Annotated in this window: 43 protein-coding genes, 1 rRNA gene and 4 riboswitches; of the genes, 43 read left to right on the top strand and 1 reads right to left on the bottom strand. The window is 51.3% G+C overall.

Going from position 1 to position 47,783, the window contains the following annotated elements; genetic code table 11:
- A partial coding sequence (locus AC1DF0_RS30560; RefSeq protein WP_477577273.1) for a stalk domain-containing protein occupies positions 1-1,214 on the bottom strand: 1,214 nt, incomplete at its 3' end.
- 220 nt (positions 1,215-1,434) lie between these two features.
- On the opposite strand from AC1DF0_RS30560, the gene AC1DF0_RS30555 reads away from it, so the two are divergent.
- The 43 genes from AC1DF0_RS30555 to AC1DF0_RS30345 form a co-directional block, all read left to right on the top strand.
- Positions 1,435-2,112: an energy-coupling factor ABC transporter permease gene (locus AC1DF0_RS30555; RefSeq protein ID WP_442050043.1), complete on the top strand. Its 678-nt coding sequence runs from the start codon at positions 1,435-1,437 to the stop codon at positions 2,110-2,112.
- Positions 2,109-2,459 (top strand): PDGLE domain-containing protein, encoded by a 351-nt coding sequence (locus AC1DF0_RS30550; RefSeq protein ID WP_442050042.1) that lies wholly within the window; start codon positions 2,109-2,111, stop codon positions 2,457-2,459. The genes AC1DF0_RS30555 and AC1DF0_RS30550 overlap by 4 nt, the downstream gene beginning before the upstream one ends.
- Positions 2,422-4,080, top strand: coding sequence for a cobalt ECF transporter T component CbiQ (gene cbiQ / locus AC1DF0_RS30545; protein ID WP_477577270.1), 1,659 nt, complete (start codon positions 2,422-2,424; stop codon positions 4,078-4,080). The genes AC1DF0_RS30550 and cbiQ overlap by 38 nt, the downstream gene beginning before the upstream one ends.
- A gap of 268 nt (positions 4,081-4,348) precedes the next feature.
- Entirely contained in the window at positions 4,349-4,891 is a 543-nt protein-coding gene (spoVT, locus tag AC1DF0_RS30540; protein ID WP_442050040.1) for a stage V sporulation protein T, read from the top strand.
- Between the two features lie 564 nt (positions 4,892-5,455).
- Positions 5,456-7,153 (top strand): polysaccharide biosynthesis protein, encoded by a 1,698-nt coding sequence (locus AC1DF0_RS30535; protein WP_477577268.1) that lies wholly within the window; start codon positions 5,456-5,458, stop codon positions 7,151-7,153.
- A 211-nt stretch (positions 7,154-7,364) separates the two neighbouring features.
- Entirely contained in the window at positions 7,365-8,846 is a 1,482-nt protein-coding gene (yabN, locus tag AC1DF0_RS30530; protein WP_477577266.1) for a bifunctional methyltransferase/pyrophosphohydrolase YabN, read from the top strand.
- Positions 8,847-9,326: 480 nt separating this feature from the next.
- The gene (locus tag AC1DF0_RS30525; RefSeq protein WP_307207965.1) at positions 9,327-9,599 is read left to right on the top strand and encodes an HU family DNA-binding protein; all 273 of its coding nucleotides are present in this window, start codon (positions 9,327-9,329) and stop codon (positions 9,597-9,599) included.
- 4 nt (positions 9,600-9,603) lie between these two features.
- Complete coding sequence (locus AC1DF0_RS30520; RefSeq protein ID WP_337103158.1) at positions 9,604-9,888, top strand: RNA-binding S4 domain-containing protein; 285 nt, start codon at positions 9,604-9,606, stop codon at positions 9,886-9,888.
- A 499-nt stretch (positions 9,889-10,387) separates the two neighbouring features.
- Positions 10,388-11,227, top strand: coding sequence for a DUF817 domain-containing protein (locus AC1DF0_RS30515; protein WP_477577276.1), 840 nt, complete (start codon positions 10,388-10,390; stop codon positions 11,225-11,227).
- Between the two features lie 53 nt (positions 11,228-11,280).
- Complete coding sequence (gene yabP, locus AC1DF0_RS30510) at positions 11,281-11,565, top strand: sporulation protein YabP (RefSeq protein WP_442050036.1); 285 nt, start codon at positions 11,281-11,283, stop codon at positions 11,563-11,565.
- On the top strand, positions 11,562-12,182 hold the full coding sequence (gene yabQ, locus AC1DF0_RS30505; protein ID WP_442050035.1) for a spore cortex biosynthesis protein YabQ: 621 nt from the start codon (positions 11,562-11,564) through the stop codon (positions 12,180-12,182). Before yabP ends, yabQ begins: the two co-directional genes overlap by 4 nt.
- Positions 12,179-12,508, top strand: a complete 330-nt coding sequence (locus tag AC1DF0_RS30500) for an FtsB family cell division protein (RefSeq protein WP_477577263.1) — start codon at positions 12,179-12,181, stop codon at positions 12,506-12,508. Before yabQ ends, AC1DF0_RS30500 begins: the two co-directional genes overlap by 4 nt.
- Before the next feature lie 266 nt (positions 12,509-12,774).
- Complete coding sequence (locus AC1DF0_RS30495; RefSeq protein WP_337103162.1) at positions 12,775-13,284, top strand: S1 domain-containing RNA-binding protein; 510 nt, start codon at positions 12,775-12,777, stop codon at positions 13,282-13,284.
- A gap of 410 nt (positions 13,285-13,694) precedes the next feature.
- Entirely contained in the window at positions 13,695-16,226 is a 2,532-nt protein-coding gene (gene spoIIE, locus AC1DF0_RS30490) for a stage II sporulation protein E (RefSeq protein WP_477577261.1), read from the top strand.
- 274 nt (positions 16,227-16,500) lie between these two features.
- Positions 16,501-17,226, top strand: a complete 726-nt coding sequence (locus tag AC1DF0_RS30485; protein WP_442050032.1) for a vWA domain-containing protein — start codon at positions 16,501-16,503, stop codon at positions 17,224-17,226.
- Complete coding sequence (locus AC1DF0_RS30480; protein WP_442050031.1) at positions 17,210-18,133, top strand: serine/threonine protein kinase; 924 nt, start codon at positions 17,210-17,212, stop codon at positions 18,131-18,133. The genes AC1DF0_RS30485 and AC1DF0_RS30480 overlap by 17 nt, the downstream gene beginning before the upstream one ends.
- 47 nt (positions 18,134-18,180) lie before the next feature.
- Positions 18,181-19,593, top strand: a complete 1,413-nt coding sequence (gene tilS / locus AC1DF0_RS30475; protein WP_477577258.1) for a tRNA lysidine(34) synthetase TilS — start codon at positions 18,181-18,183, stop codon at positions 19,591-19,593.
- A gap of 58 nt (positions 19,594-19,651) precedes the next feature.
- Positions 19,652-20,191, top strand: a complete 540-nt coding sequence (hpt, locus tag AC1DF0_RS30470) for a hypoxanthine phosphoribosyltransferase (protein WP_477577256.1) — start codon at positions 19,652-19,654, stop codon at positions 20,189-20,191.
- Between the two features lie 99 nt (positions 20,192-20,290).
- Positions 20,291-22,303 carry an ATP-dependent zinc metalloprotease FtsH gene (gene ftsH / locus AC1DF0_RS30465; protein WP_442050028.1) on the top strand — a complete coding sequence of 671 codons (2,013 nt, stop codon included), beginning with the start codon at positions 20,291-20,293 and terminating at the stop codon, positions 22,301-22,303.
- 475 nt (positions 22,304-22,778) lie between these two features.
- Positions 22,779-23,849 carry a BMP family lipoprotein gene (locus tag AC1DF0_RS30460; protein ID WP_442050027.1) on the top strand — a complete coding sequence of 357 codons (1,071 nt, stop codon included), beginning with the start codon at positions 22,779-22,781 and terminating at the stop codon, positions 23,847-23,849.
- 128 nt (positions 23,850-23,977) lie between these two features.
- A complete protein-coding gene (locus AC1DF0_RS30455) occupies positions 23,978-25,522 on the top strand; it encodes an ABC transporter ATP-binding protein (protein ID WP_442050026.1) in 1,545 nt (514 codons plus the stop codon).
- Positions 25,523-25,527: 5 nt separating this feature from the next.
- Positions 25,528-26,610, top strand: a complete 1,083-nt coding sequence (locus tag AC1DF0_RS30450) for an ABC transporter permease (RefSeq protein WP_477577252.1) — start codon at positions 25,528-25,530, stop codon at positions 26,608-26,610.
- Between the two features lies 1 nt (position 26,611).
- Entirely contained in the window at positions 26,612-27,574 is a 963-nt protein-coding gene (locus AC1DF0_RS30445; RefSeq protein WP_442050024.1) for an ABC transporter permease, read from the top strand.
- 335 nt (positions 27,575-27,909) lie between these two features.
- Entirely contained in the window at positions 27,910-28,848 is a 939-nt protein-coding gene (gene nadA / locus AC1DF0_RS30440) for a quinolinate synthase NadA (protein WP_307207948.1), read from the top strand.
- A 40-nt stretch (positions 28,849-28,888) separates the two neighbouring features.
- Positions 28,889-30,502 (top strand): L-aspartate oxidase, encoded by a 1,614-nt coding sequence (gene nadB / locus AC1DF0_RS30435; RefSeq protein ID WP_442050022.1) that lies wholly within the window; start codon positions 28,889-28,891, stop codon positions 30,500-30,502.
- Positions 30,495-31,379, top strand: a complete 885-nt coding sequence (nadC, locus tag AC1DF0_RS30430; RefSeq protein WP_477577249.1) for a carboxylating nicotinate-nucleotide diphosphorylase — start codon at positions 30,495-30,497, stop codon at positions 31,377-31,379. The genes nadB and nadC overlap by 8 nt, the downstream gene beginning before the upstream one ends.
- On the top strand, positions 31,376-32,149 hold the full coding sequence (locus AC1DF0_RS30425; RefSeq protein ID WP_442050020.1) for a type III pantothenate kinase: 774 nt from the start codon (positions 31,376-31,378) through the stop codon (positions 32,147-32,149). The genes nadC and AC1DF0_RS30425 overlap by 4 nt, the downstream gene beginning before the upstream one ends.
- Positions 32,149-33,054 (top strand): Hsp33 family molecular chaperone HslO, encoded by a 906-nt coding sequence (hslO, locus tag AC1DF0_RS30420; RefSeq protein WP_442050079.1) that lies wholly within the window; start codon positions 32,149-32,151, stop codon positions 33,052-33,054. Before AC1DF0_RS30425 ends, hslO begins: the two co-directional genes overlap by 1 nt.
- 17 nt (positions 33,055-33,071) lie before the next feature.
- Positions 33,072-34,046 carry a peptidylprolyl isomerase gene (locus tag AC1DF0_RS30415; protein ID WP_442050019.1) on the top strand — a complete coding sequence of 325 codons (975 nt, stop codon included), beginning with the start codon at positions 33,072-33,074 and terminating at the stop codon, positions 34,044-34,046.
- 162 nt (positions 34,047-34,208) lie between these two features.
- A complete protein-coding gene (cysK, locus tag AC1DF0_RS30410; protein WP_442050018.1) occupies positions 34,209-35,147 on the top strand; it encodes a cysteine synthase A in 939 nt (312 codons plus the stop codon).
- A 161-nt stretch (positions 35,148-35,308) separates the two neighbouring features.
- Entirely contained in the window at positions 35,309-36,883 is a 1,575-nt protein-coding gene (locus tag AC1DF0_RS30405) for an anthranilate synthase component I family protein (RefSeq protein ID WP_442050017.1), read from the top strand.
- Positions 36,884-36,900: 17 nt separating this feature from the next.
- The gene (pabA, locus tag AC1DF0_RS30400) at positions 36,901-37,482 is read left to right on the top strand and encodes an aminodeoxychorismate/anthranilate synthase component II (RefSeq protein ID WP_477577245.1); all 582 of its coding nucleotides are present in this window, start codon (positions 36,901-36,903) and stop codon (positions 37,480-37,482) included.
- A complete protein-coding gene (pabC, locus tag AC1DF0_RS30395) occupies positions 37,479-38,372 on the top strand; it encodes an aminodeoxychorismate lyase (RefSeq protein ID WP_477577243.1) in 894 nt (297 codons plus the stop codon). Before pabA ends, pabC begins: the two co-directional genes overlap by 4 nt.
- Positions 38,373-38,392: 20 nt before the next feature.
- A complete protein-coding gene (folP, locus tag AC1DF0_RS30390; RefSeq protein ID WP_477577241.1) occupies positions 38,393-39,253 on the top strand; it encodes a dihydropteroate synthase in 861 nt (286 codons plus the stop codon).
- Positions 39,254-39,289: 36 nt separating this feature from the next.
- Entirely contained in the window at positions 39,290-39,676 is a 387-nt protein-coding gene (gene folB / locus AC1DF0_RS30385) for a dihydroneopterin aldolase (protein WP_477577239.1), read from the top strand.
- Positions 39,654-40,208 (top strand): 2-amino-4-hydroxy-6-hydroxymethyldihydropteridine diphosphokinase, encoded by a 555-nt coding sequence (gene folK, locus AC1DF0_RS30380; protein ID WP_442050078.1) that lies wholly within the window; start codon positions 39,654-39,656, stop codon positions 40,206-40,208. The genes folB and folK overlap by 23 nt, the downstream gene beginning before the upstream one ends.
- On the top strand, positions 40,160-40,372 hold the full coding sequence (locus AC1DF0_RS30375) for a helix-turn-helix domain-containing protein (protein ID WP_442050012.1): 213 nt from the start codon (positions 40,160-40,162) through the stop codon (positions 40,370-40,372). The genes folK and AC1DF0_RS30375 overlap by 49 nt, the downstream gene beginning before the upstream one ends.
- 62 nt (positions 40,373-40,434) lie before the next feature.
- A complete protein-coding gene (gene dusB / locus AC1DF0_RS30370) occupies positions 40,435-41,472 on the top strand; it encodes a tRNA dihydrouridine synthase DusB (RefSeq protein ID WP_477577237.1) in 1,038 nt (345 codons plus the stop codon).
- 342 nt (positions 41,473-41,814) lie between these two features.
- Complete coding sequence (gene greA, locus AC1DF0_RS30365; RefSeq protein WP_442050010.1) at positions 41,815-42,291, top strand: transcription elongation factor GreA; 477 nt, start codon at positions 41,815-41,817, stop codon at positions 42,289-42,291.
- A gap of 89 nt (positions 42,292-42,380) precedes the next feature.
- Complete coding sequence (gene lysS, locus AC1DF0_RS30360; RefSeq protein WP_442050009.1) at positions 42,381-43,901, top strand: lysine--tRNA ligase; 1,521 nt, start codon at positions 42,381-42,383, stop codon at positions 43,899-43,901.
- Positions 43,902-44,185: 284 nt separating this feature from the next.
- Positions 44,186-44,281: riboswitch (cyclic di-GMP riboswitch) on the top strand.
- 67 nt (positions 44,282-44,348) lie between these two features.
- The gene (locus AC1DF0_RS30355) at positions 44,349-45,926 is read left to right on the top strand and encodes an LPXTG cell wall anchor domain-containing protein (RefSeq protein ID WP_477577234.1); all 1,578 of its coding nucleotides are present in this window, start codon (positions 44,349-44,351) and stop codon (positions 45,924-45,926) included.
- A 200-nt stretch (positions 45,927-46,126) separates the two neighbouring features.
- Positions 46,127-46,205: riboswitch (cyclic di-GMP riboswitch) on the top strand.
- Between the two features lie 54 nt (positions 46,206-46,259).
- Positions 46,260-46,338, top strand: a riboswitch (cyclic di-GMP riboswitch).
- Positions 46,339-46,391: 53 nt separating this feature from the next.
- A riboswitch (cyclic di-GMP riboswitch) is annotated at positions 46,392-46,470 on the top strand.
- Positions 46,471-46,483: 13 nt separating this feature from the next.
- Positions 46,484-47,290 (top strand): transglutaminase domain-containing protein, encoded by an 807-nt coding sequence (locus tag AC1DF0_RS30350; protein ID WP_477577232.1) that lies wholly within the window; start codon positions 46,484-46,486, stop codon positions 47,288-47,290.
- Between the two features lie 254 nt (positions 47,291-47,544).
- A 16S ribosomal RNA gene (locus AC1DF0_RS30345) occupies positions 47,545-47,783 on the top strand; the annotation flags it as partial.

Raw genomic sequence — 47,783 nt, 5'->3', positions numbered from 1 at the left:
GTATCGTATACTTTGAAGGCAAGCAGTTGCTTACGGTAAGAGACGGTGATGTTATCATTGTTGTAGCCGATCTTCGCGCCAATTGATTCGAATAAAGAGCGTATCGGCACGAAGGTCGTTCCGTTCGTCTGGATTGGGCCGGGATCGGAAACGATGAACTTGCCGTTGATCCGTAGGGACAGCTGTTTCTGAGAGGGCTTAGCGTTGACGTTAGTCAGCAGTTTCTCTGACGTTTCTTGGTACGGAATGTTGGTGCGGGTGCCCCATGTCCATACTTTTCCGTATTTGTCCAAGGCCGTACCGCTGTTATAGGCGACAGCCGCAACCTTAATGATATCCTTGAGCGGAGCTATGCGCCGTGTAGGATCTTCACTCCAGACCGAATCTCCCCATACGGTACCGTCTTTGTGCAATAGAAGCTTATAGCTGCCTCCATAGGCTTGGCTCACCTGGACATAGTTGCCCGCATTTTTCGAGATGTCATTAGGAATGGTGATATAGGTGGAGTAACCGGTATAGTCTTTGTCGTAACCGTCGAAATCGACGACCGGTTTATCGAAAACACGCTCATACATACCGTAACTCATACTTGTGGTATTGCCGTATACCTTAACCGTTTTGCCGTCGGCCATTAGAATCATTATATATTGCAGGGATGCTTTAATCCCTTTCGCTCCCTCAATGGCGAGTTTAGGCATGCTCGCCAGCTTATCATCGGCCGGAGTCGGGCTGTTGTGGTAGGCGTTAGCACATAGACCCCGATTATCCTCAAAGTCAGGTCTTATGAGAGAAGTTAGGCAAGTATTGCCCCAAACGTAAACCTGCCCCTTGTTGTTAATAGCCATGCTGGCATCTCGTGAGCTTATAGCTTTTATACCGGACAATTCGACAATACGCTTCGGGGTATCCCCAGCGTTCTCCCATGTCCATACTTCGCCGGCTGAGGTAAGAATAAGCTGACCGGAAATTTTAACAGCGCTGGGAACTTGCGGGCCTCTTATGGCTGGTTTGCTGCCGTTTCCAATCCAAATGGTTCCGTCGTTTTGAAGCGCGTAGAAGTTGTCGGCATGGCTTCGGTCATCGATATCAATGATGCCAGTGAGCGGCAATGCGGTGAACATCGTTGTCTTCGCGGCATACACGAAGGTGCTGTTCCCGCTTGAGAGCAAGGAGGCGGAAAGAAGGATAGCGATTAGTACGTATAATTTTCTCATAGGGTCTCCTTAAATTAACAAAATTGGATACGTGTATAGACGCGAGGTTAGCCTAATAAGTTGCTATGCGCGAATTTAATTCATAATGTCAGACTTTCTTTCCTCTACTCCCTCAGTTTCAAATGAAATAGATGCGGCCTCTTCGGCTCACACTTCCTCACTTGGATATGTCTTGACGAAAAAATCCGCCTATCTGATAATAAGGAAAAAGAAGGGTGTCATGAAAGATGACATGCAGATACTGGAAAGGGGATTTCAATTGCATATACCTGACGGATTTTTGGATGCAAAAGCATGGATCACGACGACAGCGGTGGGGGCTGCGGCTGTAGCTTACAGTCTGAATAAGACGAAGCTCGCGGTTTCGTCTTCCAAGCAGGTTCCGATGGTGGCGCTGATCGGATCTTTTGTTTTCGCGGCGCAAATGATCAATTTCCCGATTGCCGGTGCGACATCGGGGCATTTTCTCGGCGGAGCGTTAACGAGTATTTTGTTCGGGCCTTGGATCGGGACGATCGTCATGGCCGCTGTATTAATTATTCAGGCGCTTGTATTCCAAGACGGAGGCATTACGGTTCTTGGGGCGAACATTTTGTGTACGGGCTTCATCGGTTGTTTTGTCGGTTATGGCGTATATAAGGCAGGCATGAAGATCTTTGGCGGCAAAGGTCGGATATTCATTACGTTCATCGCTTCATGGCTGTCTATTGTAGCGGCATCGGCAGGGGTAGGGCTGCTGCTCGCTTGGTCTGGCACGTTCGAGCTTGGCTTAGCCTTGAAAGCGATGGTTGGCTGGCATATGCTGATCGGCATCGGAGAAGGTCTCATTACGACGCTCGTGACAGGCTATTTGCTCGAGCGAAGCAAAGTGCAAGTGAAGGGAGCGGCATTGCAATGAGCGAATTCCAAATTACGGGAAGCAAGGGCAAGTGGATCGTTCTGCTCGTCGTTACACTCGTTATAGCTGGGCTGCTGTCGCCTTGGGCATCGCCGCATCCGGACGGTCTGGAGCGGGTTGCGGAAGACCATGGCTTCATTGACCAAGCGGGAGCTGTTCATGAATGGGCGCCGATTCCCGATTACGAGGTAGCGGGCGTACCGTGGGCGGCGGTTCGTGTTGGTTTAGCAGGTGTGATCGGTGCGGGCATTATGGCCGTTGTACTGTGGGCTTCCATGAAGGGGCTGGCGTCACGGAGGGGGAGAGCGAATGCACAGTCACATGGAGATGGAGCGGGACGGCTCTAAGGCAACACGATCTACGCTAAGGCAAGCAAAGCGGCGTTTCTTGACGGTATTCGGGTTATTAGTTGTAGCTGTGTTGTTGCGACATCCTGCGGCTCTATTGGGGGCGGCAGGATGTTTTCTATTCGGGCTGCTCTGGGCGGGAGTTTCGCTTCGGATAATCATGAAGCGGCTGCTGCTCATTATTCCTTTTGGGCTTGGCGCGGTCGTGCTGCTGCCGTTCCATACGGCTGGAGAGCCGGTATTTACTCTACTCGGTCAGACAGCGAGCGCGGAAGGCATTCGCCAAGCGGAATTGATTTTATTGAAGATCGTGTGCGCGAATCTGCTCATTACGTATTTGAGCGCAACGACGCCCCAGTTTCTTTTGATTAAGAGCTTGCGGGCTGTCGGCATTCCGGCTGTGCTGATCGAAATTATTAGTCTGATGCTGCGCTACTTCTATTTGCTTAAAGCGGAGGCTCAGAGCATGGTGAAGGCGCAGCGCTCACGAGGTCTTGTGCTTGACGGCTGGTTATGGAGCCGTAGAACATATAAGCGTTTCGGAGAGCTGCTCGGCGTCCTTTTCCTTCGCTCGCAAGGACGGAGTGAGCGGATATACCGCTCAATCATGGCGCGCGGTGGGTTCGCCGGCCATGATGCAGCGCCGATTACGAACGGGCCTAATGACGGCAGCGGGCCTCATAAGCATCATGCAAGCGAAAGGGGAAGATTGGGCATGCTGGAGAGGGGAGACATGGAGGCGGCTATTGAGGTGCTCGGCGTTTCCTATCGATATGGCGCTATAGAGGCGCTGCATAACGTCAGCTTCCGTATCGAACAAGGAGATAAGGTTGCCTTGATGGGGCCTAACGGAGCGGGCAAGTCAACGCTCATATCCCTGCTCAGCGGGCTTGAGCAGCCGTCCGAGGGATCGGTTAGGCTGCTGGGAGAATCGCTGGCCGAAGGCGGAGCAAAGCGGCTTAGAAGCAGGCTTGGCGTTGTATTCCAGGACCCTGACGATCAAATATTCTCGACTACCGTCGAGGAGGACGTTGCATTCGGTCCGGGAAATATGGGGCTGACGGATGAGCAGATCAGGCATCGCGTGGAGAAGGCTCTAGGGGCTGTCCATATGCTGGAGTATCGTCATCGGTCGCCGTTCGAGCTCAGCTACGGTCAGAAGCGTCGGGTAGCAATTGCAGGCGTGCTTGCGATGGAGCCGGACATTATCGTGCTCGATGAGCCGATGGCCTTCCTCGATCCGAAGAGCAGGGACGACCTTCAGGGGCTGCTTGAGGCGATGCATGAAACGGGCATCACGCTTATCGTTGCAACACATGATGTTGATTTCGCCGCGGAATGGGCGCAGCGTGTGCTGCTGCTTAAGGACGGCGGACTGCTGGCCGAAGGGACGACCGATCTGCTATTCGACGACCGCTTGTTGTCGAAAGCCGATCTTCATCTTCCGCGGCTTGCGCGACCCTTCCGCGTGCTTCAGGGCACAGGCGGCTTGAAGCCGAAGACGGTGCTTGAAGCTGCGCAGCACATTTGGAAGCTGATGGTGAGGAGCGAGCAGCAGGTACAGCATAATGCGGAGGATAAGCGGGATCTGCAGGTCTCACAGCAGGATAAATCGAAGTGACTTCTCTAGGCGGGCTGTACTAGCGCTAAGCCTTGATTTTCCAGTACCTTCATCGGGTCAATAAAGCCGTGGAAATAGGCTTAAATAGAGCCTTTTGCAGAAATATGGGGCGATTGGCTGCAACCGAGCGGCGTGCATAAGAATATGGGAGTCGATGAATACTATGGTCAGATTCAAAATCACTTTCAAGGATCTTTCCTCTTCGTTATAAACGAGCAGCAGATGTCCAGTAGACTCAAAATCCTCTAGGAAAGCGGGGCAACATGAAATGAAAGCAACTGGAATTGTACGTCGCATCGATGATCTCGGGCGTGTGGTGATTCCGAAGGAGATCCGCCGTACATTGCGTATTCGCGAGGGAGACCCTCTGGAAATATTTGTAGACCGAGATGGAGAAGTTATATTGAAGAAGTATTCGCCGATTGGCGAGCTTGGCGACTTCGCGAAGGAGTATGCCGAGTCGTTGTTCGAAAGCACGAACCATGTAACGATGATTACCGACAGAGACACGGTCATTGCCGTGGCCGGCGCGTCTAAAAAAGAGCTGTTGGACAAGCAGATCGGCTCGGTGCTGGAGAGCTGCATGGAAAACCGGAAAACGCTCGTTGAAGCGAGCGGAGGCACATTCGAGGTCGTGAAGGATTTGCAGGAGACGTATAGCTCCGTCGTAGCAGCGCCAATTATCGCGGGCGGTGACCCGATCGGCACGGTCGTCTTGCTAAGCAAGGACGAATCTGTGAAGATGGCAAATATGGAAACGAAGATGGCGGAGACAGCTGCGGGATTCCTAGCAAAACAGATGGAGCAGTAGCAGCAGTAGCCCAGCCTTTCCGGGTTGCAGATGGAGCAGCAGGAGCTCCTCTACAGCTAGGCAGAGGGTTGGAACATAGTCAGCCTTGTTGGCTGAATGGTGGCCGGGGGCTATACAGGAAGAAAGCGGCGTACAAGCACATAAGCGGGCGAGAGAACAGCTTCTTCGGAACAGAGCAATCTGAGCCGGGGGGCTTTTTTTTCTATATAGCTTTGAAAAAGGGTTGGTGTGATTGCAGCGATACTGGTTCATAGAAGCGATGCTTTAACGGGAAAATCTCCTGTTATTTATCGAGAAAATGCTAAGAATTAAAGAATAGATGGAAATTGTCCAGTTAATAGGGTTTGGTGGCGGTTTAGGATCGAATTTTGCAGAAAATAACAGGATATATTCCAGCTAATGTAGATCGGAGGGGAGAAAATCCGGATTTTAACAGGAGATATTCCTGTTATTGCATGAAAAGGACGTTCGGCTGACCGTTGTTGCTTTGCTCATACCCCCCTTTTGTGAGGTATAATAGGCTTTAACTAACTATACAGGATCGACAGGCGGGGGCGTGGAACAATGGATCGTAAGCCGGCCGGCAGGTTTTGGAAGAACGGCGTCATGCTTATGGCCGGGGCGGCCCTTTTATCCAAGCTTATCGGAGTATTTCAGAAAATACCGTTGCAAAATATCGCAGGGGACAGGGTATTTGGCATTTATAACGCAGTTTATCCGTTCTACCAGCTTGCGGCTGTGCTGGCAACGGCGGGTCTGCCTACGGCTGTATCGCTGCTAATTGCAGAGAGGCTTCGCAGAGGCGAGGATACCGGCGGTGTACGGGGAATTTTGCAAGCGGCGATGCTGCTGCTTGGATGTACGGGCATTATCGTATTTGGTCTGACATGGGCGGGAGCGGACGAGCTATCCGTGCTGATAGGCGACAGGGAGACGGCGAGGGCGATCCGCGCGGTATCGACTGCGTTGCTGTTCGTTCCGCTTGTTGCAGCTTTGCGAGGTTATGTTCAAGGATATGGCCGAATGTCGTTGTCGGCGATGTCGCAGCTTGTTGAGCAGCTTATTCGTGTTGGCGTTATGGTATTCGTACTATGGCTGAGCTGGACGGAAGGGTGGGGAGAGGCTGATATTGCGGCGGGTGTGATGAGCGGTTCGGCCGTTGGGGGCGTGGCAGCGCTTCTGTTCCTGGCGCTGTATGCGTGGCGCGATGGGAGTAAAGGGCGTATTCCGCGTGAAGGTGGAACTCTGTGGAAGGATATGAAGCGGCTGGCGGTTGTTGCGATGCCCGCGGCTTTAGGCGCGATCGTTGTGCCGGCGGTTGGCGTGGTGGACGCGTTCACTGTACCGAGATTGCTGCATGAGAGCGGCATGTCCGAGGCGGAAGCGATGAGCGTATTCGGCGTCTACAGTCGAGCACAGCCGCTTGTCCAGCTTGTTGTCATGATGGCGGGAGCGGCTGCAGCGGCAATCGTGCCGGGTTTAGCGCTCGCCAGAATGCGCGGGGCGTATGGGCAGTTAAGCCAGCAGCTTGCCGTAACCATGCGCGCGGCTTGGGGGATAGGAGCTGCAGCATGCCTTGGTCTAGTCTTGTTGGCAGAGCCGCTTAATGTTATGCTGTATGCCGATTCGAAAGGAACGGTTATATTCATGCTCGTAAGTGTTACGGCGCTCGCTGGCAGCGTCAATGCGATAGCTGCGCCGGTGCTTCAGAGTCTTGGCGCTGTGCGGGCTCCGGCGCTGCTGCTGTTAACCGCGGCGCTGTTCAAGGTTGTTCTTAATGCGGCGCTTGTGCCCGCCTATGGAGCAGAAGGTGCGGCAGTTGCCGGCATTGCCGCACTAGGCGCGACAGCGCTGCTAAGCGCTGCTGCGGTGCGCTATGCCGCCGCGCAAGCAGGCGCGCGGATCGGCTGGCGAATGTTCGCCGCCGGAAGCGCAGGCAGCGCGCCGGTGTCGGCGGCGCGCTCAGCAAAGGCACGGGCCGGCGTGCGTTCCGCCGCCGCCCTTATGCTCGCGCTCGCGGTCATGGCCGCGGCGCTCGTGCTGATCGAGCGCGCGCTGGGCGCCGCGCTCGGAGGCTTGCTGCCGCCTCGGGCGGCAGCGGCTGCGCTTGCGCTGACGTGCGTAGCCGTCGGCGCTTGCGCCTTCAGCGCCGCGGCATTGCGCGGCGGCGCTGTTAGCGCGCGCGAATGGCGCGCGTTGCCGGGCGGCGGCGAATGGGCCGCCCGGCTGAGGCGCTGGCGGCTGATCCCGCCAGCGCGCTAGCTCCCGTTCGGGGCGGCACACTCCGCCCAGCCCATCTGTCTCACCCGAAATAACGAAACAACCTTTCGCTATTCACCGTCACCATCATGATCACCATCACCGACACGTAGCGACAACTAGTTACATCCGCCATCAATAGCGGGTGTTGACCATCATTGCCGCTTCACCATACGCATCATCAATACGAACTGAATTTAGGAGGCTGTTATATATGGCAACAACTTCAATTACGGTCATCGGGCTTGGATCGGGAGATCCCGATCAACTGACGCTCGGCGCATTCCGCAGGCTGCAGCAAGCGGAGCGCCTCTATGTCCGTACCGCTGAGCACCCAATGATGGCAATGCTTCGGGAAAACAATATCCAGTTCGAGTCATTCGACTCCATCTACGAGCAGCTTGAATCGTTCCCGGATGTATACGCGGCCATTGCCGACACGCTTATACGCGAGGCGAGTGAGGGAACACCGATCGTATACGCCGTTCCCGGTCATCCAATGGTCGCCGAGCGTACCGTTCAATTGCTGCGCGAGAACTGTCCGGAAGCAGGTGTTGAGCTGCTTATTCTAGGAGGCGAGAGCTTCCTCGACCAAGCATTCGTGAGCCTTGGATTCGACCCGATTGAAGGGTTTGCGCTGCTCGACGCGACCGATTTGCAGCCGTCAATGGTGCAGCCGCAGTTGCATACTGTTATTGGACAAGTGTATGATGCTTTTACTGCTTCCGACGTGAAGCTTGCCTTAATGGAGCGTTATCCCGACGATTTTGAAGTCGTCGTAGGCCATGCTCTTGGCGTATCTGGCCAGCAGCAGATCATTCGTGTTCCGCTCTATGAGCTTGACCGTACGCCGGGCTTCGGCAACCTGTCGCTCATCTGGATTCCGCGTTCGGACGACGCCTCGCTTCGCAACCGCACGTTTGAGCGGCTGCATGAGATCGTGTCGATTCTTCGCAGTCCCGGAGGTTGTCCATGGGACAGAGAGCAGACGCATCAGTCGATCCGGAAAAACTTTATCGAGGAGCTTTACGAGGCGCTTGAAGCGATCGATAACGATGACCCGGACGGCATGCAGGAAGAATTCGGCGACGTTATTCTCCAAGTGATGCTGCATAGCCAGATGGAAGAGGAGATGGGCGCGTTCTCCGTTTACGATGTGATCCAGTCGTTGAACGAGAAGCTCATATTCCGCCATCCGCATGTGTTCGGCGACGAGAACGCGGACGATGCCGAGGAAGCGCTAGGCAATTGGGAGCAAATGAAGGCTGAAGAGAAGCGGATGAAAGGGACCGATGCTAGCCGCAAATCGGTGCTTGACGGCATTCCGTCCGATCTTCCAGCTCTTATGAAGGCTTATAAGCTGCAGAAAAAAGCGGCTAAAGTCGGTTTTGATTGGGATGAGCTCGGCCCTGTGCTTGCCAAGATCGAAGAGGAGCTCGCTGAGCTTCGCGAAGCGATTGCGGACAAGTCGCAGGAGGAGCAGGCTGCGGAACTCGGCGATCTATTGTTCGCCGTTGTGAACGCATCGCGATTCATCCATGCCGATCCCGAGGAGGCTCTCTCTCGTACGAACAAAAAATTTTATAGCAGATTTTCGTATATTGAGGAGCAGCTTCGTATAAGCGGCAAACAATTTGACCAAACTGATTTAACAGAAATGGATCGCTGGTGGGAAGAGGCAAAGCGCCAATCATAGCTCTCAAATATAAGAGAAAGTATAGATTTGGTGTCTATACCGTGCTTATATTTCTTGCGAAACGATAGCATATGCCGCCAAAATCGGCACAGCCGTTTACGCTTGAATTCTACGCATTTTATAAGTTTCACTCTTATAATGGCCATAGAATTCTACGCGAAACGATAGCATATGCCGCCAAAATCGGCATAGCCGTTTACGCTTGAATTCTACGCATTTTATAAGTTTTACTCTTATAATGGCCATAGAATTCTACGCGAAACGATAGCTTGTGCCCCCATTGTGGGCACTGCCGTTTACGCTCGATTCGTCACAAATCGCCTTTATTCCTCACTATGTACAAAAAAATTTCAAATAGCGGCAGGATTTTTTTGCTCTCGAGCAGAATATGTATTCTGCATGTGGAGTAAAAATTTCCAACCATGGCGGCGTGCAGAACGCTGACCCCAAATAACGGTATGAAATTAGGAGGATTTAATGATGAACAAAACAGACCTGATCAACAACATTGCAGAAAAAAGCGGATTGACTAAACGTGACGTAGAAGCTGTACTTAACGGCTTTCTTGGCGAAGTAACTGACGCACTTGCTGGCGGCGACAAAGTACAATTGATCGGCTTCGGTACTTTCGAAACTCGCAAGCGTTCCGGCCGCGTTGGCCGCAACCCGCAAACCGGCGATCCAATCACGATCGCTGAAGCGAAAATCCCTGCTTTCAAAGCAGGCAACAAGCTGAAAGAAGCTATCAAGTAGTCTAATGCGCCTCGATAAGTTTCTCAAAGTGTCCCGGTTGATCAAACGCCGCACCGTTGCGAAGGATGTATCCGAGCAGGGTCGCGTATGGATCAATGGCCGCGAAGCGAAAGCGAGCAGCGCCGTTAAGGTGGGGGATGAGCTCCAAATCCAGTACGGGCAGAAGATTGTGACGGTACGCGTCGAGCGGATCTCGGAATCGACCCGGAAGGATGAAGCCGGAGAGCTGTACACTTTGGTGAAAGAAGAGCAGCGCCCGCGCGAGAATGTTCTTGAGTGGGAGAAATAAGACGATAAGCGCATATGCGCACGAAACCGCCTGGTAAACGTTACGTTTGCCGGGCGGTTTTTTTTATATCTCCAAGCGCCCAAGTCTCTGTAGTGGCATTTTGTCGAACTAAATCAGAGCGAATTCGGAATATGCGGTGAATAGCTGCATTTCATCGAACTAATTTTCACTTTCCCGCCTAATAAGCCGAAGAACTCGAATTTAACGTCCCCTAATCGAACTAAACGACATCTGCTAACCGCCTACCCCCAATTAGTTGCCCAGAATGCCATTAAAGTTAAAATTAAGCTGTCAGCCCGTCGCCACCAGTTAATCGGCCTCCTCTCCCACAAAAAATGCGACTTCTTCCCGTACGGATCGTACTCCCTACTTGTGGAACAGCGTAAGCATGTTAGATAGGAGGAGATGAGCAACAATGGCGTCTATGAGAAAAACTTCTATCGGCGTACTTCGAGGATGTGCGACCGCGTTTAAGCGGAAGTTTTTATCGCCAATCAGAATGATCTTCTTTACGCTTTATCGCTGTAAAGCACTTGGAAATTCTGATGTGGTAAACAAAGCATTTCGCTTTCTCGTACATTTTGGCTGGCAGGAGGCGTTGTCCTGTTTGTTTCCTGTCGTAATCTTTGCGGCTATGGCCTTCACCAAAGTGGTCGATGTTCCGTACATACCTCGCTACGACTTCCTTTTGCTCGTCTGCCTATTGATGCAATCGGTTATGGTGCTTACGAAGTTGGAGACGATCGACGAGCTGAAGGTCATATGCGTGTTCCATCTCATCGGTCTTGCTCTTGAGCTGTATAAAGTCCACATGGGCTCGTGGTCATACCCCGACGAAGGTTGGACGAAGCTGTTCGGCGTACCGCTTTATTCGGGTTTCATGTATGCGAGCGTCGCAAGCTACCTCTGTCAGGCATGGAGGCGCATGGATCTGACGCTGAAGCACTGGCCTCCGTTTTACTTATCACTTCCGCTCTGCGCGGCGATCTACGCTAACTTCTTCACGCATCACTACTTGCCGGATTTCCGCTGGCTGCTGACGGGGGCGCTGCTGATAGTGTTCTGGCGGACGACGGTTTCCTATACGGTGGATAAACGAATCTATCGGATGCCGATGGTGTTGTCATTCGCTCTTATCGGGTTGTTCATATGGATCGCCGAAAATATATCAACGCTGCTGGGCGCATGGACATACCCCGATCAGCAGACGGCGTGGACGCTCGTCCATGTGAGCAAGATCAGCTCCTGGTTTCTGCTGATTGTCATCAGTGTCATCATCGTTGCCCAGCTTAAGCATGTCAAAGCTAGTTCTAAAACTCGTCCCACGCCCATAAGCTAGTCTCAAGCGTAAACGGCGAATTTAAAATATAGCGATTAGCGGAGGACGAGTCTATGGTGGACCAAAACAAGAGCCAGAAGCGTCAGGAAGTGAAGATGTTAAACCGCAAGCTGCTGGAGCTGACCGGCGTCATTAACGTGGAGAGCTTTGATAGCGAGGAGTTTCTGCTAGAGACCGAGCTAGGCTTCTTAACGGTCAAGGGACAGAACCTGCATATGAAGCATTTAAGCCTTGAGCAAGGCCTTGTAGCTATCGAGGGGCTCGTCCATTCGCTCGCCTATCTGGACGGCAACGCCTCTACGAAGACCAAAGGCTTGTTCGGCAAGCTGTTCAAGTGACCTTAACCGTACAATGGATGACGATGGCCGCCATGCTGCTGTCGGGGATTGGGATGGGCGTCGTCTTCGACGGATATCGCGTCGTATCGAACGAGCTGAAGTTCCCTCGCTGGTGGCTGCCGGTGCTCGACATCGTTTATTGGATGGCCGCGGCGCTGGCCGTATTTCGGGTGCTGTACGCAAGCAACAATGGCGAGGTGCGGGCGTACGTATTCATTGGACTAGCTATCGGCGTCATCGTATATTACTTTTTACTGAGCAAAATCGTGATCGCCATTGTGAAATGGCTCGTTCGCGCAGTGCGCGCGATCATTGCATTTATCCTTAAACTATTGGATTTTATCATTGTAAAACCCCTCCTTTTGCTCTACAAATTGGTTAAGGTAATTTTAGGATTTGGGTCTGCGCTCACTATTTTCCTGCTAAAAATTGTGTTACAATTGGTTCGTCCATTTTGGCGGCTGCTTGTTTGGATGACAAGCCCGGCCGTGCGCCCGCTGGCGCGCTGGCTCAGTCCCTATATAGCCAAATGGCGACTTCAGGAACGGGCGAGCAAGCTCGGATTTACGATTACCCAATTGTGGAGCAAATGGTTGAGGAGGCCCCCGCGTACATGACGACTGCTGCAGTGAACAAGCAAACAACAAATGCTGGCTCGAAGCGCCGGATTAGGATGTGGCTGTTATTCGTAGTCCTCTTTATCGGCTGGGCGACCTACACGCTCGTTGGCAAGCTGCAGGAGCAGCATGCGACGAATTCGAGGTTGGCGACTATTCAGCAGCAATTGGAAACGGCGAAGACCGATACCGAAGCAATGAAGCAGGAGATCGAGAGACTGAACGATCCAGAATATATTTCGCAGCTTGCAACCAAGGATCATGGCATGGTATACAAGGGCGAGACACAGATACAGGTTGTAAGATAKGGCGGCGAAATCGGGTGAACGTCTGTTGACCTTACTTCTTCCGTTCGGTTATAATCACGGTAGTAGCGATACTTTTCTAATAAAATTGATTCTAAAGAATCATATTTTATGGAATTGATATTAGCTTATTGCTTCACACCAATTCGACTACCATCGAATTCAGCTTTATGTTTCGCAAAACTTAGGTTTATGCTTTCGAAGCGAGTTTTGCTTCACACCAATTCGACTATCATCGAATTCAGCTTTATGTTTCGCAAAACTTTTAGGGAGGAACATTTTATTTTATGGCAATTGAAGTGGGCGCGAAGTTAGAAGGAAAAGTGACAGGCATTACGCATTTCGGGGCATTTGTCGACTTGTCGGGAGGTGTCACAGGTCTCGTTCACATTTCGGAAATCGCTGATAATTACGTCAAGGACGTGAAGGATCACCTCAAGATCGATGATGTTGTGAAGGTCAAAGTGATCAACGTGGACAAAGACGGCAAGATCGGGCTTTCCATTAAGCAAGCCATTGACCGACCAGAAGGCCAACAGCCACCGCCACAACGTGAGCGTACAGGCGGACCGGGTGCAGGCGGCGGTGGTGGTGGAGAACGTTTCAACCGCGGAGGTGGAGGACAAGACCGAGGCGGACGTCCCTTCAACAAGCAATCGTCTGGCAGACCGGCTTACGGTAAACCGTCATTCGAGGATAAAATGTCGCGCTTCCTGAAAGACAGCGAAGAACGCATCTCCTCTTTGAAGAAGAACACGGAGGGCAAACGCGGCGGACGCGGAGCCAAGCGGGTATAAGCTGAATCGTTATCCTATCATACACACAAGCAGAACCGATATGGTTCTGCTTTTTTGCTTTTTTTGGTAAGGCTGTCGTCCTAATCCGCGCGCTTTGTAGGTACTTGTTCTAGAGAAGAGGACAAGGTTGTCGGATTGCGTCCGCTTATCGGCTTGTCCAAAAACTTTTCTCCGATCCTCCATCAATACCGACAGGTTACACCCACCATTTGACAGTTATGAAAGGTGGCTGGCGACGGTTTTTGTTGAGCCGATTTTGTCAGAAGCAGACTGCAATAGCATGGCAAAGCCTTGCTGGCGCTGGTGTTGCAGTTGTCATGACAATGAGTGCGCTTGCAATTGTTTTTGTCGAAAAAAACTTTTTGCCCTGTTACGTTAACTGACAAACTTCACTTGGACAACCTCCTATAATGAGAAACACAATAAACTCGGAATGGTGGTGTCAGTTAGTGGAAAAGGAAAATGTGGTGCAGCTTCCCAAAGGAAATCGGACAAATCTGATTCAGGTCATGATGCGGAAAGGGAGAGAGTGGGCGGCAGCGCGGCATTTCATCCAGGTGCTCTTGGCGAAGAAATGGACATTCCTGCTCGTTGGCGTGGCGTTTCTGCTTGGAAGGGCGGTCATTCTGGAGTCTTTGATGCCGTTCGCGGCAGCGTATTTTGCGGTCATTTATTTTTTGCGGAGAGATATCTATTTGTGGGTGGCAATATCGCTCGTTGCCGGCAGTTGGTTCGCAGCCGATCCGGCGCCGATGTGGATAGCGATGGAGATTGCGGTCTTATTCTTAATTGTTAAAGGATTGGAATCGTATGAACGGGCGGAATTGTCGTCGGCTCCGATCGTCGTGTTCGCGGCGACGCTGCTTGTCCAATTGTTCGGCGTATTCATAGGCGATTCGCTCAGTTGGTACAACTTCATGATGGTGGTCGTCGAGGCGGCGCTCAGCTTCGTGCTTACGCTCGTGTTCATTCAGGCGATACCGGTGCTTACGATGACGAAGAAATCAGCCTCGTTAAAAAACGAGGAAATTATATGTTTGATGATTTTGCTGGCGTCGGTGATGACAKGCGCTGTCGGGTGGATGGTCTACGGCTTGTCCGCGGAGCATGTCATGTCGCGGTATATGCTGCTGCTGTTCGCGCTGGCAGGCGGCGCTCCGCTTGGCGCTTCCGTCGGCGTTGTGGCGGGTCTTATCCTGAGCTTGGCCGACTACGGCGCTATCGTTCAGATGAGCCTTCTGGCGTTTGCGGGTTTACTTGCGGGCTTGCTTCGCGAGGGCGGCAAAATGGCCACTGCTTTCGGGATGCTGCTCGGAACGTCGATCCTATCGATCTATGTGGGCAGCCAGGCCGATGTGATGTCATCGACATGGGAATCGGTCGCCGCGGCTACGATGCTGATGCTGACGCCGCGGGCGATGATCCGCACCATTTCGCGTTACGTGCCGGGTACGAACGAGCATGCGAAGTCGCAGCATGAGTATGCGAGACGGGTTCGGGAAGTAACGGCCGACCGCGTAACGCAATACTCGGATGTATTCCGCCAGCTGTCGCGCAGCTTCGGTCAACTGAACCAAAGCGTGAGAGAGGTGAAGCGCGATGATGAGATCAATCACTTTATGGGCGCCGTTGCGCAGAAGACGTGCGCGTCCTGCCATAGGAGGGACGCATGCTGGGAGGATAAGTATTTTCATACGTATAAAATGATGACCGACATGATGACGGTCGTGGAAGAAGATCGTGTTCCGCGCGCTAAGGATATGCCTAAGTCATGGACGGCTCATTGCGTCAAGGCGCCGCTCGTGCTCTCCGATATGCAGCAGCAGTACGAGCTATACAAAAATAATATGCACTGGAAGAAGCAAATATTCGACTCGCGGCAGCTTGTCGCCGATCAATTGGTTGGCGTGTCGCAGGTTATGGAAGACTTGGCGAAGGAAATCAAGCGCGAGGGACAGACGCTGCATCTGCAGGAAGAGCAGATTCGTGAAGCGGTCGAGGGCCTCGGTTTATCGATACAAGGCATTGATATTGTGAATCTGGAGGAGGGAAATGTAGATATTGAGGTCTACCACACGTTCGGGAAGGGGTTCGATGAATGCCGCAAAATTATTGCGCCGCTGCTTAGCGATATACTAGGCGAGCATATCGCCGTGAAATCGGAAGTTCCGCCGCTGAAGAGCGGCGAGCCGACGCTTGTCATGTTCGGCTCGGCCAAGCAATACGAGGTAGAGACGGGCATTGCCGGCGCGGCGAAGGGCGGAGATTGGCTGTCGGGAGACAGCTTCACGATGACCGAGCTTGGCAACGGCAAGTTCGCGGTGGCGATCAGCGACGGCATGGGCAATGGCGAGCGAGCCCGCGAGGAGAGCAGCGCGGCGCTGTCGATCCTGCAGCAGCTGCTGCAGTCTGGCATGGATGAGAAGCTGGCCGTGAAGTCGGTCAATTCGGTGCTGTTGCTGCGCTCGTCGGACGAGATGTTCGCGACGGTGGATCTTGCGATTGTCGATCTGTATTCGGCGCAGACGACATTCATGAAGATCGGATCTACGCCAAGCTTCATTAGGCGGGGCAACGAGGTTATTCTGATAACGGCCAACAACCTGCCGATCGGAATATTGCAAGATATCGACGTCGATATGATTTCCGTGCAGCTGTTGCCTGGAGATACGCTCGTGATGATGAGCGACGGCATCTATGATGCGCCCGGCCACGCGGTCAACAAGGAGATGTGGATGAAGCGGATTATTGGCGAGCTGAAGACGGATGATCCGCAGGAGATGGCCGATGCGTTGCTGGAGAGGGTCGTTCGTTATCACGAAGGAGAGATCGTCGACGATATGACGGTGCTTGTCGCCCGCATCGACAAGCATATGCCGGAGTGGGCGTCATTCCGCTGGCCCGGCGTCTCGAAGGTCGAGCGTCCAAGGACGGTGAGCTGAGCAGGTCAGGCTAATCATTTCGAAGAGCATGATGTCGCAGCGACTGTAAGGCCAGTTGCCGTGACATCATGCTTTTGGCGTTGTCATTGCAGATGAGAAGCGAAACAAGGAAGCTGAGGCAGGATAGGCTATAGGATTCATTCATCCGATTCAGGATAATGCCGATGATATACATATAGATTCGAGAGAATAACAACCTTTTTGCTAGTCTAGCGGTTTATCTCTCCCAAAAAAGGAAAAGCTGATAGGAAGGCGATTCTTAGGAGGGATTAGGATGAAGCAAATTTTATTGATAACGGATGGATGCTCGAACGTAGGCCTCAGTCCCGTAGTGGCGGCTGCGCATGCGCATTCGGAGGGCATTTCGGTTAATGTGGTCGGCGTGCTCGATCAAGGCGATGCGGGCGAGCTTGGCGCTTCGGAGATTGATGAGATCGCACGCGCCGGGGGCGGCTTAAGCCGGCTTGTGAATATGCGCCAGCTGTCGCAGACGGTGCAGATGATGACGCGCAAGACGGTCGTGCAGACGATACAGCTTGCTGTACAGAAGGAATTGAAGCAGGTGCTCGGCAACGGTTCGATCGAGTCATTGCCGCCGGAGAAGCGCGGCGAGGTCGTTCGCGTCATCGACGAGCTTGGCGAGACGTCGTCACTTCAGGTGGCGCTGCTGATAGACGCCAGTGCCAGCATGAAGCCGAAGCTGGCGGCCGTGGAAGAAGCGATTCGTGATCTGATGCTCAGCTTGCAGGCGCGGCAGGGCAAGAGTGAAATATCGGTATTTCATTTTCCAGCATCGCGGCATGGCGACGACTGCGTGATGGATCTAGGCTGGACGACGCATCTGAACGGCGTTCAAGCGATATTTCCGAAGTTGCAAATGGGCGGAACGACGCCGACGGGACCGGCGATCATGCAGGTTATTGATTTTTACCGTCAAGGCGATTATGGTAAACAGAGCAGAGACGAAACGGATGGGATGATGAGTGGCTACGTCGTTTAAATGGGAGCTTCGGCGAGGCGTGACCGTAACCGGCAAGTGGAAGCAAGGCCGCTACCGCGTGGAGAAGCTGCTTGGCGAGGGGGCTAACGGCAAAGTATATCTCGTACAGCGGGATCGTTCGTGGTATGCGCTGAAGGTCGGCGCAGATGCCGTCGATCTTCAATCGGAAATTAATGTGCTCCAGTCCATCGCGAAGCAGAAGCGAAACGGGTTGGAGCCGTTTCTGTACGATGTGGACGACTTGTATGGTCCGGATGGAAAGGAGTATCCTTTCTATATCATGCGTTATGTGAGAGGGCTGACGCTCAGCGACTACTTCAAGCAGCAAGGAACGGAATGGTTTCCGCTCGTTGGTCTTAATCTGCTTGGCAAGCTTTCTCATTTGCATGAAGCGGGCTGGGTATTCGGCGATCTGAAGGTCGAGAACGTGCTTGTCGGCGATTACGGGCATGTCGAGCTAGTCGATTTCGGCGGAGTTACAGCGAAGGGCAAAAGCGTCCGTCAATTCACCGAGATCTACGACCGAGGTTACTGGAACGGCGGCCCCAGATCGGCAGATGAACGGTATGATCTGTTCTCCTTTGCAGTGCTGTGCATTCAGTTGCATGAACCCAAGCAGCTGCATCAGTTGACGCTGGAGCTGCTGCCACAGAATCGCTCGACCGCCGAGCTGCAGCAGATCGTAGAAGGCAGTACAGCTCTTATGCCGATTGCCGGTTGGATCCGCAAGGCGCTTGCCGGCGGGTTCATGAACGCGAAGGAGGGTCACGAAGCTTGGCGCGTGCTTATGCACCGAAGAGACATTCATCGGACATCTTCTACCCCGGGCTGGCTCAAGGGGCTGGCGGCAGCATCGGCCATCTTGCTGGTCACGTCGGTATATTGGCTGCTTCGCAACATGCTGTGATACGTACTGCGTGAGGCGAGGAGATAGAAACGGAGGCAGCATTATCTATGAATTTGCAACAGGAACTAGAGAGAGCGGCAGCCGAACGGCAGTTATGGAATGATGGAGATCGCATTGTAGCTGCCGTATCGGGGGGACCGGATTCGATGGCGCTGCTGCATATGCTGTCGATGCTCATGAAGGCTGGCAAGCTAAGCATTAGCGTCGCACATGTGAATCATGGCTTTCGCGTGGAAGAGTCGAAGCGGGAGCATGATATTGTTCGCGACTATGCCGCGCAATTAGGGGTGCCGTTCGAGGCGATAACGCTCGATATGCCGGCTTATATAGAAGAAACGAGAATGAACGGACAAGCGGCATCGCGAGAGCGGAGATACGCATTCCTGTACGAAGCCGCAGAGCGCTTCGGAGCATCGCGCATTGCGCTGGCGCACCATGCCGATGATCAAGCAGAGACGGTGCTGATGCGCCTGCTGCGCGGAACGGGGCTCACCGGACTAGCCGGAATGGTCTCCAAACGCCGCGAAAAAAACGTGGAACTTATTCGGCCGATGCTGCGTATGAACAAGTCAGACATTGTTCGTTACTGCGTCTTGCATGACATACCCTACTGCATAGACAGCAGCAACGACAAACGCACTTATTTTCGTAATCAAATACGTCTGGATATTTTGCCTTACCTCACGCAGTTCAATCCACAGCTTCCTCAATCGCTGCAGCGGCTTGCCGATGTGGCAGGAGCGGAGGACGAATGGATGGAACAGCAGACGGCATCGCTTTTTTCGCAGATTGTGACTAGCTCTGAGGGAGAATGTGCGGTAAGCTGTGCCGATTTACGCGGCTTTCACGTCGCTTTACAAAGGAGATTGATTAAACTAATATTAAGGTATCTTTCAACGGACACGGAAAACATATCCTTCGAACAGGTAGAAACGATGCGGCTTGCCGCGGCGATTCACGCTCCGAGCACCTGGCGAATGGATGCGGGAGCTGGGGTTCGATGCGTTCGTGAATACGATAGTCTTCGTTTCGTCCAGGCTTCGCAGCAGTCGCAAGAGGGGGCTGCTGATGAATACAGCTTTGAAGTGAATGCGGCATTGTTGGATATGAGCTCGGTAACGGGCTGGCGCTTTCAGTTCGAACGTATTCGAGGCATCGATAGCCGCAAGCCGGCTTCGAGGTACGAGGCTTGCTTCGATCTAGCGCAGCTTGCTTACCCGCTCGCATTGCGCAACCGTCGTCCCGGTGACAGAATTCAAGTTTTAGGATTAAATGGTTCGAAAAAAGTGCAAGATATGTTCGTTGACGAGAAGCTTGCTCCATCGGAGCGACAACTTTATCCGCTGCTGTTCGACGCGGCAGGACGATTGCTATGGATTCCCGGCATACGGAGATCCTCTCACGCGCTAACGGCGCCTGACACGCAAGACGTACTGTACATTCGGGCAACTCGCGGTTAACGAATAAGATGCACTGGTACACTCATAAACATAGTTAAGGCGTAGGGGGATCTGTATTTTGCGTAACGACATTCAGGAAGTGCTTTATAATGCAGAACAAATTCAGGCGAAGGTGAAGGAGCTTGGCGAGACGCTGACTCGGGATTTCGAGGGTCGCAATCCGCTCGTTATTTGCGTTCTTAAGGGCGCATTTATTTTTATGTCGGATCTCGTTAAGGAGATTGATGTGCCTCTGGAGATTGACTTCATGGCCGTATCGAGCTATGGGCAATCGACCAAATCGTCGGGTGTCGTCAAGATTATTAAAGATCTTGATGTATCGGTCGAAGGACGCGACGTTCTGATCGTGGAGGACATTATCGATAGCGGTCTGACGCTAAGCTACTTGATTGATGTGCTTGAGCGACGCAATGCGAAGTCGGTTACGATCGTCACGCTGTTTGACAAGCCGGCACGCAGAACGGTCGAGCTCGAGGCGGATTACAAGGGCTTCACGCTTCCGGATGCATTTGTTGTCGGGTATGGCCTGGATTACGCTGAGAAATATCGGAATCTTCCGTATATCGGTGTCCTTAAACCTGAKGTTTATGAAAAATAAACAACGCGATTAACCGTACATGCCCTCTCCATCTACCTCTATTGTTATGGAAAGTCATGCTATGGTAAAATATTTTAAGCGCCTGAGAGGAGGTTGGGGATGAATCGGATCATCCGTAATACAGGTTTTTATTTAATCATCTTTTTGGTGACCGTTGGGATTTTTCAATTTATCAGCAGCCAGAATAAGACGACCGTTGGTTTGAGATACGATGAGCTCCGCACTGCTATTGAATCAGGCAATGTAGCGGAATTAAGCTTGAAGTACGAGAACCAGACTTATTTTGTAACTGGTAAATATATTAAAGCGCCAGAGAAGGCCGAAAGCGACCAATTCGTATCCCGAATTAGCGTTAGAGCCGAGGAGCAAATTTTAGAATGGCAAGAGAAGTACGGCTTTAAGATGGAGAGCAAGGAAATGGATCAGCCAAGCATTTGGCTTACATTCCTTACATCCATCATTCCATTCGTCATCATTTTCGTCCTGTTCTTCTTCCTGATGAATCAGGCACAGGGCGGCGGCGGTAAAGTAATGAATTTCGGCAAAAGCCGTGCGCGCTTATACAATGAAGAGAAGAAACGGATCACGTTCGAGGATGTCGCGGGTGCCGACGAGGAGAAGCAAGAGCTCGTTGAGGTCGTTGATTTCTTGAAGGATTCGCGTAAGTTCAACCTGGTAGGCGCTCGCATTCCGAAGGGCGTATTGCTTAACGGGCCTCCAGGTACAGGTAAGACGTTGCTGGCTCGCGCCGTTGCAGGCGAAGCAGGCGTGCCGTTCTTCAGCATTTCCGGTTCTGACTTCGTCGAGATGTTCGTCGGCGTCGGCGCATCGCGCGTGCGGGACTTGTTCGAGAATGCGAAGAAGAGCGCTCCATGTATTATTTTCATCGATGAGATTGATGCGGTAGGCCGTCAGCGCGGCGCCGGTCTTGGCGGCGGTCATGACGAGCGCGAGCAGACGCTTAACCAATTGCTCGTTGAGATGGATGGTTTCGGGGCTAATGAAGGCATCATTATTATTGCTGCAACGAACCGTCCGGACATTCTTGACCCGGCCTTGCTCCGTCCAGGACGCTTTGACCGTCAAATTACGGTTGATCGCCCAGATGTGAGAGGACGAGAAGCGGTGCTGAAGGTTCATGCCCGCAACAAGCCGCTGTCCAAGGATGTTCGTCTTGATGTTATCGCTAAGCGTACAACAGGGTTCACAGGCGCGGACCTGGAGAATCTGCTTAACGAAGCGGCGCTGCTTGCAGCTCGCCGCAATAAGAAAGATATTGCGATGAATGAGGTTGACGAAGCCATTGACCGCGTCATCGTTGGTACGGAGAAGAAAAGCCGTGTCATCAGTGATCGCGAGAAACGGATCGTTGCCTATCACGAAGCAGGACATACGATTATTGGCTTCTTCTTGGAGCATGCCGATACCGTTCACAAAGTAACGATTATTCCTCGCGGACGCGCTGGCGGATACGTCATCATGCTTCCGAAGGAAGATCGTATGCTTGTAACAAAGCAAGAATTGCTTGATAAAGTAACGGGTTTGCTTGGCGGACGCGTAGCCGAGGAATTGTTCATCGGCGAGATCGGTACAGGCGCTTACAGCGACTTTAAGCAAGCGACGAGCATTGTTCGCAGCATGATTATGGAATACGGTATGAGCGACAAGCTTGGTCCAATGCAATTCGGCAATACGCAAGGCCAAGTATTCCTAGGTCGCGATATTGGTCACGAACAGAACTACTCGGATGCGATTGCGTACGAGATCGACCAAGAGATGCAGACAATCATGAACGAGTGCTACACTCGTGCGAAGAAGCTATTGTCCGAGAAGAGCAAGGAAGTACATTTGATCGCCCAAACGCTTCTTAACGAAGAGACGCTTGAGATGGATCAAATCAAGTCCTTGATCGAGACGGGCGCTCTTAAGGGCGAAGGCTCCGCTTCTTCTGATTCGGTTGCAGTAGAACCAACTTCTGCTCCGATCATTGAGACGGTTGGCGATGTGAAGGTTCGCATTCAGACTCGCGAGGATGAGGCGGCTAACACGAACGCACCGGTTCTTGAGAAGAGAGATACGCCGGAAGAAGATCCGGATAAGAACAATTCATAATGGCAGCTGTCTAGTGCAGATGCTGATTCATACGGCAGATCGGAGTTTAATTACTCCGATCTGCCGTTTTATTTTTTTAAAAGGTGCAATGATATAAAATAAACATTATTTCCATTAAACAAGTAAGAATAATAGGGATAAATGGGTGTTAAAATAAGCAATTAAACTATAGCGTAAGATGATCTGTCCGATATTTTTCTTTATTAATGTTCGGGAATAGCCTATAATTGGGTAAGTGATTTCAGCATAAAGATTAGCGAACCTCACCTTAGAATCACAACATACGGTCGATATGTAACATTATCGTTACATGTAAGCGTCTACTTGATTTTTATGTTAAGAAACCTAACATTAAATCGTTGACGTTTATTTTTTTGTAACTATAATGAAATAATAGCGGCCAAAATCAGCAAGAATAAAGAAGTATGCGGGGTTGCGAGGTATTGCCAAATCAGGTGCGAKGGAGAGAACAAGTATGAAGAAAACGTTTAGTTTGATGCTTATGCTTATTATTGCCGCAACGCTTGTGTTATCGGCTTGCGGAGCGAAAGGCAATAACAACGAAGGTGCTGGAGGCAACAACGGCGGAACCAAAGAAGAAGAAGTGAAATCGGACGGCAGCGGGAAAGACTTCAAAATCGGTATGGTTACCGACGTTGGCGGCGTTCATGACAAATCATTTAACCAAAGTGCGTGGGAAGCATTAGAGGATCTAACGGCTAAAACAGGCGCATCGACTAAATACTTAGAGAGCAAAGGCGACGCGGATATGGAGCCGAACTTGAACAAGTTCGTGAAGGACGGCTACAACCTCACTTGGGGTATCGGCTTCCTGTTTAATGATGCGTTGTCTAAGGTAGCGAAAGAAAACCCGGATGCAAATCTGGCTGTTATCGACAGCGTTGTAGAAGCTCCTAACGTAGCATCCATTACGTTCGCTGAGAACGAGGGATCGTTCCTCGTTGGTGTAGTGGCTGGTCTGATGACCAAAACAGGCAAAATCGGTTTCGTTGGCGGCATGGAGATTCCGGTTATTAAGAAGTTCGAAGCCGGCTTCAAAGCAGGCGTAGCGGCTGTTAAACCGGAAATCGTCGTAGACGTGAACTACACGGGTGAATTCGGCAAGCCGGATCTTGGCAAGATCGCTGCAGCAACGATGTACGACAAAGGCATCGATATTATTTTCCATGCAGCAGGCGCGACGGGTAATGGCGTGTTCAATGAAGCGACAGCTCGCAAAAAAGCAGGCGACGATGTATGGGTAATCGGCGTCGACAAAGACCAATCGCTTGAATTCGGCGATGAAGTAACGCTTACTTCGATGATGAAGGGCGTTGAAGCGGCTGTATACAAAATTTCGAAAGATTTGATCGACGGTAAATTTGCTGGCGGCACAATTCAAGAGCTTGGCCTTAAGGATGATGGCGTAGGCTTGCCTGAGACGAACAAAAACGTTCCTGAAGTTGTTCTCAAACAAGTCGAAGAGTTCAAACAAAAAATCATCAACGGCGAAATTAAAGTACCTGTAGATCCGGCTGCCAAATAAAGATTCAGGCCGCAGGAAGATAATATGGCAAGAGAGACGAAGGAATATAAGACCGGCTTCTAGGCCGGTCTTGTCTTTTTGTTAAATAGAACTCAATACGGGAAATGAACCGGGGAGATGATGAAGGAATGGACCGGAACTTGGCGGCTGTACAGTTAAAAGGAATAACGAAACGATTTCCTGGGCTAGTGGCCAACGATTCGATCGATTTTGAGCTCAAAAAAGGCGAGATACATGCGCTGCTAGGCGAGAATGGCGCAGGTAAATCAACACTCATGAACATCTTGTTTGGGCTGTATCAGCCGGATGAAGGCGAGATTTACGTGAACGGCGAGAAAACGGTTATCGATGGAGCAGCCAAAGCGATTGAGCTTGGCATTGGTATGGTGCATCAGCATTTTAAGCTTGTTCAGCCGTTTACGGTAGCGGAGAACATCGTGCTTGGCAATGAACCGAAGAAAGGCTTGACCATTAATTATAAGCTGGCGAATGAGAAGGTTCGGGACATATCCGAACGTTATGGTTTGAAAGTAGATCCGCAAGTTCGGATTAAAGATATTACCGTTGGCATGCAGCAGCGGGTCGAAATATTGAAGACGCTATATCGGGGAGCGGAAATCGTTATTTTCGATGAGCCAACGGCTGTGCTAACGGTACAAGAAATCGAAGAACTGATTGAGATCATACGCAGTTTGGCTGCTGAGGGCAAGTCGATTATCATTATTACGCATAAGCTGAAGGAAGTTATGGCGCTTGCCGATACGGTAACGGTTATCCGACGGGGCAAAGTGGTGAAGACGGTGAGCACGTTGGAAACGGACGAGCGCAAGCTTGCGGAGCTGATGGTTGGCAGAGATGTGTCGTTCCAAGTGGAGAAGACAAAAAATTTGCCGGGCAAAACCGTGCTCTCTGTTGATTCGCTGCAAATGAAAGGCGAACAGGGCAAGCAAGTGTTGAATGGTGTCAGCTTCAACGTGCGCGCAGGCGAGATAGTAGGCATTGCCGGGGTTGACGGAAATGGACAAAGTGAGCTCATTTACGCCATTACAGGCATGAGGCAAGTAATCGGCGGCAGCGTGAAGCTGAATGATCAGGATTTAACGAATAAGTCGCCTCGGACGGTATCGCTTGCAGGAGTAGGACATATTCCGGAGGATCGTCATAAGCACGGACTCGTGCTTGATTTCACGCTTAGTGAAAATATGATATTAGGAAGTTATTTCGAACCGGAGTTTGGCCGCGGCATATTCATCGACTATGGAGCCATGGATAAGCTTGCAACGAAGCTGGTCGATGAATTCGACGTTCGTACATCGGGCATACATACGCATGCTCGTGCTTTATCAGGCGGCAATCAGCAGAAAGCAATAATTGCTCGGGAGCTGCACAGTGATCCTGATCTGCTTATCGCGGTACAGCCGACAAGGGGTCTTGATATCGGTGCAATCGAATACGTCCATAAACGTCTTGTAGATGCTCGCAATGAAGGCAAAGCCATTTTGCTCGTTTCCTTCGAGCTTGATGAGCTGTACGCGCTATCCGACCGGATAGCCGTGATGTATGAAGGCTCGATTATGGGCGAGGTAGACGCAGAGCACCGCGACGATCAGCAGCTCGGCCTGATGATGGCCGGCAATCAGTCTGAACAAAGCCGGCTTGAGAAGAGGGGGTAGGACAAGTGGATACTTTCAAAAAGATTTTCGTCAAGTCATCGATCGGCATCCCGCTTGTCGCTATCGTACTTGGCTTATTATGCGGAGCGCTAGTTATGCTTGCGGGAGGCTATAATCCGATATTGGCATACACCTCTCTCGTTAAGATGGTATTCGGCAGTCCGTATGATATAGGTGAAGCGATCCGTGCGATAACACCGCTTATCTTCACGGGACTTGCTGTTGCTTTTGCCTTCCGTACGGGATTATTTAATATCGGTGTAGAGGGCCAATTCATGATGGGGATGACCGGCGCGACGCTTGTCGGTGTTGGTTTGGAGTTGCCGTGGTATCTTCATGCGCCGCTTGCTGTTGTTACAGGTGCGTTGTTCGGTGGGATCTGGGCAGGCATCGTCGGTTACTTGAAAGCAAAGCGCGGCGTAAACGAGGTTATATCTTCGATTATGCTGAACTGGATCGCCTTGTTCCTATCGAACTTTATCGTGGCGAAGTTCCTTGTGCAGCAAGGCCAGCAGAAAACGCCGAATGTGCATGATTCTGCAAGATTGTCGATTGATTGGCTCGTTGAGCTGATGGGCAATGCCCGTATGCACTGGGGGACGTTAGTTGCGATTATTTGTGTCGTTGTGTTCTATGTCCTGTTATGGCGGACGAAGCAGGGCTACGAGCTTCGTGCGGTCGGCCACAATCCAGATGCTGCGCTGTATGCCGGCATGAACGTGAAGACCACACTTATCAAGTCGATGTTCATAAGCGGTATCTTCGCGGGACTTGGCGGCGTGTTCGAAATATTGGGCGTCTTCGGTTATCAGACGGTTATGGCCGCAACATGGGGTTATGGCTTCGACGGCATCGCGGTTGCTCTGCTTGGCGGCAATACGCCGGTTGGCGTGCTGCTCGGCGCGATCTTGTTCGGCGGCTTGTCATATGGCTCCGCTGGCATGAATTTTGGCGCTGAAGTGCCTCAGGAAATTGTGCGGATCGTGATCGGGTCGGTTATTTTCTTCGTCGCTTCCCACGGCATTGTGAAGTTTTTCTTGAAGCCGTTTTTAAGCAAACGGGCAGAAAAACGGAAGGAGGCGGTGTAGGATGAACGTTATTGAAGTACTTGGGCAACTGCTCAACATTACGCTCGTGTTCTCGACTGCACTCATCTTCACCGCCCTCGGAGGTCTTTTCTCCGAACGGTCAGGCGTCGTTAATATCGGCCTTGAGGGTCTTATGGTGTCCGGCGCCTTCGCAGCGGCAGTCGTTACCGATTATGCGATCCAAGCAGGCTTGGAAGAATCGGCTCCTTGGATCGGATTAGCCGCGGCAGCGATATATGGCGTGCTCTTCTCGCTCCTGCACGCAGTTGCAACGATTACGTTTCGCTCGGATCAGACGGTTGTCGGCGTCGTTATTAATATTTTGGCGCTCGGACTTGCCATCTATTTGACCAGAAGTCTGTACAATGATTCGGGCCAAACGACGATGCTCGACTTCGTCTTCGAGAAATGGGCAATACCAGGGTTATCGTCCATTCCGATTATCGGCAACGGATTGTTCAATTCATATCCTACTACTTATATAGCTCTTATTCTTGCGGGCATCAGTTACTTTGTACTGTTCCGCACGCCGTTCGGGCTGCGCCTGCGTGCAGTTGGCGAGCATCCGAGCTCGGCCGATACGGTAGGCATCAGCGTGACGAAGTATCGTTACATCGGCGTTATGCTGAGCGGCGCGTTAGCCGGTCTCGGCGGCGCGACAATTACGCTGACGACGACAAGCAGCTTCGCTCACAACACGATTTCCGGACAAGGCTTTATCGCTTTGGCGGCGCTCATCTTCGGCAAGTGGAATCCGCTTGGCGTAGTGGGAGCGGCGATGTTCTTCGGTTTTGCGCAAGCGCTGCGCAACTTTGCCCAGCTATTCGAATTTTCGAAGCAAATTCCGGCTGAATTTTTCTACATGCTGCCGTACGTGCTGACGCTGATCGTTCTCGCTGGCGGCATCGGCCGCTCGAATGCCCCTGCGGCGCTCGGCGAGCCGTACGATCCGGCTAGACGGTAATGAATTCGGTCCTCGATTTGTTGAAGACTGTCTCTAGATGAACCTAGAGACAGTTTTTTATTTTGGCGGTCTATAAGAGCAAATTGTACCTTGAACAAAAGTGAAAACCTCACTCGACAAAGCAATTTCAAAAATGGTTCTAGAAAAAGGCGTTTACGCATTGACAGAGCCATTTACCAAGTGTAAATTAAATCTTAATCAAATGAATTTATCCCTTTTGGTTTAAACTATAGGCAAGCGACTTTCTGAGTATGTGCATCAATTCACAAAGTAGCACTTGCCGCATATCGGAATGGGAGTTGACTCCCATCCCTCATAAGAGGAGAGGATCCACTGTGGAAGCATTAGCGCTGGAACGCAAGGCGGAACAAAACCGGGAACTGCGGGAGAGGCTGTTGCAATTAAAGAAAGAACGTAACGCCATTATTTTGGCTCATTACTATCAGCGTGATGAAATACAGGAAGTAGCCGATTTCCGCGGCGATTCGTTCCTGCTGGCACAGAAAGCGGCGCAAACCGATGCAGAAGTCATCGTATTTTGCGGCGTTCACTTCATGGGAGAAAGCGCGAAGATTCTTGCTCCTAACAAGACGGTCATCATTCCGGACGAACGCGCCGGCTGCCCAATGGCAGATATGGTTAACGTCGACGGCTTGCGCAAGCTGAAGGCTCAGCATCCGAACGCGAAGGTTGTGACATACATCAACTCGTCGGCCGAGATTAAGGCAGAGACGGATATTTGCTGTACATCGGCGAATGCGGTGAAGGTTGTTAACTCGGTAGAGGGCGATGAAGTGATCTGGGTGCCGGACAAAAACCTTGGCCATTACGTGCAACAGAATACCGACAAGAAAATGATCATTTGGGAAGGTTACTGCAACACCCATGACATGCTCACCGTCAAGGATGTTGAAGAGATGAAAGCAAAGTATCCGAATGCGCAGTTCGTCGTTCATCCGGAATGCCGTCCAGAAGTGGTAGAGCTTGGCGATTTCGTTGGAAGTACAACCGCTATCATTAAATATTGCAAAGAATCAGATTGCCAAGAGTTTATCGTTGGCACAGAGGACGGCACGGGATACCAGCTTCGACTCGACAGCCCGGGCAAGACGTTCCACTTTGCTTCGAAATATTTGGTTTGTCCGAACATGAAGGTTAATAATTTGAAGAAGCTCGTCAAAGCGCTTGAGACGATGCAACCGCAAATCTACGTACCGCCGCATATTGCGGATCAAGCCCGTTTGTCCTTGGAGCGCATGCTACTTGTAAAGTAGGATGCGCTACTCCTATGCTCAAATTCAAAGGAGCGTCATCATGATTCCTAGATACTTGGTTGATGTGCAGCTGGACGAGCTGCCTGTTGTGGATAAGGATGTCATCGTTATCGGGGCCGGCATTGCCGGTCTTTTTACCGCTATACGGTCTAGCGAGGACAACTCGGTATTGATGATTACGAAGAAGTCGCTGCTCGACAGCAATACCCGCTATGCGCAGGGAGGCATTGCCGCGGTTATATCGGACGAGGATTCGCCTGCCTATCATTTGCAAGATACGTTAATAGCTGGCGCAGGCTTATGCTCCGAAGAAGCGGTGAATGCGCTTGTCCATGAAGGGCCGCGAGGCGTGCAGAGTCTCATCTCGATGGGGACGCAGTTCGATGTGGAGAACGGCGAGTTCGCGCTCACGAAGGAAGGTGCTCATAGCCAGCGCCGTATTTTGCATGCCAATGGGGATGCGACCGGCTATGAGATTGTAAGAGCGTTGTCGGCCAATGCGGTTAACAATCCGAAGATTGAAGTATGGGACGATCACTTCGTGATCGACCTTGTGACACATGACGGCGTATGCTGCGGCGCGATCGTACAGAAGCCTAGCGGACAGCGTGTATTCGTGCGGGGCAAGGCAGTCATTCTCAGCTCGGGCGGAGCAGGCCAATTGTATCGGTATACGACGAATCCGGAAGTTGCTACAGGTGACGGTATCGCCATTGCCTATCGCGCCGGTGCCTACATTCAGGATGTAGAGTTCATTCAATTCCATCCTACCTCGCTCTGTTATCCAGGCGCGCCGCGCTTCCTCATATCGGAAGCGGTACGCGGAGAAGGGGCTTATTTGCGTAATATTAAAGGCGAGCGCTTCATGGAACGTTACCATGAGCAACTGGAACTTGCGCCGCGCGATATTGTGGCAAGAGCCATCGTCAGCGAGATGGAAGAAACGAAATCGACTTTTGTCTACATAGATATTACTCATGAGTCGCCAGAAATGGTGAAGCATCGTTTTCCTACCATATATGAATACTGTTTGAGGTATGGTCTCGACTTGACGTCAGATTGGATTCCGGTTGCGCCGGCAATGCATTATATGATGGGCGGAGTCAAAACCGATCTAAATGGGGAAACAAATATAAAGCGGCTCTTTGCCTGCGGCGAAGTATCCTCGACAGGTGTTCATGGCGCTAATCGGCTTGCCAGCAATTCGCTGTCCGAGGCGATCGTCTTCGGCCGTCGTATTGTGAAACGGATCAACGAGTTGCCGAAGAACGACGTTGTGGCTGTAATCGAGAATGAGCCGGGCCGCGTAAGCGCGCCGACACAGGCGATTGTCGAGAAAAGGCTGAAGCTGCAAAAAATTATGGTTAGGTATGCCGGCTTGCGGCGCAACGCCAAAGGCCTTGAGAAAGGAATCGAGGAGCTGAAGCGTCAGCTTCCGATCTATCAATCGGTACTAACGAAAGCGGAGGAATACGAATTCGCGAATCTGCTTACTTGCGCACTTCTTACGTCTGAGGCGGCGTTGCAGCGGCAAGAGAGCCGCGGAGCGCATTATCGTGAGGATTTCCCGCAGCGAGACGATCAGAATTGGCGCAAGCATACGGTGCTGCACCGTTTACATGGCATTACGGAGGAGCGTATTGAAGATGTATGAGTGGACGACAGGCGGATATGATGCGATCATGCGCGATCAGATTCGCGCTTGGCTTGCAGAGGATATAGGCAGCGGAGACATTACGACAGAGACGACGATCCCGCGCGGCTCGTTGTCGAAAGCTGTAATCCATGTGAAGGAGAGCGGCATTATTGCTGGTCTACCCATTGCCCGTCTCGTATTCGAGGTTGTTGATCCATCGCTTGTGTTCCAGGCCATGGCAACGGATGGCGAGCGTGTGGAGAAGGGCAAAGTTATTGCGATTGTCGAGGGCAGCACGCACAGTCTTCTTACGGGGGAGAGGCTAGCGCTCAACCTCATGCAGCGCCTATCGGGCATCGCAACGAAGACCGCTAAGTTCGTTGAGGCGCTTGCCGGCTTGCCGGTAAGACTTGTCGATACGCGCAAGACGACGCCGGGTCATCGGATGCTGGAGAAGTATGCGGTTCGGGTCGGCGGCGGTTCGAACCATCGTTTCGGGCTGTATGACGCGGTAATGATTAAAGACAATCATATCAAGGGCGCAGGAGGCATCCGAGCTGCCGTTGAAGCCGCACGGAGACAAATTCCGCATACGATGAAGATTGAAGTAGAGACCGAGTCGATGGAACAGGTGCAAGAGGCGCTTGATGTCGGCGCGGATATCATTATGCTGGACAATATGCCGAACGACCGTATGACAGAGGCGGTTGCCCATATTAAAGCAACATCACCGCATGTTATCGTTGAAGCATCCGGCGGCGTTACGCTGGCTACCGTTCATGGCATTGCAGCCACCGGTGTCGACGTGATATCCGTTGGCGGACTGACTTATTCGTTCCAGGCGCTGGATATTAGCCTCGATCTGAATGAGAAGAAGGGCGGCGAGCGGCGTTGATTCTCGTCATCGATGTAGGGAATACAAATATCGTGCTCGGCATATACAAGGGCAAGGAGCTGCTTCATCATTGGCGGCTCAGCACGAACCGATCGGCTACGGTTGATGAGTACGGTATTAACATACACAATCTGTTTCAGTTCGCGGGCGTGAAGCTTGACCAGATGGACGGAGTTATTATCTCGTCTGTCGTTCCGCCTTTGATGCGTACGCTGGAACAGCTATGTCTCAAATATTTGCGCAAGACGCCAGTTGTTGTCGGGCCTGGAGTAAAGACGGGGCTGAACATTCGCTACGAGAATCCGCGGGAGGTCGGTGCCGACCGGATCGTGAATTCGGTAGCGGGCATCGAGAAGTATGGCACGCCGCTTATTGTGGTGGACTTCGGAACGGCGACGACGTTCGATTATATTGACGAAGCGGGCAATTACTTAGGTGGCGCGATTGTGCCGGGCATCGGGATATCAACGGAAGCGCTGTACCAGCGCGCTGCTAAGCTGCCGAGGATCGAGCTTGTGAGACCTAAGAGCGTTATTGGGCGCAATCCCGTGACGTCGATGCAGGCTGGCATTATTTTCGGCTATGCCGGGCAAGTAGACGGAATTGTGAATCGCATTCGTAAGGAATTCGGCGTATCTCCTCGCGTTGTGGCGACAGGCGGCTTGGCCGAGCTGATCGCTGCCGAATCGGAGACGATTGAAGAAGTCGATCCGCTTCTGACGCTTGAAGGGCTGCGTATTATATATGAACGCAATCAGGAGGGATCATGATGAATGAGCTGATGAAGGATGTGCTGGTGCGCGGAACGGCTTGGGATGGAAAGCTGCGCGTATTCGCAGTGCGCACGACTCAGCTTGTCGAAGAGCTGCGCAGACGGCATGCAACGTATCCAACGACGACGGCGGCGCTTGGGCGAACGCTTACGGCTGGCGCGATGATGGGTGCGATGCTGAAAGGCGAAGAGAAGCTGATTATTCAAGTGAAAGGCGACGGTCCCGTAGGCCAGATCGTCGTGGATGCTAATGCGAAGGGGCAAGTACGCGGCTATGTAGACAATCCGCAGGTGCAGCTTCCGAGCAACGCGCTCGGAAAGCTGGATGTGGCAGGCGCAGTAGGACGTAATGGTTTTATTTACGTTACTAAGGATTTGGGGCTGAAAGAGTCCTATATTGGAAGCGTACCGATTGTATCAGGCGAGCTTGGCGAAGACTTCACTTACTACTTTGCGGTATCCGAACAGACGAATACAGCGGTAGGACTCGGCGTGTTGGTTGAAGAAGATAATTCGGTCATTCAAGCAGGCGGCTATATCATTCAGCTTCTGCCGGGTATTACGGATGCTGATATTACGAGGTTGGAGCAGGCGCTTGCGGGGATGCCTGCGTTGACATCGCTGCTTGCACAAGGCGAGACGCCGGAGAGCATATTGATCAGACTTGTTGGTGAGGATGGTCTTAAGATTCACGATACGATGGACATCGAATTCCATTGCCCATGCTCGAGCGAGCGAATGGAACGGAACCTGATTAGCCTTGGCGCGACTGAATTGCAACAAATTATTGAAGAAGACGGAAAAGCGGAAGTCGTTTGCCATTTTTGCAACGAGGCGTATACCTTCGAACGGGATAAGCTAGAAGAACTGCTTGATCAAGCGAAGCCGAAGCCGATCCATTAATCGGAGGCAGTAGGGGAATGAAGAAATACGAGGTGCTGAAGGCCGTTGTCATCCTTCAAGCCGTATGTATGGTTGTGCTTGCTGTCGTTGTGGTCGTCAGAGTGTGGCCATCGCAGCAGCCGCTAGTCGGTGACGGAACACAAGGCAATGAAGAGTCGGAAGGTGTGGGCGATGCGGACGGCAGTTCTCCTTCGGACATGGGGCAAGTTGTTGCCACGGTTGATGGCGAGCCAATTACGATGGCCGAGCTGCAAGCCGAGCTGCAAAAGCAGTACGGAGACGAGGTACTGCGGACGATGATGCTCCACAAAGCGATTGAGCTGGAAGCAGCTCAATCGAATTTGACAGTATCGAGTCAGGAGCAGACTAGAGAACTGGAACTAATGGCTGAAGGCTACGAGAGCGAAGCTGAGTTTTATGAAGTCATGCAAGAGCAGCTAGGCTATACCCAGGAACAGCTGCTGGAGGATGTTCGATATCGCTTATTAATGGAAAAAATCGTTGTTCGCAGTATCGATGTTACCGATTACGAGGTGGAACAGTATATTTCTGAGCATCAGGAAGAGTTCGCCCCCAAAGAGCAATTGCATCTTCAGTGGATACTGACGGAGAACGAGCAGCAAGCTAACGAGGTGCTGGAGCGGCTAACGGAAGGGGAAGATTTCGTTACGATGGCGCGAACGTATTCGATGGATTCGTTCACGGCGGAAGATGGCGGCGATCTCGGGCTTATTGATGCGGACGACCCGTTCTATGACAGCGAGATGATGGATACGGCAAGCCGTCTGCAGATTGCCGAGATGGCTGGGCCGATTGCCGTGGATGGCGGCTTCGCCATCATTCGGCTTGTGGAGCGCAGAATGACAACGACCATGACCGAAAGCCGGCTGAAGGATACGGTTCGCAAGCAGCTTGCTTTGGAGCTAGCAGGCCCGATGAGTGCACAAGAGGAGAAGCTGCTTGTCAAATATAAAGCGGTTAAGAACAAGTAGCCACTCGTTTATCAGGACGATGAATGGGATGGCTAGGATATAGCTGAGTAATCAGGCAAAATATAGATAAAGTCGCTATTGACAACGGATGCAAGACATTGTTAAGATGGAATTAGTTTAATAACCTACTAATTTAGTCGGAATAGGGAGGCAATCATTTCCATGGCTAGAATCGTGAATAGTGTTACAGATCTAATCGGCGATACACCGCTTGTCCGTTTGAACCGTCTCGTACCTGAAGGCAGCGCAGAAGTTTACGTGAAACTGGAGTACCAGAATCCAGGCGCAAGCGTGAAAGACCGTATTGCAATCAGCATGATCGAAGTAGCTGAAGCACAAGGCGTACTTAAGCCTGGCGATACGATTATTGAACCAACAAGCGGCAACACAGGCATCGGGCTTGCTCTTGTCGCAGCAGCGAAAGGGTACAAGGCTATTCTTGTAATGCCTGAGACGATGAGCCTTGAGCGTCGCAACCTGCTTCGCGCTTACGGCGCTGAGCTTGTTCTGACGCCAGGATCGGAAGGCATGAACGGAGCGGTTCGCAAAGCGGAAGAGCTTGCGCAAGAGAACCCTTCGTACTTCCTGCCGCAACAATTCAAGAACCAAGCGAACGTGAAGATTCACCGCGAAACGACTGGTCCTGAGATCGTAGAAGCGATCAACTCGCTTGACGGCAAGCTGGACGCTTTCATCGCTGGTATCGGCACTGGCGGTACGATTACAGGCGCTGGCGAAATCTTGAAGAAGAATTTCGACGGTATCAAAATTTACGCGGTTGAGCCTGCGGCTTCCCCGTTGCTCTCCGGCGGCAAGCCAGGTCCTCATAAGATTCAAGGTATCGGCGCTAACTTCGTGCCTGACATCCTGGACCGTGAGATCTATGACGGCGTTATTACAATTGAGAACGAAGATGCTTTTGAATACGCGCGTCGCGCAGCGAAAGAAGAAGGTATCCTTTGCGGTATTTCTTCCGGCGCAGCGATCTTCGCAGCGCTTCAAGTTGCCAAAGAACTTGGCGAAGGCAAACGCGTAGTAGCGATTGTTCCAAGTAACGGTGAACGTTACCTGAGCACACCGCTCTTCAACTTCGACAACTAATCCATAACGATAGCTGCAATTCAAGCCTTCCATTCCTCGGAGTGGGAGGCTTTTCTCCATTTACTGCCTGGGCCCTTCAAGAAAGAAGCCACGCCCTTTTCTTTTGCCGCGCTATTCTGTATACTAGGCAAAATAAGTCAGATGAACGGGGGTTGAGGGTGATGGTCACCGATAGAAAGCAGTGGGTCCGGTGGCACGCCGAGCGGAAATATACGACGCTTCCGTTGCTTAAGGAATTGCCGATTCAGAGCCGTGATAGCGGCATAGTCACTTCTTGGGAAGAAGCATGGCAGGACGCATCACCGTATGCCGTTGTGCTGGAGAGCGGGAAGGATGGCAAGTATACGTATTTGGGCTTGCATCCGGATGCCATTATTCGGGGCAAAGGACTGACTGCCGAGTCCGTCACCTACGAATCGCTAGAGGAGCAAAGCCGGCGCAACTGGCATGGCAAGCCGCTTGAAGTGATGAGGGAATGGATGGCGGGCGCAGTCGGACCGCGTCTAGCTTATGGACCGAAGTGGATCGGCGGCTGTGTCGGCTACTGGAGCTATGATGTGATACGTTCGATAGAACGTTTGCCGGAGCTTGCGGACGATGATCTGACTTTGCCGGATTACTTGTTCATGCGAATGAATGAACTATGGATTATTGATCATGAGCGCTCTGTCGTTTATTGTGCTGTCCATATGCCAATTGATCCGAACGCCAGTGAGGAGGAGCTGCTGGAAGCCTACGATCGTGCGCTGTCTCGCGCCGAGGGGATGACAGACTACTGGCTGACATGGTTCGAAGAAGAGAAAGCGTGCCGCAAGGCGGAGGCGGTCAAGGAGAAGCGCCTTAAGCTGACGGAAGCGGATCATCTTCATATCGACATCGAACAAATGAACGATATTAGCTCACCGTTCAAGAAGCAGGCGTATATGGACGCCGTAGAAGCGATTCGCAATTATATCGGCCAAGGCGATGTGTTCCAGGTAAATCTGTCCCAGCGTCAAAGCCGTGCGATTGATACGTCACCGGAAGAGCTGTACGAATGGCTCAGACTGTTCAATCCGTCGCCATACATGGGCTTCCTGCGCTGCCCTGACTTCCAGCTGGTGTCGGCTTCACCGGAGCTGCTCGTAGAGCTGCAGGACGGCAGATTGGCAACGAGGCCGATTGCCGGCACGAGGCGCAGAGGGCGGACAGAGGAAGAAGACCGCCAGCTTGCAGAGGAGCTTGTCGCTAACGAGAAGGAGCGCGCCGAGCATATTATGCTCGTCGATCTGGAACGCAACGACCTCGGCCGTATATCGACGTACGGGACGGTTGAAGTGAAGGAACTTATGGTCATCGAGTATTACTCGCATGTGATGCACCTCGTGTCGCAAGTCGAAGGGGTTCTTGCCGAAGGCAAGGACGCATATGACGTCATTGCGGCTACGTTCCCGGGAGGCACGATTACAGGAGCACCGAAGATTCGAACGATGGAAATTATAGAGGAGCTTGAGCCGGTACGCAGAGGTCCGTACACGGGATCGCTCGGCTGGATTGACTATAACGGCGATATGGAATTTAATATTATTATTAGAACGATGGCTATCAAGGATGGCGTTGCTCATATACAGGCAGGTGCCGGTATCGTGATCGACTCGAATCCGGAACGCGAATATTATGAATCTCTGAACAAAGCGAAGGCGTTGTGGAAGGCCGTTCAGTACAGCGAACAGTTGGCCGGAGCAAACAACGGATAAGAGGGGGAGCTTAGACGATGATCCTTGTAATTGATAATTACGATTCCTTTACGTACAATCTCGTTCAGTATTTGGGAGAGCTTGGCGAAGAGATTGTGGTCAAAAGAAATGACGAGATCGACCTAGCGGGCATTGAAGCGCTGAAGCCCGACCATATTCTCATTTCGCCAGGTCCTTGCTCGCCTAATGAAGCGGGAATCAGTCTCTCGCTCATCGACCATTTCAAAGGCGTTATTCCGATCTTCGGCGTATGCCTAGGCCACCAATCGATCGGACAAGCGTTCGGAGGCGAGGTTGTCCGCGCGGAGAAGCTGATGCACGGCAAAACTTCACTCATTCATCATGACAGCAAGTCGATCTTCGAAGGCATGCCATCCCCGTTCACGGCGACGCGCTACCATTCGCTGATCGTTCGACGCGAGACGCTGCCGGACTGTCTCGTGATTACGGCTGAGACGGATGAAGGCGAGATTATGGGTCTTCGTCATAAGGAATACGCGATTGAGGGCGTTCAATTCCACCCTGAATCGATCATCACGGAGCATGGCCTGACGATGCTTCGTAACTTTTTGCAAAATAAAACCGGAGCCGCGCGATGAAAGTCAGCTTGAACGGCTCTGTTAAGGAAGCAGGCGAAGCCGTGATCTCGGTCTACGATCACGGTTTTTTGTACGGTTTGGGCCTGTTCGAGACGTTCCGTACTTACGGCGGCCGTCCTTACCTGCTGAACCGCCATCTAAGGCGGCTGCAGGTTGGCTGCGAACAGCTAGGCATTCTGTATCGCGGCGATGAGAAGGAAATTAGCGAGCAGGTGACGGAGCTGCTGGCTGCGAACGGCCTGACGGACGGTTATGTCCGTCTGACGGTAAGCGCGGGTGTTGGCGAGCTTGGTCTCCCAACGGGCGATTACGAGCAGCCGAGCGTGCTGCTGCTCGTGAAGTCGCTGCCGCCGGTCAATGATTCGATTCCTATGCATGGAAGAGAGCTGAGGCTGCTGCAGACGCGGCGGAACACGCCGGAAGGCGACATCAGATTCAAATCTCTCCATTATATGAATAATATTATTGCGAAGCGTGAGCTGCTTGCCTCTTCTCCTCCGTCAGGAGCCGAGGGGCTTATGCTGACGAAGGAAGGCTGGATCGCTGAAGGCATTGTGAGCAATCTGTTCTATGTGAAGGACGGCATTTTGTGCACGCCGGCTATTGATACGGGCATCTTACCCGGTGTAACGCGCGAGCGTGTTATCGAGCTTGCACGGGAAGCGGGGCATGCGGTGCATGAAGGACATTTTACATGGGAAGAGCTTGTACGAGCTGATGAAATATGGATGACTAACTCCATACAGGAGCTTATACCGATTACGACGCTATCCGACATTGCGAGCAGGAACGAGACTGTACAAGTTGGCGACGGTTATGCGGGAGATCTGACGAGAGGCTTGCTAGCACTCTATCGTGCGGATACATCGCGACTTGTCGGGAATGAATAACGGTTAAGGAGAGTGGCAGCATGAGCAAGAGCAGCACGCATAATAGACATTGGTTATATGAGTTGAACGGCGGCATTCGGCTGGAGCTTGGCAAACGTACATTAATTATGGGCATTCTCAATGCGACGCCTGACTCCTTCTCTGATGGCGGCAAGTATACGGGGGTGGATGCTGCAGTAGCCCACGCGCTTGCTATGGTGGAGGATGGGGCGGATATTCTCGATATCGGCGGCGAATCGACGCGTCCGGGTTTCGAGCCCGTTCCTCTTGATGAGGAGCTGCGGCGCATCATTCCTGTTATTGAAGCGGTGCGGAAGGAAATTCCGCATATACCGCTGTCTATAGACACGTATAAGGCTGCTGCTGCACGTCAGGCGCTCGAAGCGGGCGCTCACATTATTAACGATATATGGGCCTTGAAGGGTGACCCCGAGATGGCGGCAGTGGCCGCAGAGTTCGGCTGTCCCGTTATTCTTAACCATAACCGTCATGCGCGGGACTACAACGATTTCGTGCCCGATGTGCTGGCTGATCTGCTTGGCAGTGTCGAGATCGCGAAGACGGCCGGCGTTTCGGAGACTCAGGTATGGCTCGATCCCGGTATCGGGTTCGCCAAAACGTACGAGAACAACTTGGAGCTGCTTGCTCGCTTATCCGAACTGTCGGCGCTGGGCTATCCGGTGCTGCTCGGCACATCGCGCAAACGGTTTATTCGCGACACGCTGAGCTTGCCCGTGGAAGAGTTGGCATTCGGCACAGCCGCGACAGTCGCGCTTGGTATCGCGCAAGGCAGTCATATCGTAAGGGTGCATGACGTTCGCGAGATGAAGCAGACCGCTTTGATGACGGACGCTATTTTGAAATTTAAGACAACAAAGTAAGAAATAAGACGTTTGCCTGTGAGGGGAGTGACGGAAATGGACCAAATGGCGATTAAAGGGATGCGCTTCTACGGGTATCATGGCGTTTTTGCCGAAGAGAATAAGCTGGGGCAGCAATTTTACGTCGATGTCGTGCTGCATATGGAGCTTGGCCAAGCTGCTGAGACCGATGATTTGAACTATACAATTAACTACGCGGAGATCCATGCATTCACGAAAGAGATCGTGGAAGGACCTCCTTTCAAGCTGATTGAAGCTTTAACAGGTCACATTGCATCACGGGTTCTGGAAGCTTATACTATGGTAAATGAAGTGACGGTTCGAGTAACAAAGCCGCATCCTCCGTTCGATATCCACTTTGACGGGGTAACGATCGAGATGCGGAGAAAGCGGGGTGCACATGGAAGAGCGATTCCCGCCTAACGGGCAGTCATTCGAAGCGTACGTCGCTTTAGGGTCGAATATGGGAGAGCGAGAGCAGCTTCTGATGGAGGCTATCGGACTGATTGACCATGAACCAACCATTGAAGTACGGAGTGTGTCGGGCATCTATGAGACAGATCCTGTCGGCTATACAGATCAGCCTGCATTTCTGAACATGGCCATAGCGATCCGCACTTCGCTCAGTCCGATCGAACTGCTGCGCAAGCTCCTCGAATATGAGCTGCAGCTAGGGCGAGTTAGGCAGATACGTTGGGGACCGAGAACCATTGACCTCGACCTCCTGCTATACGATAATGTCAGAATGGATCAAGAGGAGCTGACACTGCCGCATCCGCGCATGATGGAGCGGTCATTCGTGCTTGTGCCGTTAAACGATGTTATCGAAGTATCGCATACGCTGCAGAGTGAGGTTGCACGTGCGGCCGGCAGCGCGCTTCAGGATGGAAAGGAAGGCATCACGTTATGGAAAACAATCAATTGGCGCAGCGCGTCAGAGCCTTTCGGAAGCTGAAGGGTTACACACAGCAGGAGCTGGCCAAAGTACTTGGCGTATCTGTTGCGGTATTGGGCTCGCTTGAGCGCGGTACGAGGAAGACAGACCCGAAGCTGCTTAACCATATCGCGAGCACGCTTGGGATCGACTATGAGGAATTAATGTCGGATAACCGTGAATAAAGCCTGACGTCCGGCACAGGGCGCTTGGGATCAAATAATATCAATGAGGAGTTTGGAACGGCATGCTGAAAATCGGCGACATCGAGATGAAGAATAGGGTCGTGCTGGCGCCGATGGCAGGCGTGTGCAACCCTGCTTTTCGTTTAATAGCAAAGGAATTCGGAACGGGACTTGTATGCGCGGAGATGGTGAGCGACAAGGCGATCCTGCACGGAAATAAACGAACGATGGAGATGCTGTTCGTTGACGAGCGCGAGAAGCCGCTTAGCTTGCAAATATTCGGCGGCGACCGTGAGTCGCTGGTCGAGGCGGCGAAGGTTGTCGATACGCAGACGAATGCAGACATTATAGACATTAATATGGGATGCCCCGTACCGAAGGTAACGAAATGCGACGCCGGCGCTCGTTGGCTGCTTGACCCGAACAAAATCTATGAGATGGTATCTGCTGTCGTAGACGCAGTGAAAAAGCCGGTTACGGTGAAGATGCGTATCGGCTGGGATGACGAGCATATTTATGCGATCGAGAACGCTCGTGCGGTTGAGCGCGCAGGCGGCAAAGCCGTTAGCGTACATGGACGGACGCGGGAGCAACTGTATACGGGCAAGGCGAATTGGGACATCATAAGGGATGTCAAACAATCGGTATCTATTCCCGTAATTGGGAATGGCGACGTATTCTCGCCAGAAGACGCGAGAAGGATGCTGGATCACACCGGCGTCGACGGCGTTATGATCGGACGCGGCGCGTTGGGCAACCCATGGATGCTCTATCGTACGATTCAGTACTTGGCAACGGGCGAGCTTCTGGGCGATCCGGCACCGCGCGAGAAGATGGAAGTCGCGATCTTGCACCTTGACCGACTGATCGCGCTGAAGAACGAAGCGGTAGCCGTGCGCGAGATGCGCAAGCACTTAGCATGGTATTTGAAGGGCTTGCCAGGCGGCGCGCGCGTGAAGGACGTTATTATGGAAGAAACGGACCGCGATCGCATGGTGGCGATTTTGGGAAATTATATTCGTTCATTGGAGGAAGAGGCCGTGCAGGAGCAGAATGGCGCTTCATCCGTCCATACCGCAGCGGAAGAGATCATTCATTAAATGGATCGCCGGTTGCCGCTGCTTTTAATGGAGCGCCATGTCGGAGCATGCTTCATTTTGGAGGCAGCGGCACTTGCATCGACAAAGTTCGACAGATGTCGGCATGATGCGGAATGTATGGATTCACGCCTAAGTGAAACGGTTTCAATGGGACGTTTGGCTTTGATTGACATTGGGGGCAACTTTGAAATATAATCGTGCAATATAATCCAAAGAGGCTCTCAAGAGACTCCTTTAAAGTGAAATGACTCAAGGTATGATGGCAATGAAGCGTAATATATTAGGTAACAGTGAATTCATACACGGTATGAAAATAAGTCACACGACGGGAGAATCGGAAAGATGAACGATAAGCAAATCATTCTGACTCAGGACGGCTTAAAGAAGCTTGAAGAGGAACTGGAAACCTTAAAGTCGATCAAGCGCCGCGAAGTCGCTGAGCGGATCAAGGTTGCAATCGGTTATGGCGATATTAGCGAGAACTCCGAATACGAGGACGCGAAGAATGAGCAGGCATTTATCGAAGGCCGTATTATTACGCTTGAGAAGATGCTTCGTAATGCGCGTATCATCAATAACGATGATATCGATATCGATACGGTGAGCATTGGTTCGATTGTAACGGTTGAAGATATGGAATTCGGCGACACAATGGAATATGCGATTGTAGGCACTGCGGAGTCCGATCCGCTCCAAAATAAGATTTCTAATGAAAGTCCGGTTGGCAAGGCGATTCTAGGCAAGAAAAAAGGCACCGTTGTAGAAGTGAACGTACCAGCCGGCATCATTCAATATAAAATTGTCGATATCAAAAAATAAGGTTTGCGATGAATGGTTTAGAAAGCTTCCTTGCCGGAAGCTTTTTGAACGTTATCGGTTACCCTTACGTATCAGGGAGATGAACGAAAGTGGAACATGAGAATAACGAGCAGGGACAGGAGCAGGAGCTTAGTGAGCTTCTGCAGATCCGCAGAGACAAACTAGACGAGCTTCGCGCTTTAGGCGTTGACCCATTCGGCAAGAAGTTCGAGCGCACTCATAATGCCAAAGATATACTAACAGCCTATGAAGCGTCTACGAAGGAAGAGCTGGAAGGCCAAGCGGTTAAAGTGAGCATCGCCGGCCGTATTATGCAGAAGCGCGGCATGGGCAAGGCAGGCTTCGCGCATATCCAGGACTTGAGCGGCAAGATTCAAATCTACGTCCGCAAGGACACGGTCGAAGAGCATAAGTTCGCTGCTTTCGATCTGCTTGATATTGGTGATATTGTCGGCGTACATGGCGTCGTGTTCAAGACGAATACAGGCGAAGTTTCCGTCAAAGCGCAAGATGTTGACGTATTGACGAAGTCGTTGCTTCCGCTGCCTGACAAGTACCATGGCCTGAAGGACGTCGAACTGCGCTATCGTCAACGTTATGTCGACCTGATTGTGAATCCGGACGTTCAACAAACGTTTATTACCCGGTCCAAAATCATTCAATCGATGCGCCGTTATCTCGATTCGAGAGGTTACTTAGAAGTAGAGACGCCAACGTTGCACTCGATAGCGGGCGGAGCTGCTGCTCGTCCTTTCATCACTCATCATAATGCGCTAGATATGCAGCTTTATATGCGTATTGCGATCGAGCTTCATCTAAAACGTCTTATCGTGGGCGGCTTGGAGAAGGTATATGAGATCGGCCGCGTATACCGCAACGAGGGTATCTCGACGCGTCACAACCCTGAGTTCACAATGATCGAGCTGTATGAGGCTTACGCTGACTACAAAGATATTATGGCTCTGACCGAGAATCTGATTGCGCATATCGCACAAGAGGTGCTTGGCACAACGAAGATTATGTACCAAGGCCAAGAAGTCGACTTGACTCCGCAATGGCGCCGCGTCTCGATGGTAGATCTCGTGAAGGAACTTACAGGTGTCGACTTCAGCGTGGAGATGACCGACGAGGAAGCACATCGCCTTGCTAAAGAGCATAAAGTTGCGGTTGAGCCGCATATGACGTTTGGTCATATCTTGAACGCGTTCTTCGAAACATTTGGCGAGCATACGCTCATCCAGCCTACGTTCGTTACCGGACATCCGGTTGCGATCTCGCCGCTGGCGAAGAAGAGTGAAGCCGATCCGCGCTTCACGGACCGCTTCGAGCTATTCATCGTAGCACGCGAGCACGCGAACGCCTTTACCGAGCTGAACGATCCGATTGACCAGCGCGAACGGTTCGAGGCACAGCTCGTAGAGAAAGAGCACGGCAACGACGAAGCGCATGAGATGGATGATGACTTCATCCGCGCCCTTGAATACGGCATGCCGCCTACTGGCGGTTTGGGAATCGGCATCGACCGTCTCATTATGCTGTTAACGAATGCGCCTTCGATCCGGGACGTACTGTTGTTCCCGCATATGAGAGATCATCGCTCTGGCGAGTAAGAGACGAGCTATATGGAAGCAAGATATAAATAACTATAGAAGCGTGGCCGTGTTGATGGTGAATAACCGTCTGACGGCCGCGCTTTTTCTTATTTCTTCTACTAATTATCATGATGAAATTTGTCGAACAAACGCATGAATACGCATACATTTAATGGCGTGAAATTTATGTTCTCAAAATGCTAATCTAGTATTGACACCTTCATAGTAACAGTAATAGAATAGGACTTGCGAATCACAATTGTTACATATTTATGCAAAAAAGCTAACAAAACAACAATATCTCATGTAAATCGCAAACCATCCGAAAGGTTGGGACGCAAAGCCAGGAGTCTAAGGCATCGTTAAGCTATCGATGCTATGATCGTCCGACCGCCATGAACTGTCATGGCGGTCTTTTTTATTTTGCGGAAGCCATGACGTCATATATTATGGGGGAGGGTATTTATGATTAAGAAGAAGTGGTTGAAGTCAGCCCTATTGTTGAAGTTGGTCGTCATCTTAACGATCGGTACGGCTGGTACGGTTTTTGCCCATGGAAGCGGCGGTGGGGCGGCAAGCAATTGCAGCGGCGATTATGTGGATGAGGTCTTCTTTTACAACTATAATTTTTCCCTATCCGATGATGGGGACCAAGTCGTTAGCGGTTCCCGCGACTACGATAAAACCAATTTGAACTGGAATGCGGGAGATGGTTATGCCATTACTTGCGTGAAAGTTGAAGGGTTATCGGATGGTGCAACTAAAACCTATGAGTATGACGGCGGTGCTATTAGCGGAAGTGGCCTTCAGGCGCCTCAGTATGCTTATGAGAAATACGAAAAAGTCAACGGTAAGTGGAAATGGGTAACTTATTATAAAGAACAAACAATATCCTATGTGAAATTTTACTACAAGGAACTGCCGGCTCCAGGCTGCACGGAAGGCTACGATGCCAGCTATAAATATACGGTAGGTAATTCTAATAGCTTTGAAGTAGGACCTAGCGGCAAAAAAGTCGTGAGCGGCGAATTAAAGAACAACAAGAAGACTGTTAATTGGAACGTAATCAACGACACGGATTTATTGAAACATGATGTCGTGTGCGTGAAGATCACTTGGAAATCGGGCAACAAATATAAAACGGAGACGACATCCTACGGAGCAAGCGGAATCAAATCCGGTTCCTCGACAGCTCAGACGGATAAAATCCGTGAAATCGAGTTTTTCGTGAAGAAGACTGTAATTGTACCGACACCGGAACCAACAGCAACACCGACACCGGAACCAACAGCAACACCGACACCGGAACCAACAGCAACACCGACGCCGGAGCCGACAGCAACACCAGAACCAACAGCGACTCCGACACCGGAGCCGACAGCAACACCAGAACCAACAGCGACCCCGACACCGGAGCCGACAGYAACACCAGAACCAACAGCGACTCCGACACCGGAGCCGACAGCAACACCAGAACCAACAGCGACTCCGACACCGGAGCCGACAGCAACACCAGAACCAACAGCGACTCCGACACCGGAGCCTACAGCAACGCCGGCACCGACACCGGAGCCGACAGTAAAGCCAGAACCGACACCAGTTCCGACACCGGAACCAACGGTAGAGCCGACAACGGAACCAACGACACAACCAACAACAACACCAAGGCCAGCTCCTACGCCGGTAGAAACGCCAGAATCGACACCGGAACCAACGGTAGAACCGACTCCGACARTTGAGCCAACAGCAACACCGGAAACAGAAGTTGTTGTTGACGAAGACGATACACCTCAAGGATCGGTAGACGCAGGTGAAGAGGAAGTTGTCGAAGAGGGTGACAACGAGGTACCGCAAGGATCGGTTGACACTGATACGGATGCAGTTAAAGAAGAAGACGAAGCATCTGTTACAGACAACGAAGTTCCATTAGCAACGCTTCCGAAAACAGGCGATACAAGCTCGTTTCCTACTTATATGGCAGGTCTTGGCCTGCTGTTGATTGGATTGCTTACGTTCAAAAAGAAAAAATCAACAAAAGCATAGAATTAAGAATTGCTAAGCAACTGCCCTGATAGCCTTTACGGTAATCGGGGCAGTTTTTTTGTCGATTGGTCTTGTTTATAAAGGAACTGAGGAGGTTTTGGAGTGTCGGTCCCCGCCTTTTTGTAAAATTTTGATCTATTTTTTGCTAGATAGTATTGATTTACTAGAATCATATGGTAATATAGGACTATAGATGCTAATCACGATAACGGCAAACCTATCGAAAGGTAGGGACGCAAAGCTAAAGGGCCTTCCTTATGATGGCAGCCAGCTACCGAAAGACGGAGCATTTTTTATTTTATTAAATAGTAGGACAAGCATTGGAAAAGCGAATCACGATAATGGCAAACCTATCGAAAGGTAGGGACGCAAAGCTAAAGGGCCTTCCTTATGATGGCAGCCAGCTACCGAAAGACAGAGCTTTTTTTGTTTTATAACAAGGGACAAGCAGTCCCATGAAACTTTACACGATAACGGCAAACCTATCGAAAGGTAGGGACGCAAAGCTAAAGGGCCTTCCGAAAGATGGCAGCCAGCTACCGAAGGGAGTTTTATTCATGCGTAAGTTTGTTCTTATGTTAGCAGTAGCGTTCATCATGATCGCATCGATTAAAGTTACAAGTGCAGAAGCTAGCGAAAACACAACTTGGTTGAACACAGCAAGTTTAGACAAAGGCATTGTATCGGTATCCTACGAAGTAAAGGCTAACGTGAAAACAAAAGTAATGATCGCAAAAGGCGATAATAAATATACATATAACATGACAGCTTCCAAGAAAGTAGAGCAATTCCCGTTGCAACTTGGAAATGGCGATTACACCGTTTCGGTACTTGAGAATACAGAAGGCAACAAGTATAAAGTAGTTAACAAAGAAACAGTTAAGCTTAACCTTGCTAACAACAGCGTGATTTACTTGAACTCGGTACAAAATGTTGCATGGACAAGCTCGAGTCTAGCTATTGTTAAAGCCAAAGAGCTAACAAAAAACAGCAAATCAGACAACGAGAAAGTAAAAGCAATCTACGATTACATCATTAATAACATCAAATATGATTATGATTTGGCAGCTAACATCTCGAATGATTACCTCCCAAGCATCGACAAAACACTTTCGACGAAAAAAGATATCTGCTATGGTTACTCGTCGTTGTTCGCTGCAATGCTTCGTAGCGTAGGAGTTCCTACTAAGCTCGTAATGGGTGACACGGAATATGTGAGTGTGTATCATGCTTGGAACGAAGTGTACATGAACGGTAAATGGGTAGTCATTGATACGACGGTAGACGCTGGCCTAAAGAAGAGCAACAAGAAGTTCGATCTGATTAAAGATGCTTCGAAATATTCGGCAGCAAAACAATACTAGAGAGTTATTAGACACGGTGCTTTGGCATCGTGTCTTTTTTGTTACCTTATATAATAGAAAACAGTTTAAAGGTTTATATAAAAAGTGCTTGCAATGCTATAGGCGTCTGTGATATATTATCTAAGTCGCCGCTGAAACACACGGCCGACACGAAAGAAAAGATTGTTCTTTGAAAACTGAACAACGAGCGAAACTGCCAATTAAGAAGCTTTGGCTTCTGACGCAATAAAAAGTTTTTGAGCAAGTCAAACACCTTTATGGAGAGTTTGATCCTGGCTCAGGACGAACGCTGGCGGCGTGCCTAATACATGCAAGTCGAGCGGATCTTATCCTTCGGGGTAAGGTTAGCGGCGGACGGGTGAGTAACACGTAGGTAACCTGCCTATAAGACTGGGATAACATTCGGAAACGAATGCTAATACCGGATACGCGATTTGGTCGCATGACCGAATCGGGAAAGACGGAGCAATCTGTCACTTATAGATGGACCTGC

The organism is Paenibacillus sp. 05T425, from assembly GCF_056396205.1.
This window is presented reverse-complemented; position numbering and strand designations above follow the sequence as displayed.

Bases quoted from the DNA above. Each gene is read 5' to 3' on its own strand.
- AC1DF0_RS30455 (WP_442050026.1), top strand. From the start codon at position 23,978: ATGGACCGGAACTTGGCGGCTGTACAGTTAAAAGGAATAACGAAACGA.
- yabN (WP_477577266.1), top strand. From the start codon at position 7,365: ATGGCAACAACTTCAATTACGGTCATCGGGCTTGGATCGGGAGATCCC.
- AC1DF0_RS30415 (WP_442050019.1), top strand. From the start codon at position 33,072: ATGAAGAAATACGAGGTGCTGAAGGCCGTTGTCATCCTTCAAGCCGTA.
- folP (WP_477577241.1), top strand. From the start codon at position 38,393: ATGAGCAAGAGCAGCACGCATAATAGACATTGGTTATATGAGTTGAAC.
- AC1DF0_RS30550 (WP_442050042.1), top strand. From the start codon at position 2,109: ATGAGCGAATTCCAAATTACGGGAAGCAAGGGCAAGTGGATCGTTCTG.
- AC1DF0_RS30515 (WP_477577276.1), top strand. From the start codon at position 10,388: ATGATCTTCTTTACGCTTTATCGCTGTAAAGCACTTGGAAATTCTGAT.
- AC1DF0_RS30520 (WP_337103158.1), top strand. From the start codon at position 9,604: ATGCGCCTCGATAAGTTTCTCAAAGTGTCCCGGTTGATCAAACGCCGC.
- AC1DF0_RS30525 (WP_307207965.1), top strand. From the start codon at position 9,327: ATGAACAAAACAGACCTGATCAACAACATTGCAGAAAAAAGCGGATTG.
- folB (WP_477577239.1), top strand. From the start codon at position 39,290: ATGGACCAAATGGCGATTAAAGGGATGCGCTTCTACGGGTATCATGGC.
- folK (WP_442050078.1), top strand. From the start codon at position 39,654: ATGGAAGAGCGATTCCCGCCTAACGGGCAGTCATTCGAAGCGTACGTC.
- ftsH (WP_442050028.1), top strand. From the start codon at position 20,291: ATGAATCGGATCATCCGTAATACAGGTTTTTATTTAATCATCTTTTTG.
- spoVT (WP_442050040.1), top strand. From the start codon at position 4,349: ATGAAAGCAACTGGAATTGTACGTCGCATCGATGATCTCGGGCGTGTG.
- hslO (WP_442050079.1), top strand. From the start codon at position 32,149: ATGAATGAGCTGATGAAGGATGTGCTGGTGCGCGGAACGGCTTGGGAT.
- tilS (WP_477577258.1), top strand. From the start codon at position 18,181: ATGAATTTGCAACAGGAACTAGAGAGAGCGGCAGCCGAACGGCAGTTA.
- nadC (WP_477577249.1), top strand. From the start codon at position 30,495: ATGTATGAGTGGACGACAGGCGGATATGATGCGATCATGCGCGATCAG.
- AC1DF0_RS30375 (WP_442050012.1), top strand. From the start codon at position 40,160: ATGGAAAACAATCAATTGGCGCAGCGCGTCAGAGCCTTTCGGAAGCTG.
- AC1DF0_RS30405 (WP_442050017.1), top strand. From the start codon at position 35,309: ATGGTCACCGATAGAAAGCAGTGGGTCCGGTGGCACGCCGAGCGGAAA.
- nadB (WP_442050022.1), top strand. From the start codon at position 28,889: ATGATTCCTAGATACTTGGTTGATGTGCAGCTGGACGAGCTGCCTGTT.
- AC1DF0_RS30445 (WP_442050024.1), top strand. From the start codon at position 26,612: ATGAACGTTATTGAAGTACTTGGGCAACTGCTCAACATTACGCTCGTG.
- pabC (WP_477577243.1), top strand. From the start codon at position 37,479: ATGAAAGTCAGCTTGAACGGCTCTGTTAAGGAAGCAGGCGAAGCCGTG.
- AC1DF0_RS30495 (WP_337103162.1), top strand. From the start codon at position 12,775: ATGGCAATTGAAGTGGGCGCGAAGTTAGAAGGAAAAGTGACAGGCATT.
- cbiQ (WP_477577270.1), top strand. From the start codon at position 2,422: ATGCACAGTCACATGGAGATGGAGCGGGACGGCTCTAAGGCAACACGA.
- AC1DF0_RS30350 (WP_477577232.1), top strand. From the start codon at position 46,484: ATGCGTAAGTTTGTTCTTATGTTAGCAGTAGCGTTCATCATGATCGCA.
- dusB (WP_477577237.1), top strand. From the start codon at position 40,435: ATGCTGAAAATCGGCGACATCGAGATGAAGAATAGGGTCGTGCTGGCG.
- yabP (WP_442050036.1), top strand. From the start codon at position 11,281: ATGGTGGACCAAAACAAGAGCCAGAAGCGTCAGGAAGTGAAGATGTTA.
- pabA (WP_477577245.1), top strand. From the start codon at position 36,901: ATGATCCTTGTAATTGATAATTACGATTCCTTTACGTACAATCTCGTT.
- AC1DF0_RS30485 (WP_442050032.1), top strand. From the start codon at position 16,501: ATGAAGCAAATTTTATTGATAACGGATGGATGCTCGAACGTAGGCCTC.
- greA (WP_442050010.1), top strand. From the start codon at position 41,815: ATGAACGATAAGCAAATCATTCTGACTCAGGACGGCTTAAAGAAGCTT.
- AC1DF0_RS30535 (WP_477577268.1), top strand. From the start codon at position 5,456: ATGGATCGTAAGCCGGCCGGCAGGTTTTGGAAGAACGGCGTCATGCTT.
- cysK (WP_442050018.1), top strand. From the start codon at position 34,209: ATGGCTAGAATCGTGAATAGTGTTACAGATCTAATCGGCGATACACCG.
- AC1DF0_RS30555 (WP_442050043.1), top strand. From the start codon at position 1,435: ATGAAAGATGACATGCAGATACTGGAAAGGGGATTTCAATTGCATATA.
- AC1DF0_RS30460 (WP_442050027.1), top strand. From the start codon at position 22,779: ATGAAGAAAACGTTTAGTTTGATGCTTATGCTTATTATTGCCGCAACG.